The following is a 54,337-nucleotide window of genomic DNA, read 5'->3' on the forward strand; positions in this document are numbered from 1 at the left end:
GCGGGCGATGCCGATCAGCTTTGCCAGCACGCCGCTCGCGCTGCCGCGGGCCCGGACATTCACGTCGAACCTGTCGCGGTCGGGCTCCGCATCGAGCTTCACGACCAGCGTATCGCTGCCCGCGACGACCGCCGTCAGATCAACCAGCGCGCGGCCCGAACGAATATCCGCCTTGCCCGCCAGCCGTGCGCTGCGCGCTGCACCGGAAACAGCAGGCGCGATGGTCAACCGATCGACGCGCAGCTCGCCAATGCGAATGTCGAAGCTCGGCAGGGTCGGGCCTTTGCGGCCGGTCTTGATCGTCTCCGGAATTTTGGCGAACAGCGCCTGGGGGATAACCAGGCGGCTGATATCGAGCCGGTTCGACAGCCAGGCGAAAGGTGACCATTCGAGTTCCGCACGCGGCGCCCGGAACACCAATCCTTTCTGATCCCGGACCCGTACGTCGATCAGTACGGCCTTGGAAAAGAGCGACCCATCGATCCGCCCGACACTGTAGCGCAGCCCGTTGGAGGGTTTCTGTGCAGCGATCTGATCGGCGACCCAGCGGTGCCCAACGCTCGTATCGAGAATGAACAACGCCGCTGCCAGCAGCGCCAGCAGGCCAAGCAGCGCGGTGATAATCCAGCGCCACCAGCGTGTCCGCTTAACCGGGGCGGCAGGCACGTCGGTCAAAATGCCTGTCCCAGCGAAACATAGACCGCGACCCGTGCATCACCCGGTTGCGGATTGAGCGGCGTGCCGACATCGATACGGATCGGGCCGAAATTGGAATAATAGCGCACGCCAAGCCCCGCGCCGAAACGGAACTCAGCAAATTTCGGCAAGGGCGAAGTGTAGATATTACCGCCGTCGATGAAGGGCACGACGCCGAAATTGCCGAACGCCTTCACGCGCGCCTCAAGCGAGAATTCGGTCAGGCTGCGCCCGCCGATCGGGTCATTATTGGGGTCGCGCGGCCCGATATCCTGATAGCCATAGCCGCGCACCGATGCACCGCCGCCAGCGTAAAAGCGCCGCGACGGGGCGATCGCATCGCGCGGCGCCCCGGCGATGGTGCCGAGCCGGACACGACCGGCCATGACCACGCCATCGCTGACCGGCTGATAGGCGCTGGCATCGACCTGTACCCGGGCATAGCCGAACACCCGGCCCTGCAGTGACAATTCCGGCGACAGGCGCCCGCTCAACCGGAAGCCGTGGGTCGGATTGAGCAAATCGTCCGAACCGTCATAGCTGAGGGTGGTCGGTAGCGCGCCGATGAAAAAGGTGCGCCGGCGCGGTGCACCCGTGCTCAATATGACGTCGCGTTCATCCGACGCGGCCAGTTCACCGCCGAGCGACCAGGTCCATGTCTTCTGGAAGAAAATGTTGGTTTGACGCTCAAGCGTCCCGGACAATGCGAAGGTCTTTGCCTGATAGGCGTCGCGATTAAGGTTCGAGGCCACCGCCTGAAAGGTCAGCACACGGTCGCGCGCCTGATAATTGTTGCGGCGGAAGATCACGCTGGCGAGCTGCTCCCTGGTGCCGAGTACGCCGCGCAATGTAAGCGCGCCTTCGGGCGGGAACAGGTTACGATGCGTCCAGCTGACCTCCGCCCGCGCCCCTTCACCCGTGCCATAACCGAGTTCGGCGGCAATGGTGCGCGGCGGCGCCGGTTCGAGCGCCACTGCGATATCCACCGTGCCGGGATCCTTGCCCTCGACCGGCTTGATATCCACTGACGAAACCAGCCCGGTCTGGATCAGGGCACGACGCAGATCGACCAGCGCGCTCTGGTCGAACGGCTGGCCGGGAGTGAAGCGAGCGATATCCTTGATATGGTCGGCATCGAATACCTTGTTCGGTGGGGACGTAATCCGCCCGAAAAGCCGCTTGCCGCCCGGGTCGATGGCCATTTGCAGCGTTGCTGTCCGTGCGGCTCGATCGACCACGATCTCCGGCTCGCCCACCGTTGCGAAGGGAAATCCCTTTTGACCGATCTGGGTACGCAAATTTGCCTCACCCGTCGCGACCGCATCCGAATTGACCGGATCGTCGGGCTTGACGCCGAATGCCGTACGCAACCCGTCGCTCTTGTCGCCGGCGGCAGCCAGGCCGCTCAGTGTGACCCCGCCGAATTTATACTGCACCCCCGGCTCGGCATCGAGCGTGACGAGCGGGCGACCGCTCTTGGGCTCGATCCGGCTGGTCACGCGCGCATCATAATAGCCTTCGGCGCGCAACAATTCGGTCAGCAAAAGCGCGTCTTCGCGTGCGCGTCGATCGAGCTGCGCCGCATTGGCCGGATCGCCGTCATGGATCTTCAAGGTCGACAGCGCATCGAAGCGCTGGCGCAGCAACGGCGTCGCGACCGCATCAATCCCTTCGACGGCAAAGCTATAGCGCGTCTCGCCGGTCAGTTCGGGTGTCGCAGACGGATCGACCGGCTCATCCGGTGCCACCGAAAGGTCCGGCCAATCGACGCCGATATCGGGCAGAGGCGCGAGCGGCGAGTTGGGATCAAGCCTACCGGCGTCGGGCGCAATGGTCCCTGCACTGTCCTGCGCATGAGCGCAGGGAGTGACGACTACAAAAAGACCCGCAGCGGCGCAGAACAACGCGCCACGCCGCCCGACCGACAACGACATGCCCCTGTCCTAGACGGACAATTCCCCAAGCAACAGGGGGCTTAGGAGAGAGATTAGTGAACCGTGCCCACGGCACGGTCGACCGAGAGCAGCAGAATCAGCCGCTCGATCTGGCGCCAACGGCAAAAATGCAGGTGATTGCCGATATCCCGGCTCTTGTCCGCCCGCGCGGCCGCTTCGAAACCGGCATCGTCGCCAAAGCGCGTGATGAGGTCGGTGGCATCGGCGACGTCATGGCTGGCAAGATACGGCATATACGACATAAGTTTCCCCGCGGCGTTCATGCGCGAGACTTACAATCCGCGTGCCAGAACCGCGCGCGCCCGCAAATGAGCGGGTGACATTGGTAAACAAATCCATGCACTCCGCCCAAGGGTGGGTCACCCATCCCGTCGCGGGACTCTGGCGTCCTGAGACGGGACATGGCAGAGCGATTGCCATGGCCAATATTTCCCGTTCCCCCGCCGGTGGCGGCTTTCTGATTGCGCTCGGCGCGGTGCTCGGTGCGATTATCGGGCTGTTCCTCCAACAACCGACCGCGGGTTTCCTGATCGGCAGCGGCGGCGGCATCGCGATTGCCGTTGCAATCTGGCTGCTCGACCGGCGCAGATAATCCCCTGCCCAACCCGCAGGAAGATTATCGCAGGCTACGCGATAGCCACACCACCCGTCCGATAACATCGACATCGCCCACACCGCGTTCCGGTATCGCCGGAAAGGCAGGATTGTCGCTGACGATCGCCACACGATCCCCGCTCCGCGACACGCGCTTGACCATCAACGCGCCATCGAGCCGGATCACATAAATGCCGCCCCGAGGACCGGTCCGCCGATCTCCTTCATCGACCAGCATCTGATCGCCATCCTCGATCAGCGAATTCATCGAATCCCCTTCGGCGCGGATCATCGCCAGCTTCCCGGTCCGAATGCCGAGCGTGTCGAGTAGCGTCCGGTCGAATCGCGCATCGCCGATCGCCTTGTCATCCTCGACCAGTCCGCCCGGCCCCGCCGATGCGGCAACGTCAAGCCGGCGCACCGAGATCATCGCAGCGCCGGATGACGACGATGACGGCGTTCCACCCAACAGGGTTTCATCGACGTTGAAATATGCCGCAAGCAACTTGCGATCGCGTTCGGCCAGGATCCGGGGCGTGCCGCGTTTCACGAACTGCTGAAGATAGGCGTCGTTACGACGAAGCATGCGCGACAGCGCGGCATAGCTCTCGCCGCTGTCTGCCACGAGAGCGTCGAGAGCCGCGCGCGGATCGATCGCATCCATAGGGGATCTAATAGCATAGGAATTTTCCTAGACAAGTTGGAAATGCAGGAACAAACCATAAACATCAATGCGACTCGGTGAGGATATGAGGATGTCGGTGTTACGAAAGGTCGAAATTTATCTGCGCTCGAACAACATGCCGGAGACGCGATTCGGACGGCTGGCGATGAACGATCCGCGGTTGGTGCGCGATCTGCGCAACGGGCGCGAGCCGGGCGCACGGACTGCAGCCCGGATCGAAGCGTTCATTCGCGGTGGAACCTCACGATGAGCCGCGGCACCGATGCCAGCACATTGCTGTCGCGCGCGATCGAATGCAAATCCCGAAGCGCGGGTTGCCCGGCAATGATCTCCACGGCGACCTGGACGCCATGGGCCAGCGCAACCTTCTCGGGCGCGCGCCATCTGGTCAACCTGACGGCGTCGGCATCCCCGGCACTGGACGACTGGCTCACCGCCCTGCCCGAGGCGGATATCGACGTGCGCGGCCATCTGCTTGCCAGCGTCGCAGTAAATTCAGTGCGGCGATCGGAAAATGAGGTCATAATCGAGCTTGAGGCGCTGACTGTCGAGGAATGATCGTCAGACGCGCATCGCCATCCGGCGAAGCGATACGAGCGCCTCTTGCAGCGATTCTTCGCGGTACGGCGGGGGCGGCGGAGCGATCGGCGTGACAGCCTCACGCCGCGTCACGCCCTTTTCCAGCCGGTCGAGCAACGCATGGATGCTCGCCGAGGAATCATAATCCGATGCACGGCGCGGAGTGGGCGCTACCGGCTCGGGTGCCGGTGCAACCGGCTCCGGTTCGGGGCGGGTCAATGGCGCCAGTTCGAACGTTTCGAACCGTTCGCTGGCGTCGAATACCGGCGGGCGTGGACGCGAGACGATCTGCGCGGGAGGCGGGAACCAGTCGATCGGTTCGTCCGGAATCGCGGCGGGATCATAGGCCGCCAGTGGCATATCGAGATCGGCAGGAAGATCCTGCTCGACAAGAACCTGTTCCGCGAACGGGGTCGGCTCCACGACTGGGATTTGCTGCGCGATGGGGGCTTGTTCCACGATCGGGAGTGGTTTCATGATCGTCGCGCGAACCGGCGACGACATGGGCAGAGGAGCAGGTTCGAATACCGCGTCTTCGATCACTGGCGCGACGATTTCCGACTCAGCCATTTCGGGCTCGACCACCAGGTCGATCGCTTCCGCCTCCTCGGCCACCGTATGGACCGGACGGGCGCGTACTTCGAGGAAGGGTGTACCGAGATCCTCATTGGCATAGACCGGCCGACGTGCCGGCGCGTCAGGATGGGCGTCGGCACGGCGCAGCACTGGCGTATCGGCGCTCACCGGTTTGCCGGAAAAGGAAATGGTTCGCGCGCCGACCAACAGGAACAGCGAGAACCAGGAAACCAGGCCGATACCACCGCCAACGATCAGGATCAGCGCGGCGCGCGCGGTAACGCCGAGCGGTGGCGCGGCGGCCGGGACAAGCGCAGCGATACCACTGTCGAGCACCAGCCCTTCAAGGATAGCGGTTGGAAGCAGCGCAAAGACCAGCGCGGCGAGCATCGCCAGAACGCCGGCGGCAACCGGCGCGAGCGGGAGATTCAGGCGTTTACTGCGGGAGATCGCGACCATGAGTCGTGTGATGCACCGGCGCCGGTAAGTTTTTGGTAAACAGGATTGTAACGAGCAACATTCATTTCCCAGTTACGCTCCGCCTCAACGAAGGCGCGGCCATTGTCGCGCCGCGCGCCCCAGAGATTCCGATCGGCAAGCAGATCGGCCAGGGCCCGCGCCATGGCGGCGGGGTCGTCGGGCGGGAACAGCGTGCCGGTCTCGCCGTGACGGATCAGTTCGCGGTGCCCGCCGACATCGGAGGCCGCGACCAGCCGGCGCTGCGCCATCGCCTCCAACGGCTTGAGCGGCGTGACGAGATCGGTCAACCGCATGCGCTTGCGCGGATAGGCGAGGATGTCGATCACGCTGTAATAGCGATCGACCTCGGTATGCGGCACGCGACCGATGAACTTGATGTGCTTCGCGACCGGCGATGCGGCGGCCTGGGCACGCAAGGCTTCCTCCATCGGACCGCCGCCGACCAGTACGAGATTCGCCCTGGGGCGCGCTGCGACCAGCATCGGCATCGCCGCGATCAGATCATCGAGCCCCTCATAATCATAGAAGCTGCCGATAAAGCCAATCACATCGGCACCATTGAGGCCGAGCGACAGGGCAAGCGGCGCATCATGATTGAGCGGCGCGCCGAACACGGTCAGATCGACGCCATTCGGCGACACCATGATCTTCGCCGGATCGACGCCGCGCGACACCAGATCCTGGCGCAGTCCTTCGCAAATCACCGCCACGGCATCGGCTTTGCCCACCGCCCAGGTTTCAAGCGCGCGGGTCGCACGATAGCGGAGCGACCCCTCGCGGCCTGTACCGTTGCCGACTGCCGCATCTTCCCAGAAAGCGCGGACCTCATAGACCAGAGGCAAATGGCGTTTGCGCGCGATGCGCAGTGCTGCGAGCGCGCCCAGCACCGGTGAATGCGCGTGAAGGATGTCGGGCCGGAATTCATCGACCGCCGCCGCGATCCGCCGGGCAAAGCCGTGAATCTCGCGCAGCTCGCCGAGCGGACTGGGCCAGTCCTTCCTCACCGGGGTACGGTGAAAATCGATTCCGTCGATCTGCTCGAACCTGACATCGCTCGCCCCGTGCCGCGGGCCTGTGACGGCCGCGACTTGCCAGCCGCGGCGCATCTGCGCCTTCAGGATGGCGCGCGTGCGAAAGGTATAGCCGCTCTGCAACGGCAGGCCATGGTCGAGAATATGGAGGATGCGCATCGCCAGCGTGATTGGCACAACAGTGTTTAACGGGCCGTCAACCCGGAGGCGCTAAGCCCGTGCCCGGACAGGCTTAAGGCACGCACACAGGACATGATCGACAATTTCGCGCTCGCGATCAGCCATGGCCTGATGCTGCTTGCCGCGTGGCTGTTGCTGCGTCGCCCCGATCTCGACCATGAAGCCGGACCCGGCGACACCGTCGAAGCCAGCAAGAAAGACCGGAAATCGGCAATCGGGGAAAAGCCCGGTGCGTGATCTCGTCTTTGTCGCCTTTCTCCTGTCGTTCTTCGCGCTCGGGTTTCGCAAGCCGTTCCTGTTCGTCCTGGTCTATGTGTATATCGACATCGTCAGCCCGCAGCGGCTGACCTATCTGATGCTCAATTCGGTGCCGATCTCGCTGATCGCGGCGGGACTGGCGGTGGCAGCCTGGGCAATCGTCGACGACAAGCGCGACACGCGCATCGCGCCGCGCCAGTTCCTCATCGTGCTGCTGCTGCTCTATTGTTCCCAGACGACGCGCGCCGCCGACTTTCCGATCGAGGCGCTCGATAAATGGGACTGGGTGTGGAAGGCGCTGGCCTTTGCCGCCTTCCTGCCGCTGACCTTGCGCACCAAGCTGCGCATCGAAGCGCTGCTGCTGATCATGATCCTGTCCGCGGCCTCGATCATCATTGTCGGCGGGATCAAGACGATCGCGTCGGGCGGCGGTGGTTATGGCGAGCTCAACCTGATGGTGACCAACAATTCGGGTCTCTATGAGGGCAGCACGATTTCCGCGGTGGCGATCGCGATCATCCCGGTGATCCTGTGGTTCACGCGGCACGGCACGATCTTCAAACCCGACTGGATGGTGAAGACATTCTGCTATGCGCTGATCTTCGCCTGCCTGCTGATCCCGGTCGGCACGTCGACCCGCACCGGCCTGCTGTGCATCGGGCTGCTCGCGGTGCTGATGATCCGCGATACGAAGCGCAAGGGCCTCTATGTCGGTGCGCTTGCGCTGATGGCGGTGGTCGCCGTGCCGTTCCTGCCGAGCACTTTCACGGACCGGATGAGCACGATCAAGACCTACAAGGCCGATGAATCCGCCTCGACCCGGCTCGCGGTGTGGAAATGGACCATGGACTACGCCAAGGACCATCCGTTCGGCGGCGGTTTCGAAATGTATCGCCAGAACCAGATCCGCTATGACACCGAGAAGGTCGAGAAGGTAGCCGGCCAGCAGACGGTCGAACGCAAGCTGACGGTCGATCAGGCGCGCGCCTTCCACAGCGCCTATTTCGAAATGCTCGGCGAACAGGGCTATCCCGGGCTGGCGCTGTGGCTGATCATCAACCTGACCGGCATCTTGCGCATGGAAATGCTGCGCCGGCGCTACCGCAAGCCGATGCCGGGCGAGGAATGGATTTCGCCGCTGGCCAGTGCGTTGCAGAGCGGGCACATCGTCTATCTGCTCGGCGCGACTTTCATCGCCATCGCTTTCCAGCCGTTCGTCTATATGCTGATCGGCGCGCAGATCGGGCTCGACACCTATCTCGCACGCAAGCGGCGCGAGGCGTCGTGGCGACCGGTCCGCAAGTCCCGCCCGCCCGCGCTCGAACCGATCCTATCATGAGCGCCGCATCCGAACTTCGCGCGCTGACCAGCGTGCGTGGCATCGCGGCTTGGTTCGTCGTGCTCTACCATATCCGCCTGTCAATCGCCGGACTGCCGCAGGATGGATTGGCGTTTCTCGCCAAGGGCTATCTGGCGGTCGATTTCTTCTTCCTGCTGTCAGGCTTCGTCATCTGGCTGAGCTGGAGCGAGGCGCTGCGCGACCGCGGCATTGCGGCGGTGCCCGGCTTCCTGCGCAAGCGTATCGCACGGATCTGGCCGCTGCATCTGTTCATGCTCGCTTGTGCGGTGGGCCTGGCCTTGCTGTTTGCCGCGACCGGCCGGCAAGACGATGTGAACTACCCGTTCCGCGAGCTGCCGCTGCACATCGCATTGATGCAGAATTGGGGCTTCACCGACCATCTGACCTGGAACGACCCGAGCTGGTCGATCAGTACGGAGCTGGCCGCCTATCTGGTCTTCCCCTTCCTGACGCTGGCGATCGACTGGCGGCGCGTGCCGAGCTGGGCAGTGCTGGCGGCGATCGCGGCGCTGGTCGTGCTGCTCCATGCCGTGATGGCACGCGGCGGCGCGGCGACGCTCGGTACTGATATCAGCCGCTTCGGGTTGATCCGCTGCGTCCTCGAATTCGCCGCCGGGACTGCGGTCTGCGCGCTGTGGCTCAGATGGAAAGCGCATCCGGCCGTGCCCGCGGCCACCTCGGCATTCATTGCCCTGGTCATCGCCCTGTCATGGCGCGGCGGCCTGCCGGAAACGGTGGCGATCCCCGCAATGTTCGCCGCCGTCCTGCTGGCGCTGGCGCTCACATCGGGCATGAAGCGCAACCCGCTCGATCACAGCGTGCTGCATTATCTCGGCGAGATCAGCTACGCGACCTATCTCGGCCATTTCCTGCTGTTCATCGTGTTCAAGCTCGCCTTGGTCGATGATCCTCATGCCGTGCCGCCCGTGCTGATCGGCGTGTATCTGGCACTGGTGCTGGCAAGCTCAGCAGCGCTGTATCATCTGGTCGAGCGGCCGGCACAGCGTTGGGTGAACGGTCTCTCGCTCCTCCCCGGCACGGGGAGGGGGACCATGCGCAGCATGGTGGAGGGGGTGGGCCGGCAACGTTCCGCTTGGGGAGCGCCCCCTCCACCATTCGCTGAAGAAGCGAATGGTCCCCCTCCCCGAATCGGGGAGGATCTAAGAAGAGCCATCACGCCGCCCACCCGTTCTTGTCCATCCATGCCTGGCAGCTGCCCTTCGCCAGATCGCGCACCCGGCCCATATAGGCCTGGCGTTCCTCGACCGAGATCACGCCGCGCGCCTGCAGCAGGTTGAAGACATGGCTCGCCTTGATCGCCTGCTCATAAGCGGGGATCGGCAGCTTTGCCTCAAGGCAATTCTCGCATTCGGCGGTCGCCTTGCGGAACAGGTCGAACAGCGTATCGGTGTTGGCCACCTCGAAATTCCAGGTCGATTGCTCGATCTCATTCTCGAGGAACACATCGCCGTAACTCACGCCCGCGTCATTATAGGCGAGGTCGTAGATCGAATCCTTGTTCTGCAGATACATGGCGAGCCGTTCCAGCCCATAGGTCAGTTCGCCCGCGACCGGCTTGCAGTCGAAGCCGCCCATCTGCTGGAAGTAAGTGAACTGAGTCACCTCCATCCCGTCGCACCACACTTCCCAGCCCAGGCCCCAGGCGCCGAGCGTTGGCGATTCCCAGTCATCCTCGACGAAACGGATGTCGTGATGGGTGAAATCGATGCCGATCGCGGCGAGGCTGCCGAGATAGAGCTCCTGCAGGTTCGGCGGGCTTGGCTTCAGGATCACCTGATACTGGTAATAATGCTGCAGCCGGTTGGGATTCTCGCCATAGCGGCCATCGGTCGGGCGGCGGCACGGCTGCACGAACGCGGCGTTCCACGCATTGGGGCCAAGCGCGCGCAGGGTGGTCGCGGTATGGAAGGTGCCGGCGCCCATTTCCATGTCGTAAGGCTGCAGGATCAGGCAGCCATGATCGCTCCAATAGTCATGGAGCTTCAGGATCATGCGCTGAAAGCTCAGCGGCTTGGTGTCGGGACCAGCGGTCACGCGGCGGAAACCCTTCGCAAGTGCGGAATAAAAAGCGCCGCCGCTTTGGCGCATGGCCTCTTTAGGGTCAACTGGCACGGATCGACGGAGCGCGATTGAATCGACGCGATCATCCCGCGCCGAAGCCCTTTGAGACAATCCCGCCGGCGGTCCAAATTCCCGCCGTTGCGGGAATTGCTGCGGGAAAATGCTTTTTTGAGCGTTCTGCGGGAATCTGCGGGAAATCCTGCGGGAATTTTGTTGGAGCCGAACGGGAATTTCGCGCTCGCTTTGCGGGAATATCGGGAAATGGCGGGGATGGTCATGATCTGCTCGGGTTTCGCATCTGCTAGAGTCGAATGATCCGTCGGAGACCCATTATGATGATACCGACACGCGTGTTGAATCGCGGCCCGGGGTGCGGCGATTGACGGCGCGCCCGCTTTGCGCTGTGTTAACCATAATGAACCGGGAACGGGTCGCGCGGCAGCCGGGTCACGGCGTGGGGCAACGGCGCGGTGCGGCGGGGCTGGCCGCCCCGTCACTAATGCTGTCGCTGGCCCTGATGGCGCAGATCGCCCCGGCCCATTCCCTTTCTCAGCCGCACATTCCCTATCAGCCGATCCTCGACACGGTGATGGTCACGGCGCCGCAGGAGCCGCCGCGAATCGCCTACCCGCCGCTGCCGGTCGATGATCGCATCGCCCCCGACGAGTTCGCCTATGACGACATTGTCGAGGACCTGCCCACGCCGGTGGAACAGGCGGCGCTGTTCGAGCGGCTGAAATTGTCGCAGCTGTCGCAGAATTATCGCCCGCCCCGCCATCTGGAAGATCGCCGACCGCGATACGATCCTCTATCTGTTCGGCACGATCCATGTCCTGCCGCCCGGCTTTGAATGGCGCAATGCAGAGGTCGATCGGATTACCGCCGAATCGACCACGCTGATCGTCGAAGCGGTCGATGACACGGCGGCGCCCATTGAGGCGCTGACCCTGCTCAAACCAAAGGGCCCGCCACTGCCGCCGCTCGCGACCCGGGTATCGCGAAGTCATCGCGCGGCACTGGCGCGCTTCAACGCAACGCTGCCGTCCGAGGCGGCCAGGCTGATGGATAAGCTGCCGACCTGGATCGCGGCGGTCGCGGTATCGTTTGTGCGCGATTATCGCGACGGCGAGATACCGGGACCGGGCGCGGACGATTGGCTGGAGGAGAATTTCCGCGCCCGCGCCCGTCCGGTGGTCGAGATCGAGGACGGCACGCAAGTGATGGCCAATGTCAGCCGGATTTCGGAAGCGGATCAGCGCGTCATGCTCGATATGGCGCTCGATGCGCCGCAGCAATCACGCGCCGAGATGCGTGCGTCGATTCATGCCTGGGCCAGAGGCGAGGTCGGACCGGGATCGGCACTGACCCTCGACCTGCAGTCGATCAGCGGATCGACCGCGCTGTCGGCACCGCTGATCACCGATCGCAACCAGGCCTGGGCCGGGGAACTGGTCCGGCGATTGAAAACCCAACGCGGCACGATGCTGTTCGCGGCCGGCATCGGGCATTTTATCGGGCCGGGATCGGTCATCGATCTGCTCGAACGCCGGGGCGTGACGGTCGGGCGCGTCCAGTAGCGCCTAACCGGCGATTCAGGCGCGCGGCGTTTCCGCGCCACTACGAAAGTCAGCCTCACACCTCTTTTTGTCAGGTGTTCTTGACATAGCAACGAATCGCTGACATTTAGTCATGGTCACCTGACATTCGGTCAGGGGACGATGACAAAGGGCCTGTAGTGAAAAATCGGCTCAAGGTGCTGCGCGCCGAACGCGACTGGAGCCAGGCCGAGCTGGCCGGGCACCTCGACGTCTCGCGCCAGGCGGTCAACGCGATCGAGACGGGGAAATATGATCCCTCGCTCCCGCTCGCATTCCGGATCGGGCGACTATTTCAAATGCCTATCGAGGACATTTTCCATGACGATGCGGGGAACAGCGATGATGCATGACGGTCCCAATAGAGAGAGCAACGCCGATCAGACCCGGTCCAGGAACATAAGCCGCAAATTTATCGCCATTCTCGGCGGCCTGATGATTGGCGGCGGCGTGATCGGCTACATGACGGCCGCCAATGAGGCCAACCCGCCCACTCCCTTCATGCACTATATGCAGCTGATCGTAGCGGTGGCGATCATGATCGTCGTGATGGGAGGAGCGTGGAGATATTTCACCGCCGACGGGCCGCAACAAGACGATCTTGATGAGAGCCGCAATGTCGGATTAGCCCGTTTCTGGGACAATCGACGCAAATATCACCGCGTGATCGGCGGCCTGATGCTTGGCGGTGGCCTCACCGGCGCGGTCGTCGGCCTCATGCTGTCGGTCAATGATTTCAACCTCACGACACCCACCATGAAGGTCATGGCGGTGGCGGCCGTAGCGGCATTCCTGATCACCGTGACATGGGGCTCGTGGAAATATTTCACCACCGTCGATGAGCTGGAGGTCGATGCCAATAAATGGGCCGGGCTGATCGGAATCAATTTCTACGCAACGCTGTGGATGTGCTGGTGGGCACTGGGCAAGGTCGAACTGACCCGCGCGCCGGACGGCGACGCCGTGTTCCTGCTCACCATGCTGGTCACCATTATAACCTTTTTGTGGCGACGCTTCCGCTAGCGCGACCTCATCCCCATCTGCCTGCCCGTATAAAAGGATCACTGCATGAAACGTTTCGTCGCCGCGCTGATCGCGGCAATCCTGTCCGCGACTTCAGCCTTTGCGCAGAGCGCACCCGCCACGCCGGCTCCGGCGCAGACTCCTGCCACCCCCGCAAAAATCGAAGCCGACCCGGCCATTTGGGTGGTCAAGGACAAGGACACGACCATCTATCTGTTCGGCACTTTCCATGCCCTGAAACCCAATCTTGACTGGTTCGACGGCCGGGTAAAGGCCGCGTTCGATGCCAGCGACCAGGTCGTGCTCGAACTCAACATGCCCGAGCCGGCCGAGGCGCAGAAGATCGTCGCGCCGCTCGCAACAGACCCCAGCGGCAGGAAGCTGTCCGACAAGATCCCCGAGGCGAAGCGCGCGGCCTATACCGCCGGCATGACCAAGCTTGGCCTGCCGCCGGCCGCGGTCGAGCAATATGACCCATGGTTCGTCAGCATCATGCTGTCGCAAATGGGGATGCAGAAGGCAGGCTTCAGCGCCGAGGACGGCACCGAAGCGCAACTGACCAAGGCGGCCAAGGCGGCGGGCAAGCGTCTCTCGGGCTTCGAGACCATTGCGCAGCAGCTCGGTTATTTCGACACGCTGCCGGAGGCGGCACAGGTCGTGTTCCTGATGAGCAGCATCGAGGAAGCCGACGAATACGGCCCGAAGCTCAATGAAATGCTCGGCTATTGGAGCAAGGGCGAGGATGTGAAGCTCGGCCAGATGTTGAACGAGGATCTGAAGGATTCGCGCACGCTCTATGACGTGCTGTTGAAGAACCGCAACGAGCGCTGGGCGACGGTGATCGCGGATCGCATGAAGCAGCCCGGCACCGTGTTCGTCGCGGTCGGCGCAGGCCATCTGGCGGGACCGGACAGCGTACAGCACCAGCTTGCCCGCTACGGGCTGAAGGCCACCCGGGTCCTGCATTGACGACAATAAAGCTTCTGATGGCGGCAGCGTTCGCGCTGCTCGCCACAGCCTGCGACCGGCCCGCCATCGAGGCGCGGCCGGCGCTGTGGCGCGTACAGGATAAGGACACGACGATCTGGCTGCTCGGCACGGTTCATGTCCTGCCGCCCAATGTGCGATGGGAAACGCCGGCGATCGATGCAGCGATCGACGGCGCCGACATGCTGGTGACCGAGATACCGGCCCAGCCGCCCGAACAGGCGGCATCTGCTTTCGCGGCGGCGACCCGTGCGGACGGCTTGCCGCCGGTCGCCGACCGCGTGCCCGCCGGCCAGCGCGAACAGCTGGCCCGCGCCGCCCGCGCCGCCGGCATCTCCATCGACGCGCTTGACGGGATGAAGAGCTGGGCAGCGGCGGTAACGCTCGGCGCCGGTGAGAGCCGTGCGATGGGCGCGACGGTCGACCACGGCGTGGAAGCGGTGGTGGCGCGGCGCTTCGCCGCTGCCGGAAAGCCGCGTCGCGCGCTGGAAACCCAGGCCGGGCAATTGGCGATGTTCGATGCGCTGCCCGAAGCGGCGCAGCGCGTGCTGCTGCTGCGCGCGGTCGAGCAGCCCGATGGCTATCACCGGACGCTGGCGGCGTGGCGGAGCGGCGACACGGCCCGGATCGCCGCGACCTTCGAGCCCGGCTTTCGCGGCGCCCCGGCACTCGAAAACGCCCTGGTCGCCGATCGCAACCGGCGCTGGTCGGGCTGGATCGCGCGCCGCATGAACACACCCGGCACGGTCCTGGTCGCGGTCGGCGCCGGGCATCTGGCGGGGAACAAATCGGTCGTCGCCATGCTGCAGGCACAGGGCCTGAGGGTCGAGCGCGTGCAATAGTTGCTTCTTGCCCCCGGCTCCCCTATAGCGCCGCGCTTCCGGTCAGGGTCATCCCTGGAGGCCTGACGGGAAGCACCATAACGTATTTCGGAGCAAGACCATGAGCGAACAGTTGACGCTCGCAGCCGAGACGCGTGAACAGGTTGGCAAGGGAGCCTCCCGTTCGCTGCGTCGCGAAGGCCGCGTACCCGCCGTGATTTACGGCAACAAGCAGGATCCCCAGTCGATCCACGTCGAGGAAAAGGCGCTGATGCGCCTCCTGATGACGGGTCACTTCATGAATTCGGTCGTGATGATCGATGCCGGCGGCAAGGCGATCCGCACGCTGCCCAAGGATGTCGCGTTCGACGCCGTCTCTGACCGGCCCGTGCATGTCGACTTCCTGCGCATCGGTGAGCACACCACCGTTCACGTCAACGTTCCCGTCGTCTTCACCGACGAAGAGGACGCGCCCGGCATCAAGAAGGGCAATGGCGTCCTCAACATCGTCAAGCATGAGCTCGAGCTGGTGTGCGACGCGGCCCATATCCCGGACGAGATCTCCATCTCGCTCGCCGGCCGCGAGATCGGCGACGCGATCCACATCTCCGACGTGGCTTTGCCCAAGGGCGTGACCTCGGCGATCACCGACCGCGACTTCACCATCGCGACGATCGTGCCGCCGACGGTGCCGACCGTCGAGGACGAAGAAGCCGATGCCGCCGTTGCGGAAGCACAGGCTGCTGAGTCCGAAGCGGAAGCCGCTGAGGCCGAAGCCGCTGAAAACGCTGAAGCCGGCGACGACGCCGCTGAAGGCGAAAAGGCCGAGTAATCGGATACTGACCCTCGTCCTTGCGGAGAGGGTTGGAAGAGGGCAGCGGGAGGCTGGTCGAAAAGGCCGCTTCCCCTGCCCTTTTTCTTGCCTCCCCGTTTTCCTTGCCTCAGGAAGATCGAATGCAACTCTGGGTCGGCCTTGGTAATCCCGGTGCGCAATATGCGCTCAACCGGCACAATGTCGGCTTCATGGTCGCCGACACGCTCGCCGACCTGTACGAATTTTCGGCCGTCAAGAAGCAGTTCCAGGGCTGGACTCAGGAGGGCCGGGTCGGTGGCGAAAAGATCCTGCTGCTCAAGCCCGCGACCTTCATGAACGAGAGCGGCCGCAGCGTCGGCGAAGCGCTGCGTTTCTTCAAGCTCGACATGGACGCGCTGACCGTGTTTCATGACGAACTCGATCTCGATGCGTTTCGCGTCAAGGTGAAGACCGGCGGCGGGACTGCGGGTCATAATGGCCTGAAATCGATCGATCAGCATCTCGGCCCCGATTTCCGCCGCGTGCGGATCGGCATTGGCCATCCCGGCCACAAGGACCGCGTCAGCCCGCATGTCCTGGGCAATTATGCCAAGGCAGAGATGGACCCGCTCTCGGATCTGCTCGGCGCGATCTCGGCTGAGGCGCCATGGCTCGCCAAGGGCGACGATGCACGCTTCATGAGCGATGTCGCGTTGCGGCTCGCCGATTCATGACCAGCCGCAGCCTGTTCGCGACCCGCTTCTACCAAGGCGCGCTGGACGATACGGCGTTCGTCGAGGAACTGGATCATGCCTGCCGCATGCTCGCCGAGGACGACCGCGCCGGTCGGGCCTGGTCGAAAGAGCATGGCTATCGCGGCTATACCTCCTACGCCTCGCTCAACGACCTGCCGCTGCGCGATCCGACCTTCGGTGAACTGGTCAAGCGGCTCAACCGCCATGTCGCTGCCTTTGCTACGGACTGCGCGTTTGATCTGGGCGGGCGCAAGCTCAAGCTCGACAGCCTGTGGGTCAATATCCTGAAGCCGGGCGGCACGCATTCGGGGCATATCCACCCGCATTCGGTGGTGTCGGGCACCGTCTATATCGCAGTCCCGCCGGGCGCCGGACCGCTCAAGCTGGAGGATCCGCGCCTGCCGCTGATGATGGCGGCGCCGACCCGCGACGAGGATGCGCCGGAGGATCTGCGCAGCTTCGTCTATGTCGCGCCGGATGAGGGCAGCGTGCTGCTCTGGGAAAGCTGGCTGCGCCACGAAGTGCCGCCGGGTACCGCCAAGAGCGAGCGGATCAGCATCAGCTTCAACTATCGCTGAGGCCGGGCTTCGCCGGGGGCGGCGACGAGAACGGGCCGGCGCCCATGGCATAGTATTTCATTAAGTATCTGATATATAATGATATATTATACAAATGTCGCGCGAAGCGGCCAGAGATATCGGACATTTCCGGTGTCCCATATCTCCCGTCGCCGATCCTCCCAGCGCCGTCCCAACAGCCTGCAGCGACAGCGATTCAACCATCACACGGGTTCGGGCATGGATCGCTTGCCGGGCTTATACCGGCACGCTCTTTCTCACTGTCGAACCAACCTTGCTGCAGTGCCCTCAGCGTAAGGCCGCGTGGATGACCTGCGTCGGTCTGACGATGCGCCCGATGCTCTGGCACGCGCTGAAACGGTTCACAGGTTGGATGGCTCAGCCCAAGCGAGAAGTATTGACGGCGTGATATGGAGCGCGCCACGCCGCCCGGTTGAGTCAGTCGACCATCCGTTTTCCACCATTGGCAATTACCTATTGAACAATGATGGGAGATGAAGTGTAAAAATCAATTTCAAGTGAGCATGCGGGAAATCCCGGCAGGCTGGGAACATTCCCGACAGTTGGCGGGACGTAAGCATGGTTTGGGTTAGACCATGAAAACATTATATTACTGGCCCCACATTTTTCATTCATGGAAAAGAGAGATAATCGAGTAGCTTCGAGCCTATCTATTTTTCCCGATGTAGCAGACAAGAATCTGAAAAATATGGGAACAGTGAATACCCTGCAACTCACGACACTATCAACCTGAATAACTCCAGGGCTTGCCGACAGCACCTTCCCATTCAATGTAAATGGGCATCCGGGGTTGCCGGGACCACCCGCCCCCGGTCCCGGTCCCGGTGGGCCATTATTGATTAATATCCCAGCTATCGTTATGTTGGTACCGGGTGCCGGCGAAACAATATTCTGAGCCGCCACAGGCATAACGATCGCAACCATGCAGACCGGAGCAAGTGCCAACACGGCAATCTTCGTAATCTTTTTCATGTTCGGTATCCTCTTCCTATGCATGATCGACAACAATATTACGAATAGAGCGAAGGATATGGACAACGCGGCATGACACATGCCACACTGTCCGGTAGGGCATTTGATAACAATTTCTCACACCATTGCTTTTAATTATCTACTAAACAGTAATGCCCGGAGAGAAGATGAAATCAATTTTGAAATTACATGCCCCAGATGCAGGCGGTATATTTCCAGTGGTTTGCGGAACATGAGCATCTTGTGGATTTGTCCACGTATACTGCACATTAGTCGCACCACATTTTAAAGTCGGGAGCAATGGAGACAGGCCAATAGCCTCTAGTCGATCTATCTTTCCCGTTGTTGCAGTGGTGAATCTAAAAAAAATCGGAACAGTAAATACTTTGCAACTCACGACAGTGTCTATCTGAATAACACCGCGAGTTGCGGTTAGAATCTTACCATACAGCGTGAATGGGCAACCGGGGTTACTCGCGCCACCCATTATGGGACCTGACCCGAGGCCGCTGCTGGTCATTATTCCCAATATCATGATATTGGTACCAGGTGGCGGCGAAACGATGTTCTGCGCTGCCGCAGGTGTAACGGCCGCAGCCATAAAGACCGGCGCGAGTGCCGAAACAGCAATCTTTGTGATCATTTTCATGCTCAACATCCTCTTCCTATGGGTAGTTGATAACGAGATCTCCTTGTGGCGCTCCTGCGTCATGATTGACCGCACATTGATCATTGCGTTCCATATATATTCCGACGTACACAATCCACACGTAAGCAAGATAATGGCCGTCAAATGATGATCGGGACCAAAGAGGGGTACTCTGCCCTGCTGATCTTCAAAAGATTCTTTCGACTCGATCGTTGTTTATTATCTCATGGCTATAACGATTTGTCGAATCACTAAAACTGCGTTCAACCAGAATTAGAACTGACGATCAATTAACTAGATTTTCCAGTGCAGACTCCGCCTAAGCTTCTGTCCATTGCTTTCCACATAGCTTCGACGAGGGTCGATTGGCGGACGATGATCAAGATGACGCTGACGAGAGTTCGCATCTCTCCGTTCAAGCCGGAGCTCTCTGCTGAATCCGGCAGTCGCCTCGATCGATGTTAAGGCGGATCGCTGCGATTTCGGATATAGTCGCCTTTGCCGGGGCCAACGACTCGAACAAGGATTCGACTATGCTGTTGGACGATCGTGAATATCACGAGCAACGCGCACAGGCGGAAACGATCCGCGCCCATAGCGCGGTCGATCCCTCGGTCGCCCGAGTTCATCTGACTCTGGCGAAGATGCACGAGGAACGCGCCACCGGCATGTCCATCACCGACGTGCGGTCCGGAGAGATGAAACAACCGATCGCCGCCCTGTAACGCAGCACTGGCGCTCGACGTCCGAACCCCCTATCGCGCGTCACCAACCGCCGGGTGGACCGGCTTCAGACGATCAAGGCGATAAGATGGGTTTTCGGTGCGGTATCGTGGGCTTGCCCAATGTCGGCAAGTCGACGCTGTTCAACGCGCTGACGGAGACGGCCGCGGCGCAGGCGGCAAATTATCCGTTCTGCACGATCGAGCCGAATGTCGGCAATGTCGCGGTGCCCGATCCGCGGCTCGACAAGCTTGCGGCAATCGCGGGTTCGGCCAAGATCATCGAGACGCAGCTCGGCTTTGTCGACATTGCCGGCCTGGTGCGCGGTGCGTCGAAGGGCGAGGGTCTCGGCAACCAGTTTCTCGGTAACATCCGCGAGGTCGACGCCGTGGTCCATGTGCTGCGCTGCTTCGAGAATGGCGATGTGACTCATGTCGAGGGCAAGGTCGATCCGATCGCCGATGCCGAGACGGTCGAGACCGAATTGATGCTGTCCGACCTGGAAAGCCTGGAAAAGCGCGTGCCCAATTTCGCCAAGAAGGCGGCGCAGGGTGACAAGGAAGCCAAGATCGCGGTGTCAGTGCTCGGCCAGGCGCTTGAGCTGCTGCGCGAAGGCAAGCCCGCACGTCTGACCGTACCGAAGGATGAGGAAGAAGCGCGCGTTTTCGCGCAGGCGCAGTTGCTCACCTCCAAGCCGGTTCTGTACGTCTGCAATGTCGATGAGGGCGATGCGGCGAATGGTAACGCATTGTCGGCACGCGTGTTCGAAAAGGCCAAGGCCGAGGGTGCCGAAGCCGTGATCGTCTCGGCGGCGATCGAGGCCGAGATCGCCACCATGGCGCCGGAAGAGCGCGGCGAATTCCTTGCCGAGCTGGGCCTGGAGGAAACCGGCCTCGCCCGTGTGATCCGCGCCGGCTATTCGCTGCTCCATCTGATCACCTTCTTCACCGTCGGGCCGAAGGAAGCGCGGGCCTGGACCGTGCATGTCGGGGCCAAGGCACCGCAAGCGGCGGGCGAGATCCACACCGATTTCGAACGCGGCTTCATCCGCGCGGAGACGATCGCCTATGAGGACTATGTCGCGCTCAGCGGCGAAAGCGGCGCGCGCGATGCGGGCAAGCTGCGCTCCGAGGGCAAGGAATACGTCGTGCAGGATGGCGATGTGATGCTGTTCCGCTTCAATGTCTGAAACCCTGTCTGATGTCATATGGGTGACGCAGGATTGACGCAGGGGGCTGGTATGCACTGGATAAGCCGTATCGCTGCCGCCGCTCTGTGCGTGGCCCTTCAGGCCTGCGTCACTGCCCCGGCCCATTCGCCGGCGCCTGCCGTTGCCATCGAAGTGCGCGCGCCAGTGACGATCCTGGTATCGATCGACGGCTTCCGTTCCGATTATCTGACGCGCGGCGTGACGCCGGTGCTGTCGAAGCTGGCGACGGATGGGGTGACGGCGCCGATGCGGCCGTCCTTCCCGTCCAAGACCTTCCCCAATCATTATACGCTCGTCACTGGTCTGCGCCCCGACCATAGCGGTATCGTCGCCAACACGATGGAGGATCCGGCCAGGCCCGGCGAGACCTTCACCATGGCGACCGATGATCCCTTCTGGTGGAACGAGGCCGAACCGCTCTGGGTGACCGCTGACAAGGCCGGCATCCGTACCGCGACGATGTTCTGGCCTGGATCGAACGTGTCGATCGGCGGCACGCGTGCGGCGAAATGGCCCAATACAGTGACCGGCGGCACGCGTCCTGATGACTGGCAGCAATTCAACCAGGCGGTGTCGGGTCACCAGCGTGTTGCCGCCGTGCTCGACTGGATGCGCCGTCCGCCGGCGATCCGGCCGCGTTTCGTGACGCTCTATTTCGATACGGTCGATTCGGCCGGCCATCTCTATGGCCCCGACGACAAGCGTACCACCGCTGTCGTCGGCGAGATCGACGCGACAATCGGTGAGCTTGTCGATGGACTGAAGGCGCTCGGCCAGCCCGTCAATCTGGTGATCGTCGCCGATCATGGCATGGCGGCGACCAGCCGCGAGAGGGTCGTGGCGCTCGACAAGATTGCCGACCCGGCCGATTATCGCGTGGTCGAGTCCGGACCCTATGCCACGCTCGCCGCCATTCCCGGGCATGAAGCGGCACTGGAAAAGCGGCTGCTCGCGCCGCACGACCATCTGCAATGCTGGCGCAAGGCGGAGATCCCGGCGCGTTTCGCCTATGGCACGAACCCGCGCATACTTCCCTATCTCTGCCTTGCCGAGACTGGCTGGCTCATCAACAAGAACGGACCGACCCAGAGTTCCGAAAGCGGCAACCATGGCTATGACAATGCCGACCCGGTCATGGCGGCGCTGTTCATCGCCAACGGCCCGGCCTTTGCCAGCGGCCGCGTGCTGCCCGCGTTCGACAATGTCGATATCCAGCCGCTGCTCGCCGGCGTGCTCGGCATTACAGCGCCGCGGGGCGATGGCAGCACAGCGACATGGGATGCGGCCAAGCGTTAAGTTCGGGCTTGCGCGAAGCAAGTTTCATTGCGAAACTGATATCATGCAGTATTTTGAAGACATCGCCGTCGGCGCCAAGGCCAGCTTTGGCAGCTATCAGGTCACCCGCGAAGAGGTGGTCGCCTATGCCGAGAAGTTCGATCCGCAGCCCTTCCATCTTTCCGACGAGGCAGCGGCAAAGACGCATTTCGGGCGGCTTTCCGCCAGCGGCTGGCATACCTGCGGCATGGCCATGTCAATGGTCGTCGCCAATCTGAAGGCCAACAGACAAGCCGGCCTGGGGTCGCCCGGCGTGGACGAGCTGCGCTGGCTGAAACCGGTCTATCCCGGCGATACGCTTCGCTGCGAGACTGAAGTCCTTGAGAAGCGCGCCTCGCAGAGCCGGCCCGAGATGGGCAGCTTCCGCACCAGGATGACAGTGCTCAATCAGGACGATGTGCCGGTGATGACGTTCACCTCGATCGGCCTGGTGCAGACTCGCCCCAAGGCCTGATCAGACCGGCTCAGTTACGCCGGCCGCGACCACCGCCCGGCCGGAATGCGCCGCGATCGCCGCGGCCTTCCGGGCGGAAAGTCTGGCGGTCTCCACCGCGTTGGGCACGGAATTGTTCGCGCGCCCCCTGGCCGCTGCGCACAGCTTGGCGGTCGCCCCAGCGATTCTGGCGATAGTCGCGATTGCCGGCGCCGCGGTCACGGTCGAAATTCTGCCAATTGCCGCGACTCTGACGATGGTCGCCGCGACGGTCGCGACGCCCCTCCCAATAGCGGCGCTGCCCATCGTTCCAGCGATGCGGCCGACGGTTGCGGTCATAAACATAGTAGCCTGTGCCGGGATAATAATAGTCGCCGTACCAGCCATAGCCTCCGCCATACCCGCCACCATAATAGGCGGCGTCGTAATAGCCGCCGTCATATCCGTCATAACCACCATAGCCGCCCGCATTATAGCCAAGCGAGACCCCGTTATAACCATAGCCGTCAGTGCAGCCGCCAAGGCCCATGGCGGCGGCCAGCGCAAAGGCAGCAAGGCCGATCCTGCGGCCGATCCGGGGTGAAAACATCGCCACTCTCCCGAGCATCATGCGGCAGAATGCACCGCTTGCGATGTAAAACGACGATCCTGCGGGCGTTGTTCCGCCCGCCCGTGGCCCGTCAGCCCTTAATGCCCGTCAAAAGCCACCAGCGAGGTGACATGGATACCATCGGCGCGCAGCGCGTCGGCACCGCCCAGATCGGGCAGGTCGACCAGGAACTGCGCTTGCGTCACGATCGCGCCTGCCTTGCGCAACAGGCGCACCGCGGCCCGCGCCGTGCCGCCGGTCGCGATCAGATCGTCGATCAGCAGGACGTTGGCGCCGGGGGTGCAGGCATCGGCATGGATCGCAATCCGGTCAGTGCCATATTCGAGCGCATAGTCCTCAGCGATCGTGGCGCCGGGCAGCTTGCCGTCCTTGCGGATCAGCAGAACGCCGGCCCTGAGCGGCAGCGCAAGTGCCGCAGCAAACAGGAAGCCCCGTGCCTCGATCCCCGCGACCAGATCGACCTTGCCGCTGGTGGCTGCGGCCATACGCTCGACGCTTTGCGCGAGGCCATGAGCATCGAGCAAAAGGGTCGTGATGTCGCGAAACATGATCCCCGGCTTCGGAAAGTCGGGGATCGTGCGGATCAGCGCCTTCAGGTCGTCATTGGCAGCGTTGGGGGTGCTGTTAGACACCCTCAATGCTTAACGTTGCGCCAGACATTCTGGTACGCGCCCCACGCAAGGACGCAGAAGACCAGCAGGAAGCCGATCACCGCAAAGCCGGTCTCGCGACGCGCCGTGAGCTTCGGTTCGGCGGTCCAGGTCAGGAACGCCGCGACGTCCTGAGCCATTTGCGGGACGGTCGATCGCGTGCCGTCGAGATAGGCAACCTGGCCCTCGGCGGTCAGCGGCGGCGCCATCGCGAGATTGAGGTTCGCGAAATAGGGATTGTAGTGCAGCCCCGGCGGCGTCTTCGAATCGGGGAAATGCTTGAGCAGCTCTGCGGGCTGGTTCTGGAAGCCGGTCAGTAGCGCATAGACATAGGCCGAGCCGTCATGGCGCGCCTTGGTCATCAGCGACAGGTCGGGCGGGATCGCGTTGTTGTTCGCGGCGCGCGCGGCGACGTCGTTGGCGAACGGCGACGGGAAGCGATCCGACGGGATGCCCTTGCGCGTCGATGCTTCGCCGGTGTCCGGGTTGATCGACGGGATCGTGTCGAAGCTGGCGGCGAAGTTCTTCACCTGCGCTTCGTTGTAGCCGATGCCCTCAAGGTCGCGGAAAGACACCAGGCGGAGCGAATGGCACGCCGAGCAGACTTCCTTATAGACCTGCAGGCCGCGCTGCAGCTGCCGGTTATCATATTTACCGAACACGCCATCAAAAGAGAATTCTATCTCTCTCTTTTGCTTTTTGCTGTCTTGATCTGGATGCAGATGAAATTCATGCTCGGCGGTCGCCGCCGGCGGATCGGTGATCACGCCATAAACGGAGCTGCCCAGTGCGAGCAGGAGCACACCGGCAAAGGCGGCCCCGACGAGCAATGCGATGAAGCGAACCATGTCGATATCCCTCTTGTTCGCTTACGCCAGCGCGGACTTGGCTGGGCTCTGGGCTGGGCTGGTGCCGCCATGCTTCGACAACACCGCTTCGGTGATCGAATTGGGCAGCGGCCGCGGCCGTTCGGAGCGCGCGATCATCGGCATGATGATCAGGAAGTGGGCGAAATAATAAGCGGCGCAGATCTGGCTGAGGATCACATAGACCGGGTCGGCCGGCGAACCGCCGCAATAGCCCAGGATCAGGATGTCGAGCATCAGGATCCAGAAGAAAACGCGATAGGTCGGCCGGTAATTGGCCGAACGCACCGGCGAGCTGTCCAGCCAGGGCAGGAAGAACAGCAGCAGGATTGAGCCGAACATCGCCAGCACGCCCCACAGCTTCGCCGGGAGGATGAAGTCGACGGTGAAGGCGCGCAGGATCGCATAGAATGGCCAGAAATACCATTCGGGCACGATGTGCGCCGGCGTCGAGAGCGGGTTGGCCGGGACGTAATTGTCCGGGTGCCCGAGATAATTCGGCGCGTAGAACAGGAGCACAGCGAAGATCAGCAGGAAGATGCCGAGCCCGAAGCCGTCCTTCGCCGTGTAATAGGGGTGGAACGGCACGGTGTCCTGTTCGCCCTTCACTTCCACGCCGGTCGGATTGCTCGATCCCGGAATATGGATCGCCCAGATGTGCAGGATGATCACGCCCGCGATCACAAACGGCAGCAAGTAATGGAGCGAGAAAAAGCGGTTCAGCGCGGCATCGTCCGGCGCAAAACCGCCGAGCAGCCAGACGCGGATCGTTTCCCCGACCACAGGTATCGCCGAGAAGAAGCCGGTGATGACCTGCGCACCCCAGAAGCTCATCTGACCCCAGGGAAGCACATAGCCCATGAAGGCAGTCGCCATCATCAGCAGGAAGATGACCACGCCGAGCAGCCATACCATCTCACGCGGCGCCTTGTACGAGCCGTAATAGAGCCCGCGGAACATGTGGACATAAACCACGATGAAGAACATCGACGCGCCATTGGCGTGCGCATAGCGCAGCATCCAGCCGCCATTGACGTCGCGCATGATGTGCTCGACCGAATCGAACGCCACGCCGCCATTCGCCGCATAATGCATGGCGAGGACGATGCCGGTGATGATCTGGATACCAAGCGCGGCACCGGCGAGGACGCCGAAGTTCCAGAAATAATTGAGGTTGCGCGGCACGGGATAGCCCGCACCGACGGCGTTGTAGACGAGACGGGGGAGCGGCAGCCGTTCGTCGACCCACTTCATCAGTGGGTTGGTCGGCGCATAATGCTTGGCCCAGGGAAAGCTCATATCTGGATCCTCAACCGACGACGACCGTCGTGTCCGACGAGAAAGTGTAATCCGGCACGTGCAGATTGGTGGGCGCCGGACCCTTGCGAATGCGGGCGGCAGTATCATAGGCCGAGCCGTGGCACGGGCAGAAATAGCCGCCGAACGGCCCCTTGATCTCACCCTCGCCCGCGCCCAGCGGCACGCAGCCGAGATGGGTGCACACGCCCAGCGTGATCAGCCAGTTCTTATGGCCTTCCTTGGTGCGCTCGGCGAGCGTCTGCGGGTCGCGCAGCGTCTTGACGTCGACCGCGTCGGCCTCGGCAATTTCCTTCGGCGTCAGATTGCGCACGAATAGGGGCTGCTTGCGGAACGAGGTCTTGATCGCCTGACCCGGAACGATCTTCGACAGATCAATTTCGGTGGTCGATTGCGCGAGCACATCGGCCGACGGGTTCATCTGGTTGAGCAGCGGCAGCACGGTGACCGCGCCGCCGACACCGATCCAGGCGACCGCTGCGATATTGATGAAGTCACGGCGACGCGGGTCATCCACATGTTCGTGGAAAGGAGCCGGGTCTTCCCCGGGCGGCACCGCGGTATCAACAATTGCCATTCACTTGCCCTTGCACTTCTTGACCCGTTCGAACGGTGGCGAGGCGTCGTGCAGAAAGATTGCCCTCAGCCCGCCTGTCCCGTCCCCACGGAGGCTGGCGGCCTGATAGACGCGAGCGGACGGCTTTGCCAACTGCATTTTAGGCTTGTTGCGACAGTGACGAGGTTGGATATGCGCGAAACATGCGCATTGCCTTCTATCAACCCGATATCGCCGGCAATGTCGGCACGATTCTGCGCACTGCGGCGTGCCTAGGCGTCGGCGTCGATTTGATCGAGCCGATGGGATTCGCATTCTCCGATCGCGCCCTTGGGCGGGCCGGGATGGATTATGTCCCCGCTGCAATCGTGACGCGCCATGCCGACTGGATCGCGTTCGAGGCGCAGGTGACCGGCAGGATCGTCCTGTTAACGACGCGCGGCGGAGAACGCCTCGATACGGTGCGATTCGACGCTAATGATGTGCTGCTGATGGGATCGGAAGGCAGCGGCGTTCCCGCCGATGTGCATGCGCGCGCCGAACTGGCGGTGCGGATACCGCTTGTGCCAGGCATGCGATCCTTGAATGTCGCGGTCGCGACGGGCATCGCGCTCGGCGAAGCATTGCGGCAGACCGGAGGATATCCCGCGTGAGCGAGACTGGCATCGAGATGGCCATCGAGATGGATGGAGAACAGACTCAGGCACGCGGCTGGTTCGAACAGCTGCGCGACCTGATCTGCGCCGAGTTCGAGCAAATCGAGCGCGAGGCCGAATCCGATGCCAGCTTCGAGTATATCGCCTGGGACCGTACTGATCCGTCCGGCGCGCCCGGAGGTGGCGGCGTACGCGGTGTGATGAAGGGCAAGGTGTTCGAAAAGGTAGGGGTCAACGTCTCGACCGTCGGGGGCACATTCGAAGGCGATTTCGCCAAATCAATCCATGGCGCGGACGAGGATCCCAGCTTTTTCGCCACCGGCATCAGCCTGGTCGCGCACATGGCCAATCCGCATGTGCCGGCCGTGCATATGAATACCCGCTTCCTGGTTACCACCAAGCGTTGGTTCGGCGGCGGCGCCGACCTCAATCCCCCGCTCCCGCGCGAGGAGGACACGGCCGATTTCCACGCCACGCTCAAGGCCGCATGCGATGCCCATGACGCAGGCCATTATCCGCGCTTCAAAAAATGGGCCGATGATTATTTCTACATTCCGCACCGCGGCGTGCACCGCGGCGTCGGCGGCATCTTCTACGATCATCTGGAGGGCGATTTCGCCGCCAACTTAGCCTTCGCCCGGGATGTCGGCCGTGCGTTTCTCGATACTTATCCCCGAATCGTGCGGCAGCGCATGAACACACCCTTCGACGATGCGGAGATTGCGGCGATGCTCGCGTGGCGCGGCCGCTATGCCGAGTTCAACCTGGTCTATGATCGCGGCACATTGTTCGGGCTCAGGACAGGCGGCAACATCGATGCAATCCTGATGAGCCTGCCTCCGACGGCCACATGGGCCTGACTCCAGTCCCCAACAGCGAAGTGGCGACGATCGTCACGACGCTGGAGATGCGCAAACGTCCGCCGGCGCGTCCCCTGCCCGACTCCCGCCTTCGGCTGGTCGTGTGGGATCGGCCCGCGCCCGACAAATACCGTGCGCTGTTCCGCCGGGTCGGCGCGCCCTGGCTATGGTTCTCGCGGCTGATCATGGATGATGGCGCGCTGACCCGGATCATCCACGATCCTGATGTCGCCATCTTCGCCGTCGTCGATCCGGCCGGCGTTGAGGTCGGCATGCTCGAACTGGATTTCCGGGAGCCACGCACCTGCGAACTATCCTATTTCGGGCTGGTCCCGGAACTGGCCGGACAGGGCCATGGCCGCTGGCTGATGGCACAGGCGCTGACCCGTGCCTGGATCAAGTGGATCGACCGCGTCTGGGTGCATACCTGCACCCTCGATCACTCGTCGGCGCTGGGCTTCTATCGCAAGTCCGGCTTTGAACCGATCCAGCGCACCGTTGAGACGTTTCCCGATCCGCGCCTCACCGGTGCACTGCCGCGTGATGCCGCGCCTCAGATCCCCATGTTCGACACCGGCCTCGACGCCAATCGCCGGTAAAGCGCCACCTGGATCAGGATCGCAGCCACCACGCCGGCGGACAATATGGCGGCCGTGCCAGCATCGATAATAACCGCAACCACTGGATTGGCCATCGGGGCGCCATCAAGGCTGGTCCCGATCAGCGCCAATGGCAGAGCAAAGAGGAAACCGCCGAAAATGGCGATGCACGCCACCCCGGTCAGCGAAAGCCCCAGCCCCTGCGTGGAGGTCCAGCTGCGACGGAAGGTTGCGAGAATGCCGATCGGCTGCTCAGCGACGAACGCAGGCGTCACGAGCAGCAACCTGCCGGCCAGATACAGGGCCGGGAGAATGAGCAGCGGCGAGGCCTTCACGAATAATTCGAGCGGCAGCGCCAAGAGGATCGCGACAAGGATATAGCGAGGCAGCAGGCGTATGGCTGTTCCCAGAGCCGCCCTGGTGTCCGGCCGATGATTGCCGAGATACAGGATGGTCGCCGCCAGCACCCCGAACAGGGTGATGAGCGAAATCAACACCGGACCCGTGCCATAGGTCAGAAACCATTGCTGGCTGGCCGCTGTATAAGACTGAAGCGCCGCTTCCTTCGCCTCGAATCCCGGGAAAGCCGGCGGCGCCACAAAGGACGGCGTCAGCACAAGAACGGCGAACCGCGGCAGGAAAAAAATCAATCCGGCAATCCGGACCAACAAATCTCGATCGGACTTCCACATTGCCCATGCGTCGGCGAGCACGCCCGCCATATTATTTTTCATTGGAATCCGTTTTTCATGTCACGTCGCGCAATCATACTGATTCAACGATGGCTTCCCGCCGGTCGCGGACCGCCAGGTACAGTTTGGCGCTAAAAGCCGAGTATAGCACGATAAAGGCGGTCGTCACCGCACCGACCAGGACCGATGTCAGCACCGTCGCGACGGAAATATCGCCCTCTCCGCCCATCGCCAGCCGCAGGATCGAGCCGAAGACCAGTTGCGCGGCGATGATCGCGACGCCGGCGACGACGCCGAACAGGATCGTCACGCCGATGATCTTCCACACGATGCCGCGCGTCAGGATGAACGACCGGCGGAACACCCCCACGCCGCGGCGCTCCCAGACGATGACCGGGTAGATCAGGCCAAGGCGCGCGGTGATCCAGCAGCCCGCGACCGTCAGTATCAGGACATAGATGGCGATAAAGCCGGCGACGCCGGGCGGCAGATCCTGCTTGCTCCCCGCTACGGCCGCCGCGAAGTCAAAACCCGCAAGGCCCATCGCCACGCCGATCGGGGCGATCAGAAACACCGAGGCGATGAGCAGCAGCAGCATGATTCCGATCGCCGGTACGACACGTTTGTTGGCCACCTGGATCGCCGCCGGGCGCCCCGCCGCCGGATCGATCGCCAGGGCGATGATCGCGATCTGCCCCCAGAGCGAAATGATCGCCGCGACGTACCAGATGATGTTGATCGCGACCGTCGCCGACGGCGCGGTCCTGGCAAGCGGTTGAAGATTGGATTGCAGGGACAAGGGCAGGAAGATCGCGAACAAGGCGATGGGCACGATCGCCGACAGATTGTCGCTCAGAAATTCGGTCGCGCGATCCCAGACATTACCCATGTTGACCATGATCAGATGCGACTCCCGGGCGCGTCGTTCGCGCTTGCTGTGCTGTTAGCCCAGCCACGCAGCTCTTGCCAATGCTTGCACAAGTGCATGCGCTGGCCCAATTGCACCGATGTGAGTAGCTTTCCCAACCACATCGAATGGCGCGTGGCGCCACAGCCGGTCGATTATGCCACCGCGCTGACTGAAATGGAGGCGCGTGCGCAGGCTGTCGCAAGCGGTACCGCACGCGAACTGGCCTGGCTGCTCGAACATCCGCCAGTCTATACCGCCGGCACCAGCGCCGACCCCACCGAGCTGATCAACCCGCGTTTCCCGGTGATCGATGCGGGGCGCGGCGGGCGTTATACCTATCACGGCCCGGGACAGCGGATCGGCTATATCGTGCTTGACCTCAACCAGCGCGGGCGCGACGTGCGCCGCTTCGTCCATGCGCTTGAAGGCTGGGTGATCGACGCCCTTGGCGTGATCGGGATCGAGGCGTTTCGAGCACCCGGCCGGATCGGCATCTGGACGCTCGATGCGGGGCGCGAGGCGAAAATCGGGGCGATCGGCGTGCGGGTGAAGAAGTGGGTCACGATGCATGGCTTCTCCGTCAACCTGTCCCCGGACCTCTCGCATTTTAGCGGAATCGTCCCGTGCGGACTCCCTGAGTTTCCGGTGACCAGCGCCAGGAACCTCGGAAAACCAACGGATTTTGCAACCTTTGATGCGGCTTTGGCGTTGGGCGCTGACGCGTTCCTTGATACAGTTTCTTCTCGGCGAGAAAACTGGGCTTGAGGCACACCCGTATTAAGTCTAATGTCCACCACGGTTTGGGTATTAAGGTCTCGAGGCCATCCAGATCCATTATCTAGGGAGCTTTCCAAATGCGTGCATTCATCACCAAAGCCATGATCGTTGGCGCGGCTCTGGCGGTTTCGGCCTGCGGCCCGACCACCACGACGACCACCGACAACACGTTGGTTACCGATCTGAACGCCACCGAAGGCATGGACACCATGACCTCGGACAACATGACCGCCGTCGACGGCGCGGGCACCGACAATGGCGCGGCTCTGGCGAACGACACCGTTGTGTCGAACGACACCGTTGTGTCGAACTCGACCACGACCACGACCACGAACGCGATGTAATCAACCCCCGGGTTGTTATGTTCGGGGGCCGTCCGGGAAACCGGGCGGCCCTTTCGATTCCAGTTCCGCATTTCGATGCAGGACATACCATGGTCTCGGGCGGTGTTCCGGCATCTAGGGTATGGAATCATGGTAAAAATGCTTGGGACCGCGGGCAAAAGGCCCTAACCGGTCTGCGTGCGACTGTGAGAGGTTTGTGATGACTGTGGTGCGAATTTTCGTTGCGGCCTTCATGGCCACCGGCATGCTCGCCACAACACCGGCATCCGCGCAATTCTTCATGGCTTCCCGCGATTTCAGTGGTGCGCCGGTGCGCGGCGACGAACCAGGTATCGGGATCGAACTGCCCGGCGCGACCGACGCGGAGCTTCGCGCATCGCTTGTCTGGAGCTTGCGCGCCGCGCTGAATATCTCCGCGCTGCAATGTCAGTTCGAACCGACCTTGCTGACCGTCCCGAACTATAATGCCATGCTGCGCGACCACCGCGACGAATTGAAGACCACCTACGACACACTCAGCAAATATTTCATCCGTATCAACAAGGCCAAAGGGCCCAAGGCCGGCCAGCTGGCACTCGATCAGTTCGGGACGCGCATCTATGGCAGTTTCTCAACCGCGTCGGCGCAATTCGGCTTCTGCCAGACGGCCGCTTCAGTCGGCCGCGAGGCGATTTTTGCGCCGCGCGGATCGCTGCACGAAGTCGCGAGCAACCGGATGCGCTCCTTGCGCAACAGCCTGATCCCTTATGGCGAACAGCGCTTTCCCCGCGGCATGCGCTTCGACCGCCGCATGGTCCTGCCCCGTCTCGACGCGATATGCTGGACCAAACAAGGCATATGGAATCCGAAAAAATGCGGGCCGGATGTCCAATGGGTGACGCGCTACTAGGGATATCGAGCGCCTGTTGCGGCTCAGGTCATGCGCGGGTGCGCGATGACATGCCCAATCCTGTATGAAAGTTGGATCGCCGCAACGGAGCTGCGTGAGCGAGCGACGAGAGATATGGGACACCGGTTGTTGCAGATCTCGTCCGTTGTCGGTCCGACGAGAATCCAATAAATTAATTGTATATCATATACTTAACTTGGAACCATTGCGCTCAGACACGATGATCGGGCGCGCACGCGACCCAGACTTGCCTGCTGGACAGCTCAGCGCAGGCCCAGCAATTTATGCGTCTGGATTGTCAGCCGCCAGTGCGGGCGATCCATGACCAGTGCGATCGCCGCCGCATGATTGGCGGCCGCCTGTGGATTATCCATCGGCTGCAGCAGGAAATGATCGAAGTCCCAGCGCTCGATATCGTCCAGGTCGGTGCCGGCCTGCGGCCAGACCAGCTTCAGCTCATCGCCTGAGCGCTGGACGACCTCGCTCCCCGCCTTGGGGCTGATGCACACCCAGTCAATGCCGGGATGAACCGGCAACGTACCGTTGCTCTCGATCGCAATCTCGAAATCGCGCGCATGCAAGGCGTCGACCAGCGCATCATCGACCTGAAGCATGGGCTCGCCACCGGTCAGCACGACGAAGAGGTTGGTATCACCTCCACCCCAAAAGCCGAGCGCCGCTTCGGCAAGCGCGTCGGCAGTGGCGAATTTCGCGCCCCCAAGCCCGTCCACGCCAACAAAATCGGTATCGCAGAACTGGCAGATTGCGCTCGCCCGGTCCTGCTCCCGGCCGGACCACAGGTTGCAGCCGGCAAAGCGCACGAACACGGCGCGCCGGCCAGCATTCACGCCCTCACCCTGCAGGGTGAGGAACATTTCCTTGACGGCGTAGCTCATCTTGAATGCGCCTCAGGGGGTTACTGCATAGGCGGTCGGATCGGGCAGGCCCGCATCCTGAAAGCCCTTCGAGCGCAACCGGCAGGAATCGCAACGCCCGCAATGCACCCCGCCGGGAGCCGGATCATAGCATGACCAGCTGACCCCGGCATCAAGCCCGAGCCGGGCGGCTTCGCGCACAATATCGGCTTTGGTCATATGCTGCAGCGGTGCGTGGATACGGAATGGTGCACCCTCGACACCGGCCTTGGTGGCGAGTTCAGCCAACGCCTCGAATGCGGCGATGAATTCGGGACGGCAATCGGGATAGCCTGAATAATCCAGCGCATTGACCCCGATATACAGGTCGCGCGCGCCCGCAGCTTCAGCCCAGCCCAGCGCAAGGCTGAGGAAGATCGTGTTGCGCGCCGGGACATAGGTGACCGGAATTCCCGCCTCGACCCCGGTCTTGGGTACGGCGATATCGGCGGTCAGCGCCGACCCGCCGAACGCGGACAGGTCGAGCGGCATAACGATATGGCGCTCCGCCCCGAGCAAGTGAGCGATGCGCCGCGCCGCGGCAAGCTCGACATGGTGGCGCTGGTTATAGTCCATCGACAGCGCGAGCAGCCGGTGCCCGTCCTCGCGCGCACGCGCCGCCGCGACCATCGAATCAAGACCGCCCGAGATCAGGACGACCGCGTAAGTATCTGCAGATGTCATTATGCGACCCGCGCTAGGACCATTGGCCCGTCACCGCAACCCTGAGCAAAAAAACGGGCCGCCCGTAAGCGACCCAGGGGTGGCTCCTCCTGGAGCCCTCTAGGGAAGAAAGCGTGTCCGTAAATGACACGCGCAATCCTTATCACCTGAGTGGTAAACAAGGTCTTAACGAGACGCGGTGCCGGCGCCGCACGCGCCGGTCCGCCGCGCCTCATAGCTCATGTCGAAGGGTGCGCCGTCGGCGATACCCTGCGTCTGAAGCTTGAACAGGCGCCCGGTTTCGACGGTGATGGTGGTGCGGCCATGCCCGGCACCCGGGCAAGTATAATGGACGATCGCCGAATTGGCCGTGTCGGCAACGACGAAGCGCGAGCATTGTGCCTTGTTGTGCTGCAGCTGGAGCAGGACGCGCGGATCGGCAACGCACAGGCTGCGCGAACCGGGGCCGCCGACTTCGCGCAGCTGCCACTGGCCCTGCTCAATCGCGTCAAGCGCGGCGAGATGCGGCGCAGCGGCAGGTCCCTCGGCAGCAGCCACACCACCCAGAAACAGCAACCCGAACAGTGCCGGGCGGATCATCGTCGAAAGCCGCATCTTTTCAATTCCACCCGTCGATGGCCGCGACCTACGCGACTCCTATCGGCACCCCCGGTTCATTTGGGGAAGACGCCGGGGAGTTACAATAACGGTCACGAAACGACATTGATTGTCACAAAACGACATCTGACACCGCTACGGGAAATTTTTGTGCGCAAAAGGCGCAATCGACCGTGATCATCCCGTCATCGCCGGCCATGGCGCGCTGTTCCTCGACTGGAAACTTGCCCAGAACCTGCGCGATATAATCGGGCGAGCAACGGCAGCCGCGTGTCATCGCGACTTCCGACAACAGGCGCACCTCATCCTCTTCGTTGAACAATCGCCAGATCAGCGTCTCGAGCGACAGCGCCGGATCGGCCAGCTCATCGATCCCCATCGTCCCGCCGAGAATCGCGACATGCTCCCATTCCGGATGATCGAGCCGCGTGTGCAGGCGTTCGCGCCCCTCCTCGCCCTCGGGCAAATGCTGCAGGAACAGCCCGCCGGCGACATGGCTGCCATCAGCTTGCCTTGTGATGCCGAGCTTCACCAGCGTGGGGATCTGTTCCGACTGGACGAAGTAATTCTGCGCCGCCTGCGCCAGCGTATCGCCGTCGAGCGGTACGATGCCCTGATAACGCTCGCGGGTCGCCGCCTGATCGAAGGTGATGGCGAGATAGCCGGCGCCGAACAGCGCGAACAAGGTCGGCTGTTCCGGTCCTGCAGCGAGCCGTTCCGCATCGAAATCGACATAGCCGCGCAGTTCGCCGCCCTTGTAATCGCACACCAGCAGCTTGACCACGCCGCCATCCGTCTGCGCCTGCAGGGTAAGCTGGCCGCCAGCGTCCTTCAGGGTCGAGCCAATCAGCGCGGCAAGCGTCAGCGCCTCCGCCAGCAGCGCCTCAATCGCGGGCGGATAGGCGTGCGCGGCGAGAATGGTGTCAAGCACCGGGCCGAGGCGCACGATCCGCCCGCGCGCATGCCGCGCGGGAATGGTGAAACCGAGCGCGCGGTCGGTGTCGTTAAGGTTATCGTCTTCCATCGTCATTCCCGCGAAAGCGGGAATCCCGCTTCTTCTACTGACGCTGCGCAAAGGCAGCGGGATCCCCGCTTTGGCGGGGATGACGGAAGATAGGCGCTAGAATCTGCGAGACAACTCGACGGATATTCAGAGCCTGTTTGAAATTCGCGAAAGAGCGAATTTTCAAACGGGCTCTCAGCCGATCTGCCCGAAGCACCAGCGCAGGATCGATTTCTGCGCATGCATGCGGTTCTCCGCCTCTTTCCAGATCAGCGATTGCGGCCCGTCCATCACCGCGTCGGTCACTTCCTCGCCGCGGTGTGCGGGCAGGCAGTGCATGAACACGGCATCGGCCCTGGCCTTACCCATCAGCGCCTCGTCGACCTGATAGGGCCACATCGCCTTGAGCTTGGTCTCGGCATGGTCCTGGCCCATCGAGATCCAGGTATCGGTGACCACGACATCGGCGCCCTCGACCGCTTCCGCCGCGGTCCCGACGACGCGCGCGCGCCCCTGTCCGCGCGCGATATCGCTCTCCGACGGCATGAACCCCTGCGGGCAGGCCGCCACGACGTCGAAATGCATCAGCGCCGCGGCTTCCATGATCGACGCCAGCACATTGTTGCCGTCACCGAGCCACGCCCATTTCAGACCGGGCAGCGGCTTGCCCGCCTCGATCACGGTCAGCAGGTCAGCCATGATCTGGCTCGGATGCGACGCGTCGGTCAGGCCGTTGATCACCGGCACGCTGGCATATTCGGCCATCTGCTCGATCTTGGCATGATCGTCAGTGCGGATCATGATCGCGTCACAATAGCCCGACAGGACGCGCGCGGTATCGGCGATCGTCTCACCGCGGCCAAGCTGGGTGGTGCCCGCATCGAGCACGATCGAGCTGCCGCCCAATTGCCGCATCGCCATGTCATACGACACGCGCGTGCGGGTTGAGTTCTTCTCAAACACCATGCCCAGCACATGACCGGCCAGCGGCGCATCGCTATCCGCGCGCCCTTTAGGCCAGCCGATGCGCAGCGCCTTGCGGTCGAGCGCGTCGGCGATCATTGCCGCGATCCCGTCGCCTCCGGCATCCGACAGGTCGAGGAAATGACGGTAGCTCAATCGTCCGCGGCGGGCACATAGACCCGCGCCGCCTCGCTCAGCCGCTCGATGCACTCCGCGATATGGCTTTCGTCGATCACCAGCGGCGGCAGGATGCGCACGACATTGTCGCCCGCCGCCACCGTCAGCAGGCCATGATTGTCGCGGCAATGCGCGACGAAGCGGCGGCTGTCGGACTTGAGCTTGATGCCGAGCATCAGCCCATGGCCGCGTACATGATCGAACAGATGGTCGTGATTGGGCAGCATCTGCTCAAGCGCCTGGCGCAGCCGCGCGCCCATCTTTTCGACATTCTCGAGGAAACCGGGCTCGAGGATCACGTCGAGCACCGCTTCACCCGCCGCCATCGCCAGTGGATTGCCGCCATAGGTCGATCCGTGCGTGCCGATCACCATGCCCTTGGCCGCTTCCTCGGTCGCGAGACAGGCGCCGAGCGGGAAGCCGCCGCCAATGCCCTTGGCCGCGGCGATGATGTCCGGCACCACGCCGTACAGCTCATGCGCGAACAGCTTGCCGGTGCGGCCATAGCCGGCCTGGACCTCGTCGAGCACCAGCAGCAGGCCGTGATCGTCGCACGCCTTGCGCAGGCCCTTGATGAACTCCTTGGTCGCCGGGCGAATGCCGCCCTCGCCCTGGATCGGTTCGACCAGGAAACCGGCGGTATTGTCGTCGATCAGCGCCAGCGCGCCTTCTAGATCGTTGAAATTGGCGTATTTGAAGCCCGGCAGCAGCGGTTCGAACCCGTCGCGCATCTTCGCCTGGTTGGTCGCACTGATCGTGCCGAGCGTGCGGCCATGGAATGCCGTGTCGAAGGTGATCAGGTCATGGCGTTCGGGATTGCCATTGACGAAGTGGTAGCGGCGCGCCGTCTTGATCGCGCACTCGACCGCCTCAGCGCCTGAATTGGTGAAGAAAACCGTGTCGGCAAAGCTGGCATCGACCAGCCGCTGTGCGAACTTCTCGCCCTGCGGCGACCCGTACAGGTTCGAGACGTGCATGAGGGTCGCGGCCTGGTCAGCGATCGCCTTGACCAGCTTGGGATGACCGTGACCGAGCGCATTGACCGCGATGCCGCTGGCGAAGTCGAGATATTTCTCGCCCTGTTCGCCATAGAGATACACGCCCTCGCCTCGCACCGGCCGCACCCCGCAGCGGGGATAGACGGGCATGAGTGGGGTGATCGGCATGACAGTGCTCCTGAAAAGCAAAGGGCGACCCACGCGGTCGCCCGAAGGGCATTTTTAGGCAGGTTGGGGCGGGAGCGCAACACCGCGCGCGATGCGAATTTGGCTCGCAGCGTGTGCGGATTTTCGGCTCAGACCGGAATTGAGCGGCTGAGGGTAAAAGCCGTCAGGAACTTTCGACCGACTCGCTGCGCTGCTTGAGCTTCACGACGCCGTCCCGCACGTCGAATTCATAGGTCAGCAACTGGACTCGCTCCTCACGGGGAAGCGAGACGACATAGGAAGTCGAGGTCAGCGCCTTGATCTGCGAGATGCCGCCGCCCCCCAGGCCCGGGAAGCTGGCATGGAGATCGTCGAGAATGATGCGGATCATGCAGGTCGACCGGGCAAGCGAGTCGTTGGCGCAGCGCTGTTGCGACATGACGGCATCCTTTTTTGAAGACGATGATTTGGCGGCGGTGACCGGGCCGGACCATGCCATGAGCAGCACGGCGAAGCACGACAGCCGGGGAAAGATCGATCGCAATGCAATGGTCATGGAGAGTCTACCTTCCGCGCTTGAGCGCTTTCAGCCGCGCACCCGCCTCGAACTCGGCGATGTTTCGCGGGTAAATGTGCGACATCACCGCCACAACCGGCAGCGTCTTCATGATCGGGGGCGCATAGATTGGCGGCGTGAGCGAGGGCCTGAAAATCGCCGAAGCCGGGGTGGCAGCCAGATCGTTAAAGGCTCTCACCCAAGCCGCGGCATGTACCGCATCAAGGCGCATGCCGGCGCCCATGATCGAATGCTTGTCCTCGTCATTCACGCCGTAACAGGGGGTGAGATTGGTATTTCCATCCGCCGGGCATCCCGGACCGCCGATCGCGACATGCCCCAGGCCAAGCAGATGCCCCACTTCATGCACATGCGCGCGCTGCATGATCGGCTTGTTCTTGCTATCGTATGAGGCCGTGTACGGAACCAGGTCCTTGCTGTCGAACAGTCGGGAATTTGATCGGAAAAAATTCTCCGAGTCAGCAAGGCGGACGACATCGATCGCGACATGGTGCGTGCCGAGCGTGTCGTCGTTTCCGATCAGCTCAAACCGGCAGAATATATTGGGAATATATATCTCCGTTCCATGCTGGAACGGGAAATCGCCGGTCCGGTTGTCGAGCCAGAATTTCTTATCCCAGAAATCCTGCGCCGAACGGCAGAAATTACGCTTCCAGGCGGCCCATTCGCCGTCCTTCCATTTGACGATCTGGCGCAGTTCCTTCGTTGGGTCGCCAGAATCGTGATAGGTGCCGGTGTCCGCGCCCGCCATCGGGTTGATCTGGCGGAATCCCAGGCGCATTGTGAGCGTCAGATCGGCGTTGTTTCGTGGTGAGCAGCGGTCTGTGTCGAGCACCGCATCATAACCCGGATATCGCTTGGTAAACTTTCCTGGCACTGGCATCTCCCTATACTCATGGGCGCATGGGGCAGCCTTATGTATAGTTTGGATTGCACTCAACCCTCGGACTGACGAGCATCGACCGGGCACGCGGGCCAGACACGTGGGGCGGACGCCGCCGGGGCACATAGCTTCGATGATTTACGCGCGCCGAAGCGATTCCGCTTGCGCCTGCCTTATGCCGGTTGCGCCTGAAGCGCGGCCAGCCGTCGCGCCTCATCGCCGCGCACCGCGAGCAGGTACATCACCGGCGTGATGATCCGGCTCAGCACGGTCGAGCTGACCAGTCCGCCGATGATCACCCAGGCAAGCGGGGAATAGAGCGACGATCCGCTCAGCGCGAGCGGCAACAGGCCGCCGATCGCAGTGACCGAGGTGAGCAGCACTGGCAGGAAACGGATCTCGCCGGCGCGCTCGATCGCCTCGCGCAAGGGCAACCCGCGGGCGCGCAACTGAGTGGTGAAATCGACCAGCAGGATCGAATTCTTGATCTCGATCCCGATCAGCGCGACGAAGCCGATGATCGCCAGGAACGACAATGAATTGCCGGTCAGGAACAGCCCGACCAGCCCGCCGACCAGCCCGAGCGGCACCACCCCGGCAACCACAAGAGTCTCGCGGAAACGGCCGAACTCCAGCACCAGCACGCCGATGATGCCGAATATCGCGAGCAGGATGATCGACCCGAGCCCGGCGAAATTGCGCTGCGCCGCCTCCGCCTCGCCGCCGACCGAGAAGGCATAGCCGTCCGGCAATTTGATGCTCTTGAGCTTCTCGACCACGATCGGGTTGAGCCGCGAGGCGAGATAGCCGGGCTGGTTGAACGCGGTGATCGTCACCGTACGCTGCAACTTCAGTCTGGTGATCAGCGGCGGTACGCTCTTCAGCGTCGGTGTCGCGATCTCGGTTAGCGGTACCGATCCGCCGGCGATGGTCGGCACATAGATGCTTTTGAGGACGGAGACCGGCTGGCTGTCGCCCATCGGCAGGCGCACCGTCACCGGCCAGCTGTCGCCCTCGGCATCGCGGAGCAGGCTTGCGGGCTCGCCGCTCACCGCGAGCCGGACCGCGCGGCGCGGTTCGCCCGGTGCGACGCCCAGCAATCCGGCCTTGGCGTCGTCGAGCCCGAGATCGAGATCGATCCGGTCGAACGCCATCGGATTGTCGATGTCGCGCAGGCCCGGCACCGACTGCATCACCCGCACCACTTCGCCGGAAAGCGTCTTGAGGACCTCCAGATTAGGCCCGCTGACGCGGATCGCGACCGGTGCTTCGAGCGGTGGGCCATTCTCGAAATTGACCACGCTGACATGCGCATCAGGGAAATCGGCCAGCGACTTGCGCAGCCGCGCCAGCATCTTCGGCGAGTCGTGCGCGTGCCAGTCCTTCAGCGTGACGAAGATGTCGCCGTAGCGCGCGCGCTCCTCGCGCGGCATGATGTTGTAATAGATTTGCGGATTGCCACGCCCGGCATTGTCCATCCGGTTCACGATCGCCGGTTCGCGCGCGAGGATCGCCGAAACCGCCTTCACTGCGCGATCGGTGGTGGCGATGCCGCTGCCTTCGGGCGTCTCGACCCGGACAAGGAAATAGGGCGCTTCGGCCGCCGGGAATAGGGTGAACCCCAGCACCGGGACCAGCGCGAACGCGCCGACGCACACCGCCATCGCGCCCCAGAACCAGCGCCGCGGCGCGTCGAGCGCACGGTGCAGCACCGGCGAATAGATCCGCTCGATCCCGTTGGTAATGGTCTGGAGCAGCCGGTTGCCGCCATGTCTTTCCGGCTTGAGCAGGCGGCTGGCGGCGAACGGGATGACGGTCAGCGACACGACCAGCGAGCTCGCCACGGTCAGGATCACCGCCATCGGCAAGCCGCGTACGAAATCGCCCGATCCTTCGGGCAGGAAGCAGAGCGGCAGGAAAGCGAACAGCAGCACGCCGGTCGCGCCGAGCACCGCCTTGGTGATCTCCTGCGTCGCGGTGATCGCGGCGGTCTCGGGCGGATCACCGTCACGGATATGGCGCTCGATATTCTCGGTCACCACGATCGAATCGTCGACCAGCAGGCCAAGCGAGAGGATGAAGCCCGAAATGCTGATCTGATTGAGCGTATAGCCGAACAGCGAGAGCAGCAGCACGCCCATCGCCAGGCTCAGCGGAATCGAGATCATCACGATCAGCGACGGGCGCAGCCCGAGCGGCAGGATGGTGATCAGCACCAGCGCCAGCGCAATGGCGAAATCACGCGCCAGCAAGGAGAGTTTCTTGGCAATGTCGCGGCTCTGGTCGAACGCGACCTCCAGCTTGATGTCGGGCGGCAATTGCGTGCGATAGCCGTCGACCGCGGTGACCAGCGCGTTGCGCAAGGTCCCCGCATCGACATTATCCTTCTGCCGCACCGACACGAACAGGGCACGCTTGCCGTTGAAGCGCGCGATGTGAAGCTGTTCGGCCTCCGACCATCCTACCTTTGCCACATCGCCGACGCGTAGCAGCTGGCCGTCACCGGCGCGGACCGGCACGTCGCGCACCGCCTCAAGCGTGCGATAGGCGCCGCCGGCATCGATGTTCAGCCGCCGCTCGCCTGAATTGACCGTGCCGGCGGGCAAGTCGACGCCGCCCGCGCGGATCGCAGTGGCGACGGCGGAGGCGGCGATCCGCGTCTCCGCCAGCCGCGCCGCATCGACCGCGACGCGCACCTCGGGCCGCGCCGCCCCGTCGATCACGGTCTGGCGCACGCCCGGCACGACATTGAGCCGGTCGCGCATATCCTCGGCATATTTGGTCATGCGCAGCCACGAGGCATCGTCGCTGACCAGGGCAAGCTGCAGCACCGCCGCCTCGGTCGTGCGCGGGCGGCGATAGGCGATGCGCTGGATACCCTGCGGCAAGCGGTCGCGCATCGCCTGCACTTCGCGCACGGTGCGGTCGAGCGCCTGTTCGGCATCGGTCCCGTGCATGAATTCGACTGAGACGACCGCCGTACTGTCGCTCGACGTGGAGCGAATTTCGCGCACATCGTCCAGGCCCTGCAGCGCGTCCTCGATCGGCTTGGCGACCGTCTCTTCCATCTCTGCCGCATCGGCGCCCGGCAGCACCACGGTCACCACGGTGACCGCATTGGGGAAATGCGGATCGACCGAGCGCGGGATCGACAGAAAGGCGGAGATGCCGAGCATTGCCAGCAGCAGAAAGGCGACCAGCGTCACCTGCCACTGGCGAACGGCAAAGGCGGTGAGGTTCATAAGCGACCGCTCATTTCGCCATATTGATCGGTTTGACCGTCATGCCGTCGCGCAGCCGGTCGATGCGCGACGCGGCGAGCCATTCCCCGCCGCTGAGCCCGCTGGTCACCTGGATACCGCGATCGTCGGTATCGCCGACCGCGATCCGGCGGAGCGCAAGCTTGCCGGTCGCACGATCGACGACATAGACGAACCCCATCCCGGCGCGCGCCGCGAACACGGCGTTGGCCGGCAGACGGATACCCGTCGCGCCTTTCCCGCCACCCGTCACCGCGACCGTCCCGATCTGGCCGGAGCGCAGGCGCGGATCGCCGGGCAAGCCGATCTCGACCATGAAGGTACCGGTCGCACGGTCGGCGCGGCCCGCAATCTCAATCACCTGGCCGCTCACCGGGACATTGTCGAACGCGCCCAGCGTCACCTGTGCCGGTGCACCGAGCGACAGCCGCGACGCGTCGCGGTCGGCGAGCGGCACGCGCACGACATAGCCGCTCGATCGGTCGCCGACGATCAGGACCGGCGTGCCTGCCGTGACCACCTGCCCCGGCTCGACCAGCCGCGCCAGCACCGTGCCCGGCCCCGGCGCGACGATCCGCGCGGCGGACGCCTGGAATCGCGCGGCGCTGAGCTGCGCATTGGCCGCCTGCATCGCTGCCTGCGCGCTCTCGACCCGCGGCTTGGTCACCCAACCCTTGTCGAGCAGCACCGAGCTGCGCTGATATTCGGATGCGGCACGAATGCGCTCGGCATTGATCCGCGCGACATCGGCGGCGACCGCGGTGGTGTCGAGCGCGGCCAGCACTTGTCCGCGCGCGACAGTATCGCCTTCCTGCACGCTGATCCGTTCGATCCGCCCGGGGCTAGTGAAGCCGAGCGACGCCTCGCGGCGCAGCGCGACGGTGCCAACGCCGGTGATCGACACGGGTTGGGCATCGGTACCGACCTGGATGATGCGGACATCGGGACGATGCGCGGCTTCTTGCACCGGCTTGGCGGGGCCGCAGGCGCCGAGTATAATCGCCACGCCGATCACCATCCACCGCATCGCCGGCCTCCCTTGCCGGGGGACCGTAGCGAATTCAGTATCGAATTGAAACTGAATTATTGGAAACAAGCAGGATCGATTGGTTCCCGGATCGCTTCACCGACCGCTTCAAATGTTGGCGCTGATCGAGGACGGGGTATCACCCTGCCAGGCAACCGGATGCCGGCGGGTAGTTGGCAATAGCCCTAAAATGCGCTCGGCGGCGAGGCCCGCGCCGTCTTCATTCGCCACCCGCTTGCCGATCGTGGCGGCAGTCGTAGAAAATCCGGGATGGTCGAGGAGCCTTTGGATCAGCGATGCCCCCTCGGTCGCGAAACGCCCCGGCGTCATGGACAGTCCGACGCCGAGCCGCGCGATGCGGTCGGCATGATCGAACTGATCGCCCATGAACGGGACGACCAGCTGCGGCTTCCCTGCCCGGAGCGCCTGTCCGGTCGTCCCGACACCGCCATGATGGATGATCGCCGCGGCGTACGGAAACAGCAGTGAGTGCGGGGCATAGCCGCACACCATCATGTCACGCGACGGCGCCGTGACCGCTTCTCCAGTCAACAGCACCGCGCGCATCCCGAGTTCGGCAGCAATGGCGGCACTGCGTTGGTAGAAATCGGCCGCTGCGAAGGGAAGGAAGGAGCCAAGCGAGACGATCAGCGGCGGAGGCCCTTTCGCCAGGAAAGCGGCCAGTTCGGGATCGAGCTTCGATAGCATTCCGTCCGCGCTGTCGAACCATGGGAAGCCGGTCAGCAGTGCCGGATTGGATGCCTCGGCAGGAAGCGCAGCCAGTTCCGACGAATAGGTGCCGAGCGACAGCACGGGAGGTGTACCCGGCTCAAGGATCGGCGCTGCGTGCGATCGCGCCAGTCCATGCGCCGCGCGAACCCGGTTGACGCGCCGGCCATAGCGGCGGCGCATCTCAAGTTTCGCTCCACCAAGGACAAAGCGGTTCCAGCCTGTCCTGATCACACCCAGTGGCGGCCTGGCCAGCGCCGCAAATCCGGGCGCCACGGGCGGATCGCTTGGCGAGAACCACGACATGGGCTGCAGGATGATCGAAACGAACGGGATCGCCAGGCGCTCCGCGACAATCGGTCCGGCAAGCGCGAAAGCCGACCCGACCAGCAGGTCCGCTCCCGCCGCAATCCGCAACAGCCGACCGGTGCTGTCGGCAAGCGGCGGCAACAGCACATGGCTGACCAGGAAATGGGTATCATCGATGACCTTGCGGATGACCACATCCTCATCAAGGCCGGTGGCGCGACCCACTTCTTCGAATGTCGGCAACAGCGCTTCAGCCTCAACGCCTGCTGCCCGGCATTTTTCGACATGGTCCTGCGGCACGGCGAGGACCGGCGATGCCCCACGCGCCTTGAGCGCAAGGGCGATGGCAATGAAAGGGTGAAGATCGCCCAGCGAGCCGATCGTGGCCAGGACGATCCTCGGCGTCTTCATCCACGCCTCTGATCGCAAGCGGCGATCACCGTGCTAATTCTTCAACCGCCAGCCGCCCTTGAGCAGCGCATAGCAGAGCAGCCCGAGCGCCACGTCGATCGTCAGGATCACGATGCTGCCGATCCAGATCGGCGAATCGGCGGTGCCGAGAAAGCCGTAGCGAAAGCCCGAGATGATGTAGAAGAACGGATTGGCGTGACTGATCGCCTGAAATGTCGGGGCCAGCTTGTCGACCGAATAGAAGGTGCCCGACAATAAGGTCAGCGGGCCGACGACGAAATTGGTCACCGCCGCGGCATGGTCGAACTTTTCCGCCCAGATCGAGGTCAGCACGCCGAGCAAGGCGAGGAAGGTCGCGCCGAGCAGGCCGAACCACAGGATCGCGATTGGATGGTGCGGGAAGACATGGACGCCGGGCCAGACCAGCATCGCCAGCCACACCGCGAAGCCGACACAAAAGGCGCGGGTTACCGCCCCACCGACCAGCGCCGCCAGCAATTCGGCGGTCGACAGCGGTGGCATCAGATAATCGACGATCGTGCCCTGGATTTTGCCGACGAGCAGCGAGAAGCTGGCATTGGCGAACGCGTTGGTCAGCATGCCCATGACGATCAGGCCGGGGGCGAGGAAATCGGCAAAGGCAACCTGGACGCCGCCGACATGCACGGCGCTGCGGCCGCCCATCGCAACGGTGAAAACGATCAGGTACAGCAAGGTTTGTATCGCCGGCGCCCAGATCGTCTGGAGCTGCACCTTGAAGAATCGTCGCACCTCCTTGATATAGAGGGTTCGAAGACCGCCCCAATTGACATTCCGGATGACAGGAACGCCTGGGGCGTTAACAACCGCCGATTGAATATGATTGGTTTCTGGGCCGAATGGGGGCTGGCTGCTCATGGCGAACGCGCTAATGACTGCCGCCGCCGCCCGCAAGCCAGTTGGCAAGATTTGAGGATTTGAGATGAGCTGGACCGACGAGCGTATCGATACGCTGAGGAAGATGTGGGAATCGGGCAGCACTGCCAGCCAGATCGCCGAAGAACTGGGCGGCGTCAGCCGTAACGCGGTGATCGGCAAGGCGCATCGCCTTGGCCTGCAGTCGCGCCCCTCGCCGGTAAAGGCCAATGAGCCCGATACGAAAGCGGCGGCTGCCGCGCCGGCCGCGCCCAAGCCGGCGCCGCCCCCTCCCGCGCCCAAGCCACCGGTCGAGCGAGTCGCGGCCCCCGCGCCGGTGCCCGCTCCCGCACCCGTGGTAATCGCGGACGATGAAGACGAGGATGACGACGGCGAAGACGTCGCCATCGCCCGGCCTGTCGCGGCACCGCAACCGATCATGCGTTCTGTCGGCCCCGGCGGCTTCCTCCGCCAGGCACCCGGCGAACAGCAGGCGCCGATCACGCCCGCCCCGCCCCGCCGCCTGGTTCCGGCCAAGCCGTCTGCCGATATGGCGGGCAAGACGACCTTGCTCGATCTCAACGACAAGATCTGCAAATGGCCGCTCGGCCATCCCGGCGAGCCCGATTTCCATTTCTGCGGTGAGAAGGTGAATCCGGGCTTCCCATATTGCGTCGCACATTGCGGCCATGCGTATCAGGCGCAGCTGCCGCGTCGCGACCGTCGCCCCCCGCCGCCCCTGCCCTTCGGCGGCGTGCGCGCACGCTGAACTGCACGCTCCCTGGGCCAGAGTCACTGGCCCAGGATACGCGGCCAGGATACGCGGATTGCGGATTTCAGGTTCGGAACGGAGTCATCCTCATACCCACAGGTAAGAGGATAAAGAAGGCGAGCGCCTCAAGCGCCCGGAAAGACGCGCTCAGGGTCACCGCTGCATCGTGACGTGCACTTCCCCGCTCTACTGAACGGACTCGGCGATCCGCACTGCCTGCGCCCATCTTCGCGCCCATGCAGATGGGTAAATGCGTAATTTACGCAACTCGGCTCCATTAATCCTTTTCTTAACGGCAACCTCAGCGGACCATTATCCCTTTGTAACACGGGGATAATTGGGAATGACCTTCGTTCGCCTGCTTCGCGCCAAACGCGGTACTTCGGTCGTCGAGTTCGCGTTGATCCTGCCGCTGTTCGCCTGCATGCTGTACGGCATCCTCGGCTATGGCCAGTATTTCCTGCTTGCGCACAGCGTCCAGCAGCTGGCCAATGATGCTGCGCGCGCGACCGTGGCTGGAATGACCGCCACCGAGCGGCAAACGCTCGCCTCGTCCAGCGTCGCTGCTTCTCTGCCCTCGCTGCCGCAATTGCGCGCCAATCGCATCACCACCACCACCACCGAAACCGGGCAAGTCGTGACCGTGCGCGTGCGGTTCGATGCCAGCACGGTACCAATGTTCCGCAATACAATGATCCCGATGCCGGATCCGATCATCGAACGGCGCGCGGTCATTCGTCCGGGAGGGGTTTCATGAATCGTCTCGCAAAACGACTTATTCGCAATCAGAGCGGCGGCGTCGGCATGATCGCCGCCGCGGCGCTGCCGATGATCCTCGGTTTTGCTGCGTTCGCGGTCGATATCGGATCGGCCACGCTGGAAACACGCCGGTTGCAGGGGTTGGCCGATGCCGCCGCACTGGCTGCTGCGGCCGATCCGCAACAGGCCCAGGCGCTGGCCCAGGCCTCGGTCGCGGAAAGCGGCTGGCCGCGCGCGATCACCGTGGTCGCGACACGCGGCGATTATTCGCGTGACGCCAATGTCGCGCCCACTGCGCGCTTCACCGCCAGCAGCAGCGCGACGGATGCGGTGCGCGTTTCGCTGCAAACGCCCTCGCCGACCTATTTCGCGCGCATCTTCGGGCAGCGTTCGATCCCAATCGCGCGGAGTGCCACCGCCGCACGCGAACGACTCGCCGCGTTCAGCGTCGGCAGTCGCCTCGCCTCACTCAATGGCGGCCTGCTCAACTCCTATCTCTCGGCGCTGACCGGCAGCAGCTTGTCGCTGTCGGTGATGGATTACAACTCGCTGGTCGGCGCCGATGTCGACCTCTTCTCGACCCTTGAGGCACTGCGCACGACCGCCAGCCTCAATGCGCTGACCTATCAGGATATCCTCGACGCCCGGGTCACCCGCTCGCAGCTGTTGAACGCGCTCGCCAATGCGCTTGACGGCAGCAACGCCAACGCGGCCGGCTCGATGCGAGCCCTGGCAGCGCAGGTGTCGGGCGGCAGCATCTCGCTCAGCACGCTGGTCGATCCGGGCACATTCGGCACCCAGGCGTCGGGCGGCCGCGGCCTGGTCAAGGTCAACAGCATGGCCTTTGTCAGCGCGGCCCTGCAACTTGCCGCGCCCAGCCGACAGGTCGCGCTCGATCTCGGCGCGAACGTCCTTGGGCTGGTGTCAACCAAGGTGTGGATTGCGGTCGGCGAACGACCGGCGCAATCGCCCTGGATCGCGATCAGCGACAATGGCACGCCGGTCATCCGGACGGCACAGGCCCGCATCTATACCGAAGTTCAGATCGGCAACCTTTCACTGCCCGTTGTCGGCAACCTGGTCTCCATCAAATTGCCGCTGTTCGTCGAACTGGCCAGTGCGGAAGCGCGGCTCAGTAGCATCGATTGCTCGACCCAGGCGAGCCGCGGGGTGACGATTGAGGCCAGGCCCAATCTCGGCCAGGCTGCGATTGCCTCGGTCAACAACACCAATCAGCTGGCCAATTTCCAGCAGCCGGTGACGCTGAGCACTGCCAGGATCCTCCAGGTGCTGCTGATCGGCGTCGATGCTCGTGCCGCGATCAACCTTGGTCAGTCTGAACCCTGGCAGACCGTTCGGTTCGACAATGCGGCAATCACTGCCGCGACCCCGAAAACCGTTTCGAGCGGTAGTGCGGTACAGAGCATCGCAGCCTCATTGGTCAGCAATATAGAACTGACGCCAGTCGTCGGCCCTTTGTCGCTCCCGCTCGGCGGATTGGTGTCCGCGGTGGGAGCGCAGCTCGGCGTCCTGGCGCCGGTGGTCGACGGGCTGCTCAACACCGTCACCGGCGCACTTGGCGTCCATTTGGGTGAGGCCGATGTCCGGGTAACCGGCATGCGCTGCGGCATGGCGACTCTGGTCGCCTGACGGAAAACGGCCGCCCGCTCGCGCGGACGGCCGTTTCCCCATCTCTATCCGGCGTTAGAAGCGGAACTGCGCCGTGGCGCGGACACTGTGCCAGCGGAACTGATCGCCACTGCGCGCGAAATCGGTTCCGGTGGTGTTGGGGGCAAGGATGAACGGGTTGGTCGCTGGCGCCGAACCGGCACCGGCACGGACCCGGTAATCATCATCCTTGTACTGATTGTAGAGATATTCGAGGCCAATCGAGAAGTGCTGGCCGAGCTTTTGTTCGATACCGCCGCCCGCGACATAGCCCCAGCTGCTGTTCTTGCCGCGCTCGGTGAAGCTGTTCGCGGTATTGCTGGTGGTGAAGCTGTGGTCGAGCTTGGCATAAGCCGGGCCGCCAGTCGCATAGAACAGGGTCGTGTTGGCGGCATAGCCGAGACGCAGGCGGAGATTGGCGTTGTAATCTACCTCACGCGTCATGGTGTAGCGGGCCGGCGTCGTGCTGAATGCCGAAACGCTGTCGCGAACTTGGCTCTTGCCGAATTCACCGACCACGCCGGCGACGAGGTTGCCGAACTGCTTGTCGAAGCCGATCCGGGCCGAATAGCTGATATTGTCCTTGTCGTTGCGGCAGGCGAGATTGGCGGTCGAGGTCGCCGCACCGCCGCAGAATCCCGGCGAGAACGCATTGGCACCACCCGAGGTGACGACCGGGTCGCCGAATGTGCCGTCGAGGTTGCGGTCGAACAGGATCGTTTCATTGCCGTCATTGGGCTGAGCATCGAAGCCGATCGTCCCGCCGACATAGACGCCGTCGAACGGCGCCTTTTCGGTATCCTGGGCAAATGCCGGGGCGGCGACCGCGAGAGCGGCGGTGCCGGCGGCGAGGGTAAGCATGTACAGGCTGCGCATCGTGTTACTCCAAATGGTGCGTTAGCGAAGGCAGGAACGTTCGCAGTTGCAACATGGACGCGCAGCTCACCTCATTGATGGTGGAGTGTGACAAACCGGCCACAGCACCGGCTCACGCTTGCCCGACTGACTCCTGCTCTCCTATAGCGGGGCATGGCCGATGATCTGTTCGCTTCTTCCACTCCCGCCGGGTCCGATTACAACGCTTCGTCGATCGAGGTCCTTGAGGGGCTCGAACCCGTCCGGCGCCGTCCCGGCATGTATATCGGCGGCACTGATGAACGCGCGCTGCATCACCTCGCCGCTGAGGTGCTCGACAATGCGATGGACGAAGCGGTCGCCGGCCATGCGACGCGGATCGAGATCACGCTCGACTCCGGCAACCGGCTGACCATCGTCGATAATGGCCGCGGCATGCCGGTCGATCCGCATCCCAAGTTTCCGGACAAGTCAGCGCTCGAGGTGATCATGTCCATGCTGCACTCGGGCGGCAAGTTCGATGGCAAGGCCTATGCCACCTCAGGCGGCCTGCACGGCGTCGGCGTCAGTGTGGTCAATGCGCTGTCGTCCGATACGACGATCGAAGTGGCGCGCAACAAGACGATCTATCGCCAGCGTTTCTCGCGCGGCGTGACGCTCGGCCCGCTCGAAGCACTCGGGCCGACGCCCAATCGCCGCGGCACCTCGGTCAGCTTTGTGCCCGACGAGGAGATTTTCGGGCCCGAGATGCATTTCAAGCCGGCACGGCTGCACAAGCTTGCCCGATCCAAGGCTTATCTCTTCGCCGGAGTCGAAATCCGCTGGAAATGCGCGCCTGAACTCATCACCGACGATACGCCGCCCGAGGCAGTATTCCAGTTCCCCGGCGGTCTCGCCGACCATCTGCGCGAGCAGGTCGGCACGCGCGAATGCGCTACCGCCGACTTCTTCACCGGCACGCAGGACTTCCCGAACGAACAGGGCCGGGTCGAATGGGCGGTCGCCTGGCCACTGTGGAGCGACGGATCGTACAGCTGGTATTGCAACACCATCCCGACGCCGGATGGCGGCACACATGAGGCGGGCCTGCGTGCAGCGCTGGTGCGCGGCATTCGCGGGTTCGGCGACCTGGTCGGGCAGAAAAAAGCCAAGGACATCACAGCCGACGATGTCATGGTCGGGTGCGAACTGATGCTCTCGGTGTTCATCCGCGAACCGCAATTCCAGAGCCAGACCAAGGACCGGCTGACCTCGCCCGAGGCGGCGTTGCTGGTCGAAAAGGCCGTGCGCGACCATTTCGACCATTATCTCAGCCGCAACATGGAACGCGGCAAGGCGCTGCTCGGCTATGTGCTGGAGCGGATGGACGACCGGCTGCGCCGCAAGGCGGAGCGCGAGGTCAAGCGCAAGACCGCGACCTCGGCACGCAAGCTGCGCTTGCCGGGCAAGCTGACCGACTGCTCGTCGGACGATCCCAAGGGCACCGAATTGTTCATCGTCGAGGGCGATTCGGCCGGCGGCTCGGCCAAGCAGGCGCGCGACCGCAAGACCCAGGCGATCCTGCCGATCCGCGGCAAGATTCTCAACGTCGCCTCCGCCACTTCCGCCAAGATCGGTGCCAACCAGGAAATCGCCGACCTGATCCAGGCGCTTGGCTGCGGCACGCGCAAGGACTGTATCCCCGATAATCTGCGCTATGAACGCATCGTCATCATGACGGACGCAGATGTCGACGGTGCGCATATCGCGACGCTGCTGATGACCTTCTTCTTCCAGGAAATGCCCGAGCTCGTCCGGCGCGGGCACCTCTATCTCGCCCAGCCGCCGCTTTATCGCCTGACCGCGGGCACCAAGTCGCTTTACGCGATGGACGATGCACACCGGACCGAGATTGAAGCGGGCGCATTCAAGAACAAGAAGGTCGATGTCGCGCGCTTCAAGGGTCTGGGCGAGATGAACCCCATGCAGCTGCGCGAGACGACCATGGATCCCAAGACACGCTCAATGCTGCGCATCACTCTGCCGCAGGAATATGAGGAACGCGCAGTGGTTAAGGATCTGGTCGACCGGCTGATGGGCAACAACCCTGCACACCGCTTCGCCTTTATCCAGGAGAATGCCGCGCGGATTGAGGAAGATGCGATCGACGCCTGAGCTCAAAAGCGGCGCACCGCAATCTTCCCGTCATCATCCGGGATGATATTATGCGCCTGATGGAGCCGATATGCGTCTGCTGCTTGCCCTGTTCGCCGCCCTGCTCATGCCCATTGTCGCGATCGCGCAGACGCCACCCGCTCCCCCGGTGAAGCCTGCGCCCGAACTCGAGGCCCGGGTCGCCGAGCTGCCCGCGTTGCTCAAGGGCGGGGGCGACTATGACGCCAGTTTCTCGGCCGCTTTTCGCACTGCTGTGCCGAAAGAAACATTCGCGACGATCAGCAGGCAACTGTCCACATCGGATGGCGCAGTGACCGGGATCGAGCAGATCACGCCGGCCGATGCCTGGAGCGCGGTCGTGCTTGTCGGCTATGAGCGCGGCATCGCGACAGTGCAGATCTCGGTCGATCCGGCCGCACCGCACCAGATTACCGGCCTGCGGATTACCGGCGTGTCAGCGCGCGAGGCGACGTTGGGCGCGGTAACCGACACGCTGGCAAAACTGCCCGGCGTGACCGGGTTCGCCTTCGCCCGGCTCGATGCCGCCGGTCCCGTGATCCTGCACTCGCGCACACCTGACCGTGCCCTGGCGATCGGATCGGAATTCAAGCTGGTGATCCTTGCCGAGCTGATCCGCTCGATCTCGGCGGGCGAACGGCGCTGGGAGGACAACGTCACGCTGGATGGCACCGGATTGCCCGGCGGCGCCTATATGGCGAGCCCGACCGGGACCAAGGTGTCGCTTTACGAGCTGGCGGAAAAGATGATCTCGGTCAGCGACAACAGCGCGACCGACATCCTGCTCAAGCTGGCCGGCCGCGCAAAGGTGGAAGCGATGCTCGGCACGATCGGCATCACTGATCCTGCGGGCATGCGGCCGTTTCTCTCGACGCTTGAGCTCTTCAAGCTCAAGGGCGCATCGGGTGGCGTGCTCGGCGAGCGCTGGGCCGCCCTTGACGAGGCAGGCCGGCGCGCGCTGCTCGATGGCGATGTCGCGAAGCTGCCGGTGTCCGCAATCGATCCGGCATTGTTCGCCGCCGGCAAGCCGATCCGCATCGGCAGCATCGAATGGTTCGCCACCCCTGCCGACATGGTCCGGGTGATGGACTGGCTCCGCCGCCACACGGAGAGCGGCCCGGCGGCCCGCGCACGCGGTATCCTGGCGAAGAATTCAGGCGTCGGTGCGGGTCCGGCGGGGCACTGGCAGTATCTCGGCTATAAGGGCGGTTCGGAGCCGGGCGTCATCGCCATGGCCTTTCTGCTGCAGGGCAAGGACGGCCGCTGGTATGCCATGTCGGGGAGCTGGAATGACGTTGCCGCGCCGGTCGACGAGGGCCGTTTCGCCGGACTGATGGCGCGCGCGGTGGAGCTGGCGGCGGCGAACTAGCATGCCGTGCGGTTAATCGGCTCCGCCGGCGCCGAGAGGACGTCGCCAGGCGCGAGAAGTCGAAACTCACACTAAGCCATTGATATATAGTTATTTTATAGTCCCTTCACCTAGGCGATGACGAAGAAGATATGGGACACGACCGGTGTGTCATATCTCCGGCAGTTCATCCCGCATCCCTGATGTCGGTCACGATTCAAGCATGACACCGGATCCGATATGCCATCACTCGCCGGACTTATGGCGGCGCGCTCTTTCTCAGTGTCGAAAGAACATTCTCAGCGCAAAGACTCGCGCATGAGCGGACCCGCCGCATGTGCTTCGAAACAGCTCAAGCCCGAGCTATTCTCCGCTCATCCGCCGCTGGTGATAACGCAGGCGGACGACAATCCCCGCCAGCATGTGCAGCATGCCGAGAATGATGAACACCAGCGGCAGGATCGAGGGCAGCGTGGGCATCGAAAAATGCCGAAACAGCGCCAGCCCCAGGCCCGCCAGCATCAGGATCACGCCCATATAGCGGATCGGCCGCGCAATGCCGCGCAGCTCGGCGCGATAGGTGGCGCGCCCTTCGGCTGTGGTCAGGTCGGGCGGCGGGATCATGCGGCCTTCCATTCGTCGCGCAACATCCCCCAGATGAAGCTGTCGCGCACGCCGATATGCGTCTCCCATTCGCCGCGCAGCCGCGCTTCGCGGGTGAAGCCGAGCCGCTCCAACAGGGTGTTCGACGCGACATTGTCGGGATCGGTGTCGGCAAAGACGCGGCGATTGCCTTCTTCGAGAAACAGAAGGTCAAGCAGCCGCGTCACCGCCTCATGCGCATAGCCCTGTCCCCAGGCGCCGCGCGCGAGCATATAGCCGATCTCCGTCACGCCGGTGCGGCGCTTGCCCGCGGCAATGGTGCCGATCGCCCGGTCGTCGCCCTTCAGCGTGATCGCCCAGCCGCGCCAATCCCCGCCCTCCAGCATCGGCCGCAGATAGTCGCGCGTCTCCTCGATGCTCATATGCGGCGCACTCGACCACCATTGCATCAGGTCGGCATCGTGATACGCCTCGAACAGCGCCTCGGCAT

Annotated in this window: 60 protein-coding genes and 2 pseudogenes (1 of these 62 cut by a window edge); 30 read left to right on the plus strand and 32 right to left on the minus strand. The window is 63.2% G+C overall.

The features are described from left to right. The 3 genes and pseudogenes from ACRECS_RS14720 to ACRECS_RS14730 form a co-directional block, all read right to left on the minus strand. Positions 1 to 666, minus strand: a pseudogene (locus tag ACRECS_RS14720) (translocation/assembly module TamB domain-containing protein); the annotation flags it as partial. A 5-nt stretch (positions 667 to 671) separates the two neighbouring features. Then, the gene (locus ACRECS_RS14725) at positions 672 to 2,630 is read right to left on the minus strand and encodes an autotransporter assembly complex protein TamA (protein ID WP_431583704.1); all 1,959 of its coding nucleotides are present in this window, start codon (positions 2,628 to 2,630) and stop codon (positions 672 to 674) included. 53 nt (positions 2,631 to 2,683) lie between these two features. Next, positions 2,684 to 2,893, minus strand: a complete 210-nt coding sequence (locus ACRECS_RS14730; RefSeq protein ID WP_431583705.1) for a hypothetical protein — start codon at positions 2,891 to 2,893, stop codon at positions 2,684 to 2,686. A 176-nt stretch (positions 2,894 to 3,069) separates the two neighbouring features. On the opposite strand from ACRECS_RS14730, the gene ACRECS_RS14735 reads away from it, so the two are divergent. Further along, entirely contained in the window at positions 3,070 to 3,243 is a 174-nt protein-coding gene (locus ACRECS_RS14735; protein ID WP_431583706.1) for a hypothetical protein, read from the plus strand. 24 nt (positions 3,244 to 3,267) lie between these two features. On the opposite strand, the gene ACRECS_RS14740 is transcribed toward ACRECS_RS14735, so the two are convergent. Beyond that, positions 3,268 to 3,909: a S24 family peptidase gene (locus tag ACRECS_RS14740; protein WP_431583707.1), complete on the minus strand. Its 642-nt coding sequence runs from the start codon at positions 3,907 to 3,909 to the stop codon at positions 3,268 to 3,270. 91 nt (positions 3,910 to 4,000) lie between these two features. Here ACRECS_RS14740 and ACRECS_RS14745 point away from each other — a divergent pair, with 91 nt between their 5' ends. Both ACRECS_RS14745 and ACRECS_RS14750 read left to right on the plus strand, forming a co-directional pair. Further along, positions 4,001 to 4,180, plus strand: coding sequence for a hypothetical protein (locus ACRECS_RS14745; protein ID WP_431583708.1), 180 nt, complete (start codon positions 4,001 to 4,003; stop codon positions 4,178 to 4,180). Further along, a complete protein-coding gene (locus ACRECS_RS14750; RefSeq protein WP_431583709.1) occupies positions 4,177 to 4,488 on the plus strand; it encodes a hypothetical protein in 312 nt (103 codons plus the stop codon). Before ACRECS_RS14745 ends, ACRECS_RS14750 begins: the two co-directional genes overlap by 4 nt. A 3-nt stretch (positions 4,489 to 4,491) precedes the next feature. Here the strand turns inward: ACRECS_RS14750 and ACRECS_RS14755 are convergent, their stop codons facing one another. Both ACRECS_RS14755 and ACRECS_RS14760 read right to left on the minus strand, forming a co-directional pair. Then, positions 4,492 to 5,544, minus strand: coding sequence for a hypothetical protein (locus ACRECS_RS14755; protein ID WP_431583710.1), 1,053 nt, complete (start codon positions 5,542 to 5,544; stop codon positions 4,492 to 4,494). After that, complete coding sequence (locus tag ACRECS_RS14760) at positions 5,514 to 6,755, minus strand: TIGR04063 family PEP-CTERM/XrtA system glycosyltransferase (RefSeq protein WP_431583711.1); 1,242 nt, start codon at positions 6,753 to 6,755, stop codon at positions 5,514 to 5,516. Before ACRECS_RS14760 ends, ACRECS_RS14755 begins: the two co-directional genes overlap by 31 nt. 93 nt (positions 6,756 to 6,848) lie before the next feature. Here ACRECS_RS14760 and ACRECS_RS14765 point away from each other — a divergent pair, with 93 nt between their 5' ends. From ACRECS_RS14765 to ACRECS_RS14775, 3 genes and pseudogenes are all read left to right on the plus strand, one after another. Beyond that, the gene (locus ACRECS_RS14765; protein WP_431583712.1) at positions 6,849 to 7,013 is read left to right on the plus strand and encodes a hypothetical protein; all 165 of its coding nucleotides are present in this window, start codon (positions 6,849 to 6,851) and stop codon (positions 7,011 to 7,013) included. Then, on the plus strand, positions 7,006 to 8,373 hold the full coding sequence (locus ACRECS_RS14770) for a putative O-glycosylation ligase, exosortase A system-associated (RefSeq protein WP_431583713.1): 1,368 nt from the start codon (positions 7,006 to 7,008) through the stop codon (positions 8,371 to 8,373). The genes ACRECS_RS14765 and ACRECS_RS14770 overlap by 8 nt, the downstream gene beginning before the upstream one ends. Then, positions 8,370 to 9,362: pseudogene (locus tag ACRECS_RS14775) on the plus strand (acyltransferase family protein); the annotation flags it as partial. The gene ACRECS_RS14770 and the pseudogene ACRECS_RS14775, both read left to right, overlap by 4 nt. 205 nt (positions 9,363 to 9,567) lie before the next feature. On the opposite strand, the gene ACRECS_RS14780 reads toward ACRECS_RS14775, so the two are convergent. Both ACRECS_RS14780 and ACRECS_RS14785 read right to left on the minus strand, forming a co-directional pair. Next, positions 9,568 to 10,407, minus strand: a complete 840-nt coding sequence (locus ACRECS_RS14780) for a glycine--tRNA ligase subunit alpha (RefSeq protein WP_431583784.1) — start codon at positions 10,405 to 10,407, stop codon at positions 9,568 to 9,570. Between the two features lie 38 nt (positions 10,408 to 10,445). Continuing rightward, positions 10,446 to 10,754, minus strand: a complete 309-nt coding sequence (locus ACRECS_RS14785; RefSeq protein ID WP_431583714.1) for a hypothetical protein — start codon at positions 10,752 to 10,754, stop codon at positions 10,446 to 10,448. 137 nt (positions 10,755 to 10,891) lie between these two features. On the opposite strand from ACRECS_RS14785, the gene ACRECS_RS14790 reads away from it, so the two are divergent. The 9 genes from ACRECS_RS14790 (at position 10,892) to ACRECS_RS14830 (ending at position 17,028) form a co-directional block, all read left to right on the plus strand. Next, positions 10,892 to 11,326, plus strand: coding sequence for a hypothetical protein (locus ACRECS_RS14790; protein WP_431583715.1), 435 nt, complete (start codon positions 10,892 to 10,894; stop codon positions 11,324 to 11,326). Further along, positions 11,310 to 12,053 (plus strand): TraB/GumN family protein, encoded by a 744-nt coding sequence (locus tag ACRECS_RS14795; protein WP_431583785.1) that lies wholly within the window; start codon positions 11,310 to 11,312, stop codon positions 12,051 to 12,053. Before ACRECS_RS14790 ends, ACRECS_RS14795 begins: the two co-directional genes overlap by 17 nt. Positions 12,054 to 12,211: 158 nt before the next feature. Then, positions 12,212 to 12,424: a helix-turn-helix transcriptional regulator gene (locus ACRECS_RS14800; protein WP_431583716.1), complete on the plus strand. Its 213-nt coding sequence runs from the start codon at positions 12,212 to 12,214 to the stop codon at positions 12,422 to 12,424. Then, on the plus strand, positions 12,393 to 13,094 hold the full coding sequence (locus ACRECS_RS14805) for a hypothetical protein (RefSeq protein ID WP_431583717.1): 702 nt from the start codon (positions 12,393 to 12,395) through the stop codon (positions 13,092 to 13,094). The genes ACRECS_RS14800 and ACRECS_RS14805 overlap by 32 nt, the downstream gene beginning before the upstream one ends. A 45-nt stretch (positions 13,095 to 13,139) precedes the next feature. Beyond that, positions 13,140 to 14,063, plus strand: coding sequence for a TraB/GumN family protein (locus ACRECS_RS14810; protein WP_431583718.1), 924 nt, complete (start codon positions 13,140 to 13,142; stop codon positions 14,061 to 14,063). Positions 14,064 to 14,080: 17 nt separating this feature from the next. Beyond that, entirely contained in the window at positions 14,081 to 14,923 is an 843-nt protein-coding gene (locus ACRECS_RS14815) for a TraB/GumN family protein (RefSeq protein ID WP_431583719.1), read from the plus strand. Positions 14,924 to 15,023: 100 nt separating this feature from the next. Continuing rightward, the gene (locus ACRECS_RS14820; RefSeq protein ID WP_431583720.1) at positions 15,024 to 15,734 is read left to right on the plus strand and encodes a 50S ribosomal protein L25/general stress protein Ctc; all 711 of its coding nucleotides are present in this window, start codon (positions 15,024 to 15,026) and stop codon (positions 15,732 to 15,734) included. A 122-nt stretch (positions 15,735 to 15,856) separates the two neighbouring features. After that, a complete protein-coding gene (pth, locus tag ACRECS_RS14825) occupies positions 15,857 to 16,429 on the plus strand; it encodes an aminoacyl-tRNA hydrolase (protein WP_431583721.1) in 573 nt (190 codons plus the stop codon). Continuing rightward, on the plus strand, positions 16,426 to 17,028 hold the full coding sequence (locus tag ACRECS_RS14830; RefSeq protein ID WP_431583722.1) for a TIGR02466 family protein: 603 nt from the start codon (positions 16,426 to 16,428) through the stop codon (positions 17,026 to 17,028). Before pth ends, ACRECS_RS14830 begins: the two co-directional genes overlap by 4 nt. A gap of 474 nt (positions 17,029 to 17,502) precedes the next feature. Here ACRECS_RS14830 and ACRECS_RS14835 read toward each other — a convergent pair whose 3' ends face one another. Beyond that, a complete protein-coding gene (locus ACRECS_RS14835) occupies positions 17,503 to 18,021 on the minus strand; it encodes a hypothetical protein (RefSeq protein ID WP_431583723.1) in 519 nt (172 codons plus the stop codon). Positions 18,022 to 18,163: 142 nt separating this feature from the next. Continuing rightward, positions 18,164 to 18,670 carry a hypothetical protein gene (locus tag ACRECS_RS14840; RefSeq protein ID WP_431583724.1) on the minus strand — a complete coding sequence of 169 codons (507 nt, stop codon included), beginning with the start codon at positions 18,668 to 18,670 and terminating at the stop codon, positions 18,164 to 18,166. 533 nt (positions 18,671 to 19,203) lie between these two features. Between ACRECS_RS14840 and ACRECS_RS14845 the strand changes: the two genes are divergently transcribed. The 4 genes from ACRECS_RS14845 to ACRECS_RS14860 all read left to right on the plus strand — a co-directional run bounded on the left by ACRECS_RS14845 (position 19,204) and on the right by ACRECS_RS14860 (position 22,392). Beyond that, positions 19,204 to 19,395, plus strand: a complete 192-nt coding sequence (locus ACRECS_RS14845) for a hypothetical protein (protein ID WP_431583725.1) — start codon at positions 19,204 to 19,206, stop codon at positions 19,393 to 19,395. 86 nt (positions 19,396 to 19,481) lie between these two features. Then, the gene (ychF, locus tag ACRECS_RS14850; protein ID WP_431583726.1) at positions 19,482 to 20,582 is read left to right on the plus strand and encodes a redox-regulated ATPase YchF; all 1,101 of its coding nucleotides are present in this window, start codon (positions 19,482 to 19,484) and stop codon (positions 20,580 to 20,582) included. Positions 20,583 to 20,633: 51 nt separating this feature from the next. Beyond that, a complete protein-coding gene (locus ACRECS_RS14855; RefSeq protein WP_431583727.1) occupies positions 20,634 to 21,899 on the plus strand; it encodes an ectonucleotide pyrophosphatase/phosphodiesterase in 1,266 nt (421 codons plus the stop codon). A gap of 43 nt (positions 21,900 to 21,942) precedes the next feature. Then, positions 21,943 to 22,392, plus strand: coding sequence for a MaoC family dehydratase (locus tag ACRECS_RS14860; RefSeq protein WP_431583728.1), 450 nt, complete (start codon positions 21,943 to 21,945; stop codon positions 22,390 to 22,392). Between the two features lie 10 nt (positions 22,393 to 22,402). Here the strand turns inward: ACRECS_RS14860 and ACRECS_RS14865 are convergent, their stop codons facing one another. The 5 genes from ACRECS_RS14865 to petA all read right to left on the minus strand — a co-directional run bounded on the left by ACRECS_RS14865 (position 22,403) and on the right by petA (position 26,391). Further along, entirely contained in the window at positions 22,403 to 22,960 is a 558-nt protein-coding gene (locus tag ACRECS_RS14865) for a hypothetical protein (RefSeq protein WP_431583729.1), read from the minus strand. A 98-nt stretch (positions 22,961 to 23,058) separates the two neighbouring features. Next, positions 23,059 to 23,613, minus strand: a complete 555-nt coding sequence (locus ACRECS_RS14870) for an adenine phosphoribosyltransferase (RefSeq protein ID WP_431583730.1) — start codon at positions 23,611 to 23,613, stop codon at positions 23,059 to 23,061. Positions 23,614 to 23,615: 2 nt separating this feature from the next. Further along, entirely contained in the window at positions 23,616 to 24,479 is an 864-nt protein-coding gene (locus ACRECS_RS14875) for a cytochrome c1 (RefSeq protein WP_431583731.1), read from the minus strand. A gap of 21 nt (positions 24,480 to 24,500) precedes the next feature. Beyond that, on the minus strand, positions 24,501 to 25,796 hold the full coding sequence (locus ACRECS_RS14880) for a cytochrome b (protein ID WP_431583732.1): 1,296 nt from the start codon (positions 25,794 to 25,796) through the stop codon (positions 24,501 to 24,503). Positions 25,797 to 25,806: 10 nt separating this feature from the next. After that, positions 25,807 to 26,391 carry a ubiquinol-cytochrome c reductase iron-sulfur subunit gene (gene petA / locus ACRECS_RS14885; protein WP_431583733.1) on the minus strand — a complete coding sequence of 195 codons (585 nt, stop codon included), beginning with the start codon at positions 26,389 to 26,391 and terminating at the stop codon, positions 25,807 to 25,809. A 182-nt stretch (positions 26,392 to 26,573) separates the two neighbouring features. Here petA and ACRECS_RS14890 point away from each other — a divergent pair, with 182 nt between their 5' ends. Genes ACRECS_RS14890 through ACRECS_RS14900 form a run of 3 tightly spaced genes read left to right on the plus strand, consistent with a single transcriptional unit; the run spans position 26,574 to position 28,485 of the window. Further along, positions 26,574 to 27,023, plus strand: coding sequence for a tRNA (cytidine(34)-2'-O)-methyltransferase (locus ACRECS_RS14890; protein WP_431583734.1), 450 nt, complete (start codon positions 26,574 to 26,576; stop codon positions 27,021 to 27,023). A gap of 17 nt (positions 27,024 to 27,040) precedes the next feature. Beyond that, positions 27,041 to 27,886: an oxygen-dependent coproporphyrinogen oxidase gene (gene hemF / locus ACRECS_RS14895; RefSeq protein ID WP_431583786.1), complete on the plus strand. Its 846-nt coding sequence runs from the start codon at positions 27,041 to 27,043 to the stop codon at positions 27,884 to 27,886. After that, the gene (locus ACRECS_RS14900) at positions 27,877 to 28,485 is read left to right on the plus strand and encodes a GNAT family N-acetyltransferase (protein WP_431583735.1); all 609 of its coding nucleotides are present in this window, start codon (positions 27,877 to 27,879) and stop codon (positions 28,483 to 28,485) included. The genes hemF and ACRECS_RS14900 overlap by 10 nt, the downstream gene beginning before the upstream one ends. Here the strand turns inward: ACRECS_RS14900 and ACRECS_RS14905 are convergent. Continuing rightward, entirely contained in the window at positions 28,440 to 29,207 is a 768-nt protein-coding gene (locus ACRECS_RS14905; RefSeq protein WP_431583736.1) for a hypothetical protein, read from the minus strand. The genes ACRECS_RS14900 and ACRECS_RS14905 overlap by 46 nt on opposite strands. A 43-nt stretch (positions 29,208 to 29,250) precedes the next feature. Continuing rightward, on the minus strand, positions 29,251 to 30,075 hold the full coding sequence (locus tag ACRECS_RS14910) for a hypothetical protein (protein ID WP_431583737.1): 825 nt from the start codon (positions 30,073 to 30,075) through the stop codon (positions 29,251 to 29,253). Between the two features lie 87 nt (positions 30,076 to 30,162). Here ACRECS_RS14910 and lipB point away from each other — a divergent pair, with 87 nt between their 5' ends. The 3 genes from lipB (at position 30,163) to ACRECS_RS14925 (ending at position 32,097) form a co-directional block, all read left to right on the plus strand. Further along, positions 30,163 to 30,852 carry a lipoyl(octanoyl) transferase LipB gene (gene lipB / locus ACRECS_RS14915; protein ID WP_431583738.1) on the plus strand — a complete coding sequence of 230 codons (690 nt, stop codon included), beginning with the start codon at positions 30,163 to 30,165 and terminating at the stop codon, positions 30,850 to 30,852. Positions 30,853 to 30,941: 89 nt separating this feature from the next. After that, complete coding sequence (locus ACRECS_RS14920; protein WP_431583739.1) at positions 30,942 to 31,208, plus strand: hypothetical protein; 267 nt, start codon at positions 30,942 to 30,944, stop codon at positions 31,206 to 31,208. 199 nt (positions 31,209 to 31,407) lie between these two features. Continuing rightward, on the plus strand, positions 31,408 to 32,097 hold the full coding sequence (locus tag ACRECS_RS14925; protein WP_431583740.1) for a hypothetical protein: 690 nt from the start codon (positions 31,408 to 31,410) through the stop codon (positions 32,095 to 32,097). Between the two features lie 263 nt (positions 32,098 to 32,360). Here ACRECS_RS14925 and queE read toward each other — a convergent pair whose 3' ends face one another. The 12 genes from queE to ACRECS_RS14985 all read right to left on the minus strand — a co-directional run bounded on the left by queE (position 32,361) and on the right by ACRECS_RS14985 (position 45,673). After that, positions 32,361 to 32,993 carry a 7-carboxy-7-deazaguanine synthase gene (gene queE, locus ACRECS_RS14930; RefSeq protein ID WP_431583741.1) on the minus strand — a complete coding sequence of 211 codons (633 nt, stop codon included), beginning with the start codon at positions 32,991 to 32,993 and terminating at the stop codon, positions 32,361 to 32,363. A gap of 12 nt (positions 32,994 to 33,005) precedes the next feature. Continuing rightward, positions 33,006 to 33,695: a 7-cyano-7-deazaguanine synthase QueC gene (gene queC / locus ACRECS_RS14935; protein ID WP_431583742.1), complete on the minus strand. Its 690-nt coding sequence runs from the start codon at positions 33,693 to 33,695 to the stop codon at positions 33,006 to 33,008. 165 nt (positions 33,696 to 33,860) lie between these two features. Further along, a complete protein-coding gene (locus tag ACRECS_RS14940) occupies positions 33,861 to 34,289 on the minus strand; it encodes a DUF3617 domain-containing protein (RefSeq protein WP_431583743.1) in 429 nt (142 codons plus the stop codon). 115 nt (positions 34,290 to 34,404) lie between these two features. Beyond that, entirely contained in the window at positions 34,405 to 35,316 is a 912-nt protein-coding gene (locus ACRECS_RS14945) for an Hsp33 family molecular chaperone HslO (protein WP_431583744.1), read from the minus strand. A 174-nt stretch (positions 35,317 to 35,490) separates the two neighbouring features. Then, a complete protein-coding gene (gene argF, locus ACRECS_RS14950; RefSeq protein ID WP_431583745.1) occupies positions 35,491 to 36,414 on the minus strand; it encodes an ornithine carbamoyltransferase in 924 nt (307 codons plus the stop codon). Then, positions 36,411 to 37,601 (minus strand): aspartate aminotransferase family protein, encoded by a 1,191-nt coding sequence (locus ACRECS_RS14955; RefSeq protein ID WP_187760361.1) that lies wholly within the window; start codon positions 37,599 to 37,601, stop codon positions 36,411 to 36,413. Before ACRECS_RS14955 ends, argF begins: the two co-directional genes overlap by 4 nt. 163 nt (positions 37,602 to 37,764) lie before the next feature. Continuing rightward, positions 37,765 to 38,136 (minus strand): hypothetical protein, encoded by a 372-nt coding sequence (locus ACRECS_RS14960; protein ID WP_431583746.1) that lies wholly within the window; start codon positions 38,134 to 38,136, stop codon positions 37,765 to 37,767. A gap of 7 nt (positions 38,137 to 38,143) precedes the next feature. Beyond that, entirely contained in the window at positions 38,144 to 39,166 is a 1,023-nt protein-coding gene (locus ACRECS_RS14965) for a hypothetical protein (protein WP_431583747.1), read from the minus strand. Positions 39,167 to 39,213: 47 nt separating this feature from the next. Continuing rightward, positions 39,214 to 42,282 carry an efflux RND transporter permease subunit gene (locus ACRECS_RS14970; RefSeq protein WP_431583748.1) on the minus strand — a complete coding sequence of 1,023 codons (3,069 nt, stop codon included), beginning with the start codon at positions 42,280 to 42,282 and terminating at the stop codon, positions 39,214 to 39,216. Between the two features lie 10 nt (positions 42,283 to 42,292). Continuing rightward, on the minus strand, positions 42,293 to 43,327 hold the full coding sequence (locus tag ACRECS_RS14975) for an efflux RND transporter periplasmic adaptor subunit (protein ID WP_431583749.1): 1,035 nt from the start codon (positions 43,325 to 43,327) through the stop codon (positions 42,293 to 42,295). A gap of 108 nt (positions 43,328 to 43,435) precedes the next feature. Next, positions 43,436 to 44,776, minus strand: a complete 1,341-nt coding sequence (locus tag ACRECS_RS14980; protein WP_431583750.1) for a glycosyltransferase — start codon at positions 44,774 to 44,776, stop codon at positions 43,436 to 43,438. A 33-nt stretch (positions 44,777 to 44,809) separates the two neighbouring features. After that, positions 44,810 to 45,673, minus strand: coding sequence for an ABC transporter permease (locus tag ACRECS_RS14985; protein WP_431583751.1), 864 nt, complete (start codon positions 45,671 to 45,673; stop codon positions 44,810 to 44,812). A gap of 64 nt (positions 45,674 to 45,737) precedes the next feature. On the opposite strand from ACRECS_RS14985, the gene ACRECS_RS14990 reads away from it, so the two are divergent. The 3 genes from ACRECS_RS14990 (at position 45,738) to ACRECS_RS15000 (ending at position 48,851) form a co-directional block, all read left to right on the plus strand. Beyond that, complete coding sequence (locus ACRECS_RS14990; protein WP_431583752.1) at positions 45,738 to 46,439, plus strand: GcrA family cell cycle regulator; 702 nt, start codon at positions 45,738 to 45,740, stop codon at positions 46,437 to 46,439. A gap of 346 nt (positions 46,440 to 46,785) precedes the next feature. Then, entirely contained in the window at positions 46,786 to 47,199 is a 414-nt protein-coding gene (locus tag ACRECS_RS14995) for a TadE/TadG family type IV pilus assembly protein (RefSeq protein ID WP_431583753.1), read from the plus strand. Further along, positions 47,196 to 48,851, plus strand: a complete 1,656-nt coding sequence (locus tag ACRECS_RS15000) for a pilus assembly protein TadG-related protein (protein WP_431583754.1) — start codon at positions 47,196 to 47,198, stop codon at positions 48,849 to 48,851. Before ACRECS_RS14995 ends, ACRECS_RS15000 begins: the two co-directional genes overlap by 4 nt. 54 nt (positions 48,852 to 48,905) lie before the next feature. Here the strand turns inward: ACRECS_RS15000 and ACRECS_RS15005 are convergent, their stop codons facing one another. Continuing rightward, positions 48,906 to 49,745, minus strand: a complete 840-nt coding sequence (locus tag ACRECS_RS15005; protein WP_431583755.1) for an outer membrane protein — start codon at positions 49,743 to 49,745, stop codon at positions 48,906 to 48,908. A gap of 153 nt (positions 49,746 to 49,898) precedes the next feature. Between ACRECS_RS15005 and parE the strand changes: the two genes are divergently transcribed. Together parE and ACRECS_RS15015 are read left to right on the plus strand one after the other, a co-directional pair. Next, positions 49,899 to 51,878 carry a DNA topoisomerase IV subunit B gene (parE, locus tag ACRECS_RS15010; RefSeq protein ID WP_431583756.1) on the plus strand — a complete coding sequence of 660 codons (1,980 nt, stop codon included), beginning with the start codon at positions 49,899 to 49,901 and terminating at the stop codon, positions 51,876 to 51,878. Positions 51,879 to 51,948: 70 nt separating this feature from the next. Beyond that, positions 51,949 to 53,265 carry a serine hydrolase gene (locus ACRECS_RS15015; protein ID WP_431583757.1) on the plus strand — a complete coding sequence of 439 codons (1,317 nt, stop codon included), beginning with the start codon at positions 51,949 to 51,951 and terminating at the stop codon, positions 53,263 to 53,265. A gap of 342 nt (positions 53,266 to 53,607) precedes the next feature. Here the strand turns inward: ACRECS_RS15015 and ACRECS_RS15020 are convergent, their stop codons facing one another. Further along, the gene (locus tag ACRECS_RS15020) at positions 53,608 to 53,868 is read right to left on the minus strand and encodes a hypothetical protein (RefSeq protein WP_431583758.1); all 261 of its coding nucleotides are present in this window, start codon (positions 53,866 to 53,868) and stop codon (positions 53,608 to 53,610) included. Further along, positions 53,865 to 54,337 carry the 3' portion of a GNAT family N-acetyltransferase gene (locus tag ACRECS_RS15025; protein WP_431583759.1) on the minus strand. The gene runs 61 nt beyond the window's last position, so the window shows 473 of its 534 coding nt (coding positions 62-534); its start codon lies beyond the right edge, outside the window — the gene reads right to left on this strand; it ends in the stop codon at positions 53,865 to 53,867. The genes ACRECS_RS15020 and ACRECS_RS15025 overlap by 4 nt, the downstream gene beginning before the upstream one ends.

Origin of the sequence: Sphingomonas sp., assembly GCF_050725575.1 — a bacterium.
Classification (GTDB): domain Bacteria; phylum Pseudomonadota; class Alphaproteobacteria; order Sphingomonadales; family Sphingomonadaceae; genus Sphingomonas.

Bases quoted from the DNA above. Each gene is read 5' to 3' on its own strand.
- ACRECS_RS14945 (WP_431583744.1), bottom strand. From the start codon at position 35,316: ATGGAAGACGATAACCTTAACGACACCGACCGCGCGCTCGGTTTCACC.
- ACRECS_RS14760 (WP_431583711.1), bottom strand. From the start codon at position 6,755: ATGCGCATCCTCCATATTCTCGACCATGGCCTGCCGTTGCAGAGCGGC.
- ACRECS_RS14865 (WP_431583729.1), bottom strand. From the start codon at position 22,960: ATGTTTTCACCCCGGATCGGCCGCAGGATCGGCCTTGCTGCCTTTGCG.
- ACRECS_RS14905 (WP_431583736.1), bottom strand. From the start codon at position 29,207: ATGGCGGGCGTGCTCGCCGACGCATGGGCAATGTGGAAGTCCGATCGA.
- ACRECS_RS14810 (WP_431583718.1), top strand. From the start codon at position 13,140: ATGAAACGTTTCGTCGCCGCGCTGATCGCGGCAATCCTGTCCGCGACT.
- ACRECS_RS14855 (WP_431583727.1), top strand. From the start codon at position 20,634: ATGCACTGGATAAGCCGTATCGCTGCCGCCGCTCTGTGCGTGGCCCTT.
- ACRECS_RS14815 (WP_431583719.1), top strand. From the start codon at position 14,081: ATGGCGGCAGCGTTCGCGCTGCTCGCCACAGCCTGCGACCGGCCCGCC.
- ACRECS_RS14785 (WP_431583714.1), bottom strand. From the start codon at position 10,754: ATGACCATCCCCGCCATTTCCCGATATTCCCGCAAAGCGAGCGCGAAA.
- ACRECS_RS14960 (WP_431583746.1), bottom strand. From the start codon at position 38,136: ATGACCATTGCATTGCGATCGATCTTTCCCCGGCTGTCGTGCTTCGCC.
- ACRECS_RS14745 (WP_431583708.1), top strand. From the start codon at position 4,001: ATGTCGGTGTTACGAAAGGTCGAAATTTATCTGCGCTCGAACAACATG.
- ACRECS_RS15020 (WP_431583758.1), bottom strand. From the start codon at position 53,868: ATGATCCCGCCGCCCGACCTGACCACAGCCGAAGGGCGCGCCACCTAT.
- ACRECS_RS14730 (WP_431583705.1), bottom strand. From the start codon at position 2,893: ATGTCGTATATGCCGTATCTTGCCAGCCATGACGTCGCCGATGCCACC.
- ACRECS_RS14820 (WP_431583720.1), top strand. From the start codon at position 15,024: ATGAGCGAACAGTTGACGCTCGCAGCCGAGACGCGTGAACAGGTTGGC.
- ACRECS_RS14910 (WP_431583737.1), bottom strand. From the start codon at position 30,075: ATGGTCAACATGGGTAATGTCTGGGATCGCGCGACCGAATTTCTGAGC.
- ACRECS_RS14860 (WP_431583728.1), top strand. From the start codon at position 21,943: ATGCAGTATTTTGAAGACATCGCCGTCGGCGCCAAGGCCAGCTTTGGC.
- ychF (WP_431583726.1), top strand. From the start codon at position 19,482: ATGGGTTTTCGGTGCGGTATCGTGGGCTTGCCCAATGTCGGCAAGTCG.
- ACRECS_RS14840 (WP_431583724.1), bottom strand. From the start codon at position 18,670: ATGAAAATGATCACAAAGATTGCTGTTTCGGCACTCGCGCCGGTCTTT.
- ACRECS_RS15000 (WP_431583754.1), top strand. From the start codon at position 47,196: ATGAATCGTCTCGCAAAACGACTTATTCGCAATCAGAGCGGCGGCGTC.
- ACRECS_RS14990 (WP_431583752.1), top strand. From the start codon at position 45,738: ATGAGCTGGACCGACGAGCGTATCGATACGCTGAGGAAGATGTGGGAA.
- ACRECS_RS14875 (WP_431583731.1), bottom strand. From the start codon at position 24,479: ATGGTTCGCTTCATCGCATTGCTCGTCGGGGCCGCCTTTGCCGGTGTG.
- ACRECS_RS14890 (WP_431583734.1), top strand. From the start codon at position 26,574: ATGCGCATTGCCTTCTATCAACCCGATATCGCCGGCAATGTCGGCACG.
- ACRECS_RS15015 (WP_431583757.1), top strand. From the start codon at position 51,949: ATGCGTCTGCTGCTTGCCCTGTTCGCCGCCCTGCTCATGCCCATTGTC.
- hemF (WP_431583786.1), top strand. From the start codon at position 27,041: ATGGCCATCGAGATGGATGGAGAACAGACTCAGGCACGCGGCTGGTTC.
- ACRECS_RS14880 (WP_431583732.1), bottom strand. From the start codon at position 25,796: ATGAGCTTTCCCTGGGCCAAGCATTATGCGCCGACCAACCCACTGATG.
- parE (WP_431583756.1), top strand. From the start codon at position 49,899: ATGGCCGATGATCTGTTCGCTTCTTCCACTCCCGCCGGGTCCGATTAC.
- ACRECS_RS14750 (WP_431583709.1), top strand. From the start codon at position 4,177: ATGAGCCGCGGCACCGATGCCAGCACATTGCTGTCGCGCGCGATCGAA.
- pth (WP_431583721.1), top strand. From the start codon at position 15,857: ATGCAACTCTGGGTCGGCCTTGGTAATCCCGGTGCGCAATATGCGCTC.
- ACRECS_RS14805 (WP_431583717.1), top strand. From the start codon at position 12,393: ATGACGATGCGGGGAACAGCGATGATGCATGACGGTCCCAATAGAGAG.
- ACRECS_RS14985 (WP_431583751.1), bottom strand. From the start codon at position 45,673: ATGAGCAGCCAGCCCCCATTCGGCCCAGAAACCAATCATATTCAATCG.
- ACRECS_RS14830 (WP_431583722.1), top strand. From the start codon at position 16,426: ATGACCAGCCGCAGCCTGTTCGCGACCCGCTTCTACCAAGGCGCGCTG.
- ACRECS_RS14940 (WP_431583743.1), bottom strand. From the start codon at position 34,289: ATGCGGCTTTCGACGATGATCCGCCCGGCACTGTTCGGGTTGCTGTTT.
- ACRECS_RS14740 (WP_431583707.1), bottom strand. From the start codon at position 3,909: ATGGATGCGATCGATCCGCGCGCGGCTCTCGACGCTCTCGTGGCAGAC.
- ACRECS_RS14970 (WP_431583748.1), bottom strand. From the start codon at position 42,282: ATGAACCTCACCGCCTTTGCCGTTCGCCAGTGGCAGGTGACGCTGGTC.
- ACRECS_RS14845 (WP_431583725.1), top strand. From the start codon at position 19,204: ATGCTGTTGGACGATCGTGAATATCACGAGCAACGCGCACAGGCGGAA.
- petA (WP_431583733.1), bottom strand. From the start codon at position 26,391: ATGGCAATTGTTGATACCGCGGTGCCGCCCGGGGAAGACCCGGCTCCT.
- ACRECS_RS14790 (WP_431583715.1), top strand. From the start codon at position 10,892: ATGAACCGGGAACGGGTCGCGCGGCAGCCGGGTCACGGCGTGGGGCAA.
- ACRECS_RS14955 (WP_187760361.1), bottom strand. From the start codon at position 37,601: ATGCCGATCACCCCACTCATGCCCGTCTATCCCCGCTGCGGGGTGCGG.
- ACRECS_RS14925 (WP_431583740.1), top strand. From the start codon at position 31,408: ATGACTGTGGTGCGAATTTTCGTTGCGGCCTTCATGGCCACCGGCATG.
- ACRECS_RS14780 (WP_431583784.1), bottom strand. From the start codon at position 10,407: ATGATCCTGAAGCTCCATGACTATTGGAGCGATCATGGCTGCCTGATC.
- queE (WP_431583741.1), bottom strand. From the start codon at position 32,993: ATGAGCTACGCCGTCAAGGAAATGTTCCTCACCCTGCAGGGTGAGGGC.
- ACRECS_RS14755 (WP_431583710.1), bottom strand. From the start codon at position 5,544: ATGGTCGCGATCTCCCGCAGTAAACGCCTGAATCTCCCGCTCGCGCCG.
- ACRECS_RS14725 (WP_431583704.1), bottom strand. From the start codon at position 2,630: ATGTCGTTGTCGGTCGGGCGGCGTGGCGCGTTGTTCTGCGCCGCTGCG.
- ACRECS_RS14995 (WP_431583753.1), top strand. From the start codon at position 46,786: ATGACCTTCGTTCGCCTGCTTCGCGCCAAACGCGGTACTTCGGTCGTC.
- ACRECS_RS14835 (WP_431583723.1), bottom strand. From the start codon at position 18,021: ATGAAAAAGATTACGAAGATTGCCGTGTTGGCACTTGCTCCGGTCTGC.
- ACRECS_RS14965 (WP_431583747.1), bottom strand. From the start codon at position 39,166: ATGTGCCCCGGCGGCGTCCGCCCCACGTGTCTGGCCCGCGTGCCCGGT.
- ACRECS_RS14900 (WP_431583735.1), top strand. From the start codon at position 27,877: ATGGGCCTGACTCCAGTCCCCAACAGCGAAGTGGCGACGATCGTCACG.
- ACRECS_RS14735 (WP_431583706.1), top strand. From the start codon at position 3,070: ATGGCCAATATTTCCCGTTCCCCCGCCGGTGGCGGCTTTCTGATTGCG.
- queC (WP_431583742.1), bottom strand. From the start codon at position 33,695: ATGACATCTGCAGATACTTACGCGGTCGTCCTGATCTCGGGCGGTCTT.
- ACRECS_RS14920 (WP_431583739.1), top strand. From the start codon at position 30,942: ATGCGTGCATTCATCACCAAAGCCATGATCGTTGGCGCGGCTCTGGCG.
- ACRECS_RS14980 (WP_431583750.1), bottom strand. From the start codon at position 44,776: ATGAAGACGCCGAGGATCGTCCTGGCCACGATCGGCTCGCTGGGCGAT.
- ACRECS_RS14975 (WP_431583749.1), bottom strand. From the start codon at position 43,327: ATGCGGTGGATGGTGATCGGCGTGGCGATTATACTCGGCGCCTGCGGC.
- ACRECS_RS15005 (WP_431583755.1), bottom strand. From the start codon at position 49,745: ATGCGCAGCCTGTACATGCTTACCCTCGCCGCCGGCACCGCCGCTCTC.
- lipB (WP_431583738.1), top strand. From the start codon at position 30,163: ATGCGCTGGCCCAATTGCACCGATGTGAGTAGCTTTCCCAACCACATC.
- ACRECS_RS14765 (WP_431583712.1), top strand. From the start codon at position 6,849: ATGATCGACAATTTCGCGCTCGCGATCAGCCATGGCCTGATGCTGCTT.